Here is a 57,131-nt window from a genome sequence, read left to right as displayed (position 1 = left end):
GATCGCGCAAGGCTGCCACCCAGCCGCGGGTGCCGCCGCAGCCGCATTCCACCCATGCCCGCACGATGAAGGCTGAAACCACGTCGGCGAGCCGGGCAAGAATGCCCGCAAAGCCGGCGCGATCTTCATTCGCCTCGCGCTCCATGGCATCAAGGATTGGCAGGATTTCCGGGTAGCGCTCCAACAGGGTGTTGACCTGCATGACGTCTGGCATCAGGGCGACAAGCGGATGCATGCTTCCAAGGTCAAACTCCATACAGCCCGAGAAGATCAGGACATCGGGTGACTGGTCTCGCTCATTCGGGCGCGCCATGATCTCGCTGACGTCTCTGCACAGCGCTTTGGGCTGAAACTCTGTAATGCACTGACACTTCAGCTTCGGATCCGAGACAAGTGAATGCTCTCCACCGCGCGGAAGAAGGACGGCATCGCCTGTATCCAGTGCATGAAGCGCCTCGCCGGGACCGCGCAGATACACCGGCCCCCGGCCCACGAAATGAAATTGAGCGCGCCCCTCAATGGCGGGAAACCGGAGGCCAAAAGGGGGCGAGACCTGGGTGCGATTGTACTCGAGCCCATAAAGGCGCATCCCCATCAACAGGTCGCTGACCAGATCGGGATTGGCGTGCGTCGATGAATTTTCGGCGTTTCGATCAATCATTTCGGATTTTCTGACATGGTACGTCCGAAAAGTCCAGTCTATCTCTTTTGCACTGCACAACAGATTGCATTTTGAAAGGACAGACAGATGGACGAAGTCCCGCAGAGGACCACTGCCCAGGCCAGCCGGACGCCAGCCTGGGGAGCGGTGATTTCCATGGCGCTTGGCGTGTTTGGACTGGTGACGGCGGAGTTTCTGCCCGCAAGCCTTTTGACGCCCATGGCGCAGGAACTGGAAGTGTCGGAAGGGATGGCCGGCCAGGCGGTGACGGCCACGGCCGTGGTGGCACTGATAACGAGCCTGCTGGTTTCGGCTGCAACGCGCAACATCGACAGGCGGCACGTTCTGCTCGGCTTCACCGTGATGCTGATGGCCTCGAACCTCATGGTGGCTTTCGCGCCAGACATCATGGTGTTGCTTGTCGGGCGGGTTCTCCTCGGTATCGGCCTGGGTGGCTTCTGGACCATGTCGACGGCGGTCGCCATGCGGCTTGTGCCGGATGCTCTGGTGCCGAGGGCGCTGTCGATGATCGTCAGCGGCGTGGCCGCCGCCACCATCATTGCCGCGCCCGTCGGCAGCTATGTGGGCGACATGTTCGGTTGGCGCAGTGTCTTTCTGCTGGGAACCGGGCTGGGCGCCATCACCTTTGTGGTCCAGTTTGCCACGCTGCCGAGCATGGCTCCAAATCCGGCAACCCGGCTGCGCACGCTGCTTGATGTTCTGGTGCGTCCGGGCGTTGGGTTGGGCCTCTTGTCGGCGATGCTGGTTTTTGCCGGCCACTTCGCGTTCTTCACCTACATCAGGCCGCATCTGGAAAACATCACGGATGCAAGCATTACGGCGGTCTCGGGAATGTTGCTGGGGTTCGGTCTTGCCAATTTCCTGGGCTCGTTGTTCGGCGGCTTTCTGGTCGAGCGGAGTTTGCGCCGTACGCTGATGACCGTTCCGCTGGTGTTGAGCATTCTCGGCTTCGGGCTGATCTCGGTCGGCTCCACGCCCGCGGCCAGTGCTGTGATGATCGCCCTCTGGGGGCTTGCGTTCGGAGCTGTTCCGGTTGGCTGGTCCACCTGGTTGGCACGCACCGTACCCGATCAGGCCGAAAGTGCCGGCGGTCTGCTGGTGGCTGCCATCCAGCTTGCGATCGCCCTCGGAGCAGCCGGCGGCGGGCTGATCTTCGACACGAGCGGCGCACAGGGCGTGTTCAGTGCGGCAAGCATTGTGCTGGTGCTGGCGGCGGCGATGATCTTTGTGGGGGTTCGCCCACGAGCTGTTATTGCCACGGCGTGATCTTGTTGTAGCGCGGCGGCCCGGACGAGGCGGTGGCCATTCGCCGCCTCGCACCGTCTGAACGGCCCTGCCGCTCCACCTTGATATGGCCAGCCGAGAAAAAAATATTCTCTTCAATCGATAAAGCGGCGGATGGCGCGGAAGCTGGCCTTGCCTTGGCGCGCGCTGCCGCTTAACGCTGCGTCCCGAGGCCGGTGCATCATGGTTCCAGCGCCGGCAAATCGACCGGAAGGGGAATGCAGCATGACCAAGTGGGTCTATGTGTTTGGCGATGGGCGTGCCGAAGGCAGCGCGGGCGACAAAAATCTGCTCGGCGGCAAGGGCGCAAACCTGGCGGAGATGTGCAGCCTGGGGCTGCCGGTACCGCCCGGCTTTACGATCACCACCGAACTCTGCTCCCACTATTATGCCAATGGCCGTACCTATCCGGACGAACTGAAAACACAGGTTGAGGCGGCTCTTCAAGAGGTGGGGCGGGTTGCCGGCCGCCGTTTCGGCGATCCGCGCCAACCGCTTCTGGTTTCCGTTCGCTCAGGCGCGCGTGCTTCGATGCCCGGAATGATGGACACGGTGCTCAACCTCGGCCTGAACGATGCGACAGTTGAAGCAATTGCCGCGGAGGCGGGAGATGCGCGCTTCGCCTATGACAGCTACCGCCGGTTTATTCAGATGTACTGCAACGTGGTGCTCGGGCTCGACCATGATGTCTTCGAGGAAATTCTCGAAGAAGAAAAAGCGCGGCTCGGCTATGAGGTCGACACCGAATTTTCCGCCGGGGACTGGCAGAATGTGATCGTGCTCTACAAGGGGCGGATCGAGACCGAACTGGGGGCACCGTTTCCGCAGGATCCGCATGAGCAGCTCTGGGGCGCGGTCGGCGCAGTTTTTTCATCATGGATGAACCCGCGCGCGGTGACGTATCGCCGGCTGCACGACATTCCAGAGAGCTGGGGCACGGCGGTTAACGTGCAGGCCATGGTGTTTGGCAACCGGGGTGAGGATTCGGCGACGGGTGTGGCGTTCACGCGTGATCCCTCCACCGGCGAAAAAGCGCTCTATGGAGAGTTTCTCGTCAATGCGCAGGGCGAGGACGTTGTGGCCGGCATCCGCACGCCGCAAAACATCACCGAGGCGGCACGGCTCGCCGCCGGCTCCGACAAGCCTTCGCTGGAAAAGCTGATGCCAGAGGCGTTCGCGGCCTTCATCCAGATCGCCGACACGCTCGAGCGGCATTACCGCGACATGCAGGATCTGGAATTCACCATCGAGCGTGGCAAATTATGGATGTTGCAGACCCGCTCGGGAAAGCGCACGGCCAGCGCCGCTCTCAAGGTTGCGGTCGACATGGCCAATGAGGGGCTCATAACGAAAGAAGAGGCGGTGGCGCGCATCGATGCCGCATCGCTCGACCAGCTTCTGCATCCCACCATCGACCCCTCCGCCCCGCGCGACATCATCGGCATGGGCCTGCCGGCGTCCCCGGGGGCTGCAACAGGCGAAATCGTGTTTTCCTCGGAAGCTGCCGAAGAAGCCAAGGCCGAAGGCCGCAGGGTGATCCTGGTGCGGGTGGAAACGAGCCCGGAAGACATTCACGGCATGCATGCCGCAGAAGGCATTCTAACCACGCGTGGCGGCATGACGAGCCACGCGGCGGTGGTCGCGCGCGGTATGGGAAAGCCCTGTGTCTCGGGCGCCGGCTCCCTTCGCGTGGACCACAAGAAGGGTGTCCTCCTGGCCATGGGGCAAACGTTCAAGGCCGGCGATGTCATCACCATTGACGGCGCGACGGGACAGGTTCTGAAAGGCTCCGTACCCATGCTGCAGCCGGAGCTTTCTGGTGATTTCTCCACCATCATGGGCTGGGCGGACGAGGTGCGGCGCATGCGGGTGCGTGCCAATGCCGAAACGCCGGCCGATGCCCGTACCGCAAGGTCCTTTGGGGCGGAAGGCATCGGTCTTTGCCGCACCGAACACATGTTCTTTGACGATGGCCGCATCCTTGCGATGCGCGAGATGATTCTGGCCGACACCGAGACCGATCGCCGGGCGGCACTCGCCAAGCTGCTGCCCATGCAGCGGTCGGACTTTATTGAACTCTTCGAGGTGATGGCGGGGCTTCCCGTTACCATCCGTCTGCTCGACCCGCCACTGCACGAGTTCCTGCCCAAAACCGAGGAAGAAATCGCCGAGGTGGCAGAGGCAATGGGTGTTTCGGCAGACAGGCTGCGCCAGCGGACCGAAGCGCTGCACGAATTCAACCCGATGCTCGGCCATCGAGGCTGCCGGCTTGCGATTTCCTACCCGGAAATAGCAGAGATGCAGGCACGCGCGATCTTCGAGGCGGCTGCAGATGCGGCCGAAAAGGCGGGTAAGCCTGTGGTGCCCGAGATCATGGTGCCTCTTGTGGGCATCTCCGCCGAGTTGACCTTTGTGAAGGATCGTATCGATGCGGTGGCGAAGACGGTCATGGGAGAGCGGGGCGTAACGTTCGATTATCTCGTGGGGACGATGATCGAATTGCCGCGTGCCGCTCTCAGAGCGGGCGAAATTGCCGCCAGCGCAGAGTTCTTTTCCTTCGGGACCAACGATCTCACCCAAACCACGTTCGGCATCTCCCGGGACGACGCTGCCTCATTCCTGGAGACCTACCGTACGCGCGGCATCATCGAGCAGGATCCGTTCGTTTCTCTGGACGTCGACGGTGTTGGCGAGCTGGTGCGGATTGCCTCCGCCAAGGGGCGGGAGGCCCGCTCTGAAATCAAGCTTGGCATCTGTGGGGAACACGGGGGCGATCCCGCTTCGATCCGCTTTTGCGAGAGCGTAGGGCTCGATTACGTATCGTGCTCGCCCTTCCGCGTTCCAATTGCCAGACTGGCCGCAGCTCAGGCTGCGATCAGTGAAACCAGGGCGAGTGCCTAGCGTTCTTCAATATCAACGAGCTCGGCGTAAAACGCGCCGTGCTCCTTGATTTCCAGAGCTTCGTCATAGGGGTCTGGATAAGCCCACATGATGTCTCCGCCCGGTCTTCCAGCACCGATCAGCCGCCAATAGGTGGCGTCGCCCTTGTAGGGGGAGTGGGCTCTGGTCCGGGTTTGTTCGAGGCACGCAAAATTGATGTCTGCGAACGGAATGTAGAGCACGTCCCGGCACCCGGTCTCGCGCAGGATCTTCGCGGCTTCCGTCACTGCTATTTCAAGCTCATCCGCTTTCACGCAGACCGTCTTGTCATGCGGGGCGATGGTCATGCGCTTGTTGGGATTGCGCCGGAAACCGGGGGCTGGATTTTTGTTTTCCGTCATGGCGTACACTCCGTTGCAGAGGCAACGCGACGGTATCCCGCCGGTTCCTCGCCAAGGAGTAACGCCTTGTTACGTGATGTGCTGCATCACTGCACGCCATCCAGCGTTGTCATCAAGCCAGCATAGGCAGTGACGATCCGAGCCACCGGCAACTCACTTGTCTCAATGTCTTCGATTTCGAGCGAACCGCTACCTGTCCGTTGCACCACAAGAGCATAGGCAGCATCTCCATGCTCCTCCAGAACGACAGCGGCTACCCAGTCGCAATCATTCATTCCGTCTAGCCGCATGTGGAAAAGCAAACGCCCGTTTGTCTGATCCAGTGCCTGTTGGACGGCACCTTCGAAGCCGAGTTCGACAAAATCCTGATGCTTGAGAGCAAGCTCCAGCTCGACCAGCTCCAACGAGTTCGAGGCGGCTTCATCGTGTTCTGGAAGCAATGTCTGCATGGCTGAACCTCACAACTTTCTTCCACGCACTCCCTCCGCCATTGTCATTCTGCTGGTCAGCATGGCCGGAATGTGGCGTGTTATCTCCACCAAAGGAAACGCTTTGGGGAGCAGAACGTTGCATGGGCCGATGCTTTTCAGGGAAGCTGAATCAGTTTCGCAGCCAAATTGCGCAAGAGTCTGAAACCCCAAGGAATATACGCGAACCACATTTCGCGCGAGCCAGCATTGAGTTAAGAGGACCTATCGTCAGCCGCAAGACATGCGTGGTCCGTCACATGAACGCAATTCTGCTACCGCAACGAGCACCAGCGGCTCCATGGAGCCTCAGGTTTGCAATATTCGCCGCGGTGCTTCTTGTCGTATCGGGAACCGGACACAGGTTTGGGCTGGTGGAGACGGTTCCGTTTTTCTGGCTGCTCGGACTTTGCGGTGTGCTCGCCTTCGCCGGTTTGGCGCTCGGTGCGATCGCGCTGGTCCAGATATGGGAGCACGGTTCGTCGGGTGCGTCGATTGCGAGCGCTGGCATACTGGTCGCCGCCATTGCACTGATCCCTTACGGGGTGTCGGGGCTTCGTCTTGTGGGCCATCCGAGGCTGGTCGACATCTCCACCGACCTCGAAAACCCTCCAGAAATGCCGTTGGCAGCGGCTGCGCGCAGCGGGCTTATGAACCCGGTTGCAAATATCTCTCAGGAGGACCGTGCGCTGCAGGAAGAAGGCTATCCTGAAGTCGCCGGACGCCGTTATGAGCACACGGCTGACAAGGTTGTCGAGGTGGTGCGTTCCATGATGCAGGACAGGGGGTGGCAGCCCCGTGGGGCGGAAGGCCAGCAGCTCGCCGGTGGCAGTGTCACACTGGAGGGGGTGGCTCACTCCTTCATTATGGGATTCCCGGCAGACGTCGCGATCCGGATAGAAGATGATCAGACGGCTACTTTTGTCGATATGCGCTCCGCATCGCGCTACGCACGTCACGATCTGGGGGACAATGCTGCTCGCATTCAGCGGTTTCTCAAAGAGCTCGATGACAGAATGACATTGCTGGCGGCGATTTAGCCAGAGACAGAATCAGCCAGGCAGATAGACCGCATCGATGGAGGGTTCTGTTGCGGTTGTGACAGCCCCGCGCGCAACAAGGTCTTCCAGATGGGCGAGGACCGAAAGGGCTGCTGCCCCATGCAACCTGGGATCCGTGTCCCGGTATATGGAGCTGACCATCTCGGGGATTGTCCGGTCTCCGCGCGTAACGCGATCCAGAATTGCACGCTCACGCATTTTGCGGTGGGCCTTCAATCCACGCATGAAGCGCTGCGGGTTTTTGACCCTGCCACCATGACCGGGAAAAAACACCGTGTCGTCACGCGCCAGCAGGCGATCGAGCGAGGCCATGTAGTCCGACATGGCTCCATCTGGCGGTGCGACGATGGAAGTCGCCCACGCCATGACGTGATCCGCGGAAAAGAGTATGCCAGTGTTTTCAAGCGCAAACGCGGCATGGTTGGCGGCATGGCCGGGTGTATGAATGGCACGAATGGCCCAGCCGTCGCCCTCGACAAGTTCATCGTCGGCGAGCGCGTGGTCCGGTGCAAAGTCCGTATCCGCACTTGCATCAAGGGGATTGGTCTCACCGATTCTCAATGGCCTGGCAGCGCGGTGAGGGCCTTCCGCACAGACAAGCGCCCCCGTTTCGCTCGCCAGCCTGGCGGCGAGCGGAGAGTGGTCCCGGTGTGTATGGCTAACGAAGATGTGGCTGACCGGCCTTCCGTCAATGGCCCTGAGAAGTGCCTGCAGATGGCCTTCGTCTTCCGGGCCGGGATCGATGACGGCGAGGGTGGATCTGCCAACGATGTAGCTGTTTGTGCCGTGGAATGTGAAGGCGCTGGGGTTGTTGACTGTGACGCGCAGAACATCCGGTGCCACCTGGACCGCTTCGCCATAGGCGGGGTCGAAACGTGTTTCAAATTCGAGAGCCATTGGCAGTTTGTCCGGAAACGGTGAGGACTGCACGGTACGAAGCCGCATTCAGGTTGCCGCATATCATGGAAGCTTCTATAGGAGAAGGAACGTGCAATATTTCGTAAAGAGCCTGAACGGAGGAGCTATGTCGCTCGCTATCGCCTCAAAATCGCTCGTTTCGCGGACGCTTCCGCACAACGCAACGCAGCGTTTGATTACGCAGCTTTTCCTTGCCATTGGCGCAACGGTGGTTCTCGCCCTATCGGCGAAGACCCGAGTGGTGCTTGGGCCAGTCGATCTTTCTCTTCAGACATTGGCTGTTCTCGTCATCGGCGCGACGTTCGGCATGCGCCTCGGTGTCGCGACGCTTCTCCTTTACATGGCTGAGGGCGCCATGGGCCTCCCGGTGTTCCAGGGGACGCCCGAGAAGGGAATTGGCTTCGCTTACATGATGGGGCCGACGGGCGGATACCTGCTCGGGTTCGTGGCTATGGCGGCAATTGCCGGCTGGGCCGCCGACCGCGGATGGGACCGCAACCCGCTGAAACTTGGCGGTGCGATGCTGGTGGCAGAAGTCGCTATGATGACCCTTGGATTTGTCTGGCTTGCCGGCTTGATCGGTGCGGACAAGGCCTGGCAGTTCGGTGTCGCTCCGTTCATCCTTCCCGACTTGATCAAAGTTGCCCTGGCCGCCTGCTTCATGCCGGCAGCGTGGGCCTTGCTGCGGGGTCTGGGAGGCTCAGGGCGTTAAGCCTTCGGGACCTTTTGAGCCAATAAACCTGTTTGTGTCGGGCCGGATGGTGATGTCTGGCCCGATTTCTTGAGGGGATGGGAATGAGTGTTTTGGTCACCGGTGGTGCCGGTTACATTGGCAGTCACATGGTCTGGGAACTGCTGGATCACGGTGAAGAGGTTGTGGTTCTTGATCGTCTCAGCACCGGCTTCGATTGGGCTGTGGCGGGGGCTGCAACGCTGATTGTCGGAGACATTGCCGACCAGGAGCTGGTCGAGAATGTCATCCGCGAGCACGATGTCGATTCGATTATTCATTTTGCCGGATCCATCATCGTTCCCGAATCGGTATCGGATCCTCTGGGCTACTACCTCAACAATACGGTCAAATCCCGCAGCCTGATCGAGAGTGCTGTGCGTTGTGGCGTGCGGCACTTCATTTTTTCTTCGACGGCAGCCGTCTATGGAAGCCCGAAACATTTTCCCGTGGGCGAGGACACGGAACTGCGGCCGGAATCACCCTACGGCACATCGAAAATGATGACCGAACTGATGTTGCGCGATTGTGCGGCTGCCTACGAATTCGATTACACGGTGCTGCGTTATTTCAACGTGTCGGGGGCGGATCCGGACCAGCGGACCGGCCAGTCCACCAAAGGTGCGACACATCTGATCAAGGTCGCGTGCGAGACGGCCACGGGCAAGCGCGACCATATGGAAGTATTCGGCACGGACTATGATACGCCGGATGGGACCTGCGTACGCGATTACATTCATGTTTCTGATCTCGTCAATGCGCACTATCTTGCGCTTAAGCGCATGCGTGACGGAAAAGGCAGCCTCGTTGCCAATTGCGGTTACGGAAACGGTTATTCGGTGCTTGAGGTCATCAATGCGGTGAAAGATGTGGCCCAGAAGGATTTCGAGGTGCGTGTTTCAGGGCGCCGTCCCGGCGACGCGGTGGCGATCGTTGCCGAAGCCGAGCGATGCCGACGGGAACTGGAGTGGAAGCCACGCTTCGATGATCTGAATACGATTGTGGAGCATGCTCTCAACTGGGAAGCCAAACTCGCCAAACGGAACCGGGAATGACGTATCGCGGGGTCAACCGACTCTTCACCCTGGCCGTGTTTGCCATGCCGCCGGTCGCCGGCTCGGTTTCCAGCGTGGTATGGCATGGCGGGGCGCTCTGGTGTGTCTTTGAAGTCCTTACCGGCCGGCGCCGTCTGAGTCCCGACATAGCGATGCGGTGGATCGCGCTGTTGATGCTGGTTTATGTCGCAGCCAACCTCGTTGCGTTCCTTGCCAATGAGCCGTCCCTGGGCATGGCGTACAAACTTTTGCCGCTCGCCACATTTCTTCTGTTTCCCTTCTCCTACTCGGTCTGGACCATATCGGACAGGGAAGAGGTTGCTCATGCGCTTCTTGCCGGCTGTGCGCTGGCGAGCTTCGGCGCGCTTGTGCTGGCGGTTGTCCAGTACTTCTTTCTGGACATGCGGGCCGAAGGCGGTGCCGGCAATGCATTGGTATTTGCAGATGTGGCCTGCATGGCAGGGCTTTCCTGCCTGGCGGGCGCACTCGCCTTCGAGAATCGCCGCCCCCTCTTGCTGAGCGTTGCTTTCGTAGCTGCTTTCGCTGCCGTGACCCTGTCCGGCTCCCGCTCGGTGTGGGTGTTGATGATCGTCCTCACATTGGTTCAGCTGTTCATTTTCCGAAGATTTGTGGCGACCCTGCTGAAGGGGCGGATGCTCGCACTTGCAGGCCTCGTTATTGTTATAACTGTACTGGCTTCCGGCCTTATCGTGGATCGGTTCGAAACGCTCTGGCACAATGTGGAGAGGCTGACAGAGGGGGGATACTACAATACGTCTGTTGGTCTGCGTGTTGCTCTTTGGAAAACGGGCGCGCAGCTCTTCGCCGAAAATCCTCTCATTGGCCACGGAATGCAGAATGTGACGGCGCTGATCCATCAACGTCTGCTGGATGACTTTGGTCTGAAAGTGGGCTTCACCCACTTTCACAACGGATTTCTCACCATCTTTGTCGAGTCGGGCATTGTGGCCGGCTGCGCGATCATCGCCATGTTCGCCCTGATCGCCTTTTTGGCGGTACGCAGCCTGAACCACGGGCGGGACCGAATGGCGCGCCTGGGCGGAACTCTGCTGTTGATGCTTGTTGTGGTCTATGCTGGCGGGGGAAGCGTGAACCTCGTTTTCGGACACGACATCCTCGACACCGTCTTCATGATGTTCGTGATAATCGGACTCTTTCTTGCGCAGGGTACCTCGCGGCTGCCCGACAGGCAGCAGGAGCGGGAGAGCGTGGCGTTTTCCGGACCCGAGAGCCGCCTCTGAACAGAGGCGGGCAGGGCTTTCCTTGCAGATCTTTGGACAGCGCCGCTCCTTCAGATGCGGCCGTAGCGATCTTCAAGGCGGATGATGTCATCTTCACCGAGATAGGAACCGGACTGCACCTCGATCAGTTCCAGCGGGATCTTGCCCGGGTTTTCCAGCGCGTGGATCTCGCCCAGTGGAATGTAGGTCGACTGGTTCTCGGTCAGCATGATTGTCTCTTCGCCCTTCAGGACCCTTGCCGTTCCCCGTACCACGACCCAGTGTTCGGCCCGATGATGGTGCTTTTGGACCGAGAGCTTCGCACCTGGCTTCACGGTGATCCGCTTGACCTGGTAACGATTGCCGATATCGATGGAATCATAGTCGCCCCAGGGCCGGTAGACCCGTCGATGATCCACGTGCTCGGTGCGGTCTGCCGCCTTGAGCTGGCCGACGACCTCCTTGACGTTTTGCACCGCATCGCGCCTGGCCACCAGAACGGCGTCCGCCGTCTCGACCACAACCAGATCTTCCACGCCGACAATTGCGACGAGGCGTTTCTGGGCAGAGACGATCGAGTTCCTGGAAGCAACCTGCAACACGTCGCCGGTCAAAGCGTTTCCGTTGGCGTCTTTGGTCTGTGCCTCCCATATGGCGGACCACGAGCCGATGTCGTTCCAGCCGGCATCGAGCGGGACGACAGCCGCCCTGTCGGTCTTTTCCATCACCGCATAGTCGATGGAATCGGCCGGGCAGGCCTCGAAAGCCTCCCGTTCCGGCCGGAGGAAATAGTCGTCGCTTTCCACGCCCGCCATGGCTGCCTTGCAGGCATCGAGTATCGCCGGAGCATGGGTGTGTATCGCTTCCAGATACGTGCTGGTCCGGAACATGAACATGCCGCTGTTCCAGTCATATCCGCCATCTTCCAGATAGGCCTGTGCGGTGGCCAGGTCGGGCTTTTCCTCGAAACCTGAAACGGCAAACCCGGTCTCGCCGATCCTTTCACCGCGACGGATATAGCCAAATCCGGTCTCGGGACTGGTCGGCACGATGCCGAATGTCACCAGCCGGCCTTCCCGGGCCAGAATTTCGGCCTTGGCAACCCCTTCATGGAATGCAGGCAGGTTCTGAATGAGATGATCGGCGGGCATGACCAGAAGCAGCGGGTCTTCCCCGTTGGCCGCGGCCTGCAGCGCGGCAAGTGTGATGGCCGGCGCGGTGTTGCGGCCCACCGGCTCAAGCACGATGGGAGCCTTTTCGATGCCGGCCTGCCGAAGCTGTTCGGCGGCGAGAAAGCGATGCTCTTCATTGCAGACTGTAAGCGGAGCCGCACAATCGAGGCCAACAAGCCGCGCCATGGTCTGTTGCAACATGGTCGTATCGCCGACCAGCGTGCAAAACTGCTTGGGATAGTGTTCGCGCGAAACCGGCCATAGCCGCGTTCCCATTCCGCCTGCCATGATCACCGGTACAAACATCAATCGACCCCACCATCATCGTCTAGATTACGTTTCCCTGACCGTGAATGCGCTGAAGCGCTTTTCGACATTTCAAAATGCATACACGTAGATCGCTCCGATATTAGATTGGAAACGTTGACGCCGGGTGTAGGCAATAGGCCATCAGTGGATTTACGGCATCCATGGGGAGAGGGCGCTACCCCGACGAGCTTTTTTACCCCACGGCAAGCCGTGAAAGCAGCCAAAAGTGAATGTGTTTTGCCTCCTTTGCCGGGGAAAGCGGTAACGCTCTGCGGCAAGTTTATCCCCGCGCGCCCGGGCGCCTCTAGACTCGTGCTCTCACAAGGAACGGGCCGCCATGGAACAGACTGCAAATCTCAACCTCCCTTACATCATGCCCTCTCAGGCGCAGAAGCATGTGACACACAACGAAGCCATTCGTCTGCTCGATGGGTTGGTGCATCTCGCCGTGCGCGACCGCGATCTCTCGACGCCGCCTTCCAGCCCGGATGATGGCGCGTGCTACATCGTCAGTACCGCCGCCTCGGGAGCCTGGAGCGGATGGGAAGACCAGATTGCCTATTTCGTGGACGGGGCCTGGGAAAGGCTTGCGCCTGTGACCGGCTGGCGCGCATGGGTCATCGATGAATCGCGGCTTGTGGTTTTCGACGGAACGGCTTGGCAGCCGATCGACGGTGTGCCCGAAAGCGGGGCCGAGATCCAGAATGCAGCCCTGTTCGGGCTTGGCACGAGTGCCGATGCCGCAAACCCTTTTTCCGCAAAGCTCGACAAGGCGCTCTGGACAGCCCGTTATGCTGCCGAAGGGGGCACGGGCAGCCTGCTCTATACGATGAACAAGGAATTGCCTGCCGGCGATGTCGGTTTGCTGCTGCAAAGCGGCTTTCTCACTCGTGCGATGATGGGGCTTTTCGGCTCGGACGGCTGGCGGCTTGCCGTTTCGGCAGACGGTTCCACTTTCAACGACGCGATTTTGACCGACGAGAACTCCGGTCGTGTCGCGCTGCCATCGAACCCGAAATTTCTTGGCTTCATCAACTACGACCAGTACATCGCCGCCGACACCTGGCAGACCGTGGCGATCAACAACACGGTGGCGAACGGCCAGGCTGCCTTCGACACGGGGACGAACCGTTTTACCGCGCCGACCGACGGGCTTTATCGTTTTGGAGCGATGATTGGCTGGAAACAGAACGGCACCAATGTTCCCTCCGCACTCAAGGCGAAACTGGTGCTGAATGGATCGGGCGACCTTTGCGCGCCTTTGGTGTCGGCCGGTGTGGCCAGTCTCGCGGTCGATGGTTCGGAGGCCGCGTTGCACCTTCACGTGATGGCGGGGCTGACGGCGGGCGACACGGTTGAGCTGGCACAGTTCTTCGGCGGGTTCGACGGCTATGTGCCGGCGTCGATCACCCGGTTCTGGGGTGAGTGGGTGGCCTGACCAGTCAGGAAAGGGAAAGCACGCGCTCCACAGAAAGGCTGAAGACGACTGCTTGTCGTGGGGCCGTGCTTCTGCTATCCACCGCTTCGCTCGGTCTTGGGGCGTCGCCAAGTGGTAAGGCAACGGTTTTTGGTACCGTCATTCGCAGGTTCGAATCCTGCCGCCCCAGCCAGCCTTCGCTAAAGCTACGGCTGGGCAAGCCACCGGGTATCATAAAGTTGAAAAGCCCGCTGCAGTGAGCAACGGGCTTCAGAAACTTTGATCGGCGTAGCGCGTGCTAACCAGCCTGCTCGATCATCCCCCGCAACTCGTCCACCTTGGCCTTCAACAGCGCCTTGTCAGCGCGGGTTTCCACGTTGAGGCGCAGCAGGGGTTCGGTGTTGGAGGCGCGCAGGTTGAAGCGCCAGTCATCGAACACCATGCCGAGGCCGTCCTGGTTTTCGATTTCCGGGTTCTGCGGCAGATAGTGGTCGGAAATGCGCTTCTGGACCTCGGCTGCATCCGAAACGGTGAAGTTGATCTCGCCGGAGCACGGATAGGCCGCGATGCGCTCTTCGAGGCGCTCGGCGAGCGTGGTGCCGCTGGCCGAAAGGTCCGCCACCACATCGAGCCACGCAAGCATGCCCGAATCGCAATAGGCGAAATCGCGGAAATAATGGTGCGCGCTCATCTCGCCGCCATAGATGGCATTTTCCTCACGCATCATCTGTTTGAAATAGGCGTGCCCCGTGCGGCAGGGTTTTGCCACGCCGCCGGCGCTCTCCACCATGTCGATCGTGTTCCAGGTCAGGCGCGGGTCGTAGAGGACGGTGCTGCCGGGATGTTTGCCAAGCAGGGTCTGGGCGATCATGCCAACCAGGTAGTAGCCTTCGACGAACCGGCCCTTGTGATCGTACAGGAAGCAGCGGTCGAAATCGCCGTCCCAGGCGATCGCCAGATCGGCACCGTGTTCGATGACCGCCTTGCTGGCCTTTTCGCGTTTTTCCGGCAACAGCGGATTGGGCACGCCATTGGGCAGGCGCGGGTCGGGCTCATGGTCGATCTTGATGAAGGTGAAGGGCAGGTGCTCTTCCAGAAGATCGATGATCGGCCCGGCACAGCCATTGCCCGCGTGGCAGACGATCTTCATCGGTTTCAGGTCCTGACCGGCCACCTCGTTGAGAAGGCGCTCGATATAGGCATCGCGGTCGCAAACATCGTGCAGGGTGCCGCGTGCGGCATAATCGGCGACCGGATGAAGCATCGCGTCGGAGCGCATGATTGCCTCGATCGCGTTGAAGGCATTGTCCGGCGTCGCGGCTGATGCGCCCTTCAGCACCATCTTGATGCCGTTGTAGTCTGGCGGGTTATGGCTGGCGGTGACCATGAGGCCGGCATCCGCGCCGCTGGCAGCGGTATGGAAATAAACCTCTTCCGTGCCGCAACGGCCAACCGGCCTCACGCTTACGCCGCTATCAAGGAGGCCCTGGGTCAGCGCTTCGGCGAGAGCCGGGCTGTCCATGCGCATGTCATGACCGACAACGACCGTGCCGGGGTTGAGGCTCTGCTTGAGCGCCTGTGAAAAGCGATAGGCGAAGGGGATATTGATTTCCTCGGGGATTCGACCACGAACGTCGTACGCTTTGAAAGGGGCGCCCATACTTTCCTTCCTGGATGTTACTTGAAGACGAACAATGCGCTGTTGCCGTGGAGCATTGCAATGATTGATTGAAGTTTTGTTAGGTTTGCGAGAAAGAGCACATCACCGGATTCGCGGCGGCAAATGCGCACGCCCTTCAAATACACAAGGGGCTGAAACGGTTGCAGACTGCCTTGTTCACCTCTTGTAACAGCTGAGGTGTCAGTTTGAAGGGCACCCTTGGTTGCGCTACGCCTGCTGCATCCCTATTCAACGAGCGGGGCTGATGCGGAATCATCCCGCAACTGATTGGGCAACAAATGCAATTTATCGATCTCGGCGCTCAGCGTGAGCGCATCAAGGACAGGCTCGCAGCTGCAATCGACACGGTCGTGGCAGAAGGACGCTATATTTTAGGACCGCAGGTTGCCGCTTTCGAGGAGCAGCTTGCAGCCTATGTCGGAACGAAGCACGCAATCGCGTGCGCCAACGGCACGGATGCGCTGTTGATGCCTTTGATGGCCTACGGCATCGGACCAGGCGACGCCGTTTTCTGCCCAAGCTTCACCTTTGCCGCAACGGCGGAAGTGGTGGCGCTGGCCGGTGCCGAGCCGGTGTTCGTGGAGATCGACGCCGATACCTACAATATGGATCCTGGTAGCCTCACGGCAGCCATCGAATACATCAAGTCGGAAGGCCGGTTGACCCCGAAGGCGGTGATCCCGGTCGATCTTTTCGGTCTGGCCGCCGATTATGGCGCGATCGAAGGCATCGCCGCGCGCGAGGGCTTGCGTATCATCGAGGACGCTGCGCAATCCATCGGTGGCACACTCAACAACAAGCGCTGCGGCGCGTTCGGCCACGTGGCGTCCACCAGCTTCTACCCGGCCAAGCCGCTCGGCTGCTATGGTGATGGTGGCGCGATGTTCACCGACGATGATGAGCTTGCCGGCGTGCTGCGCTCAATAGCCTTTCACGGCAAGGGCGAGAGCCAGTACGATAACGTGCGCGTGGGCCTGAATTCGCGCCTCGACACGATCCAGGCCGCGATCCTGATCGAGAAGCTGACGATCCTCGAAGACGAGATGGAAGCGCGCCAGAAGGTTGCCGCACGCTATGCTGAAGGTCTTGGCGATGTGGTGAAGGTTGCGGTAACGCCGAAAGGGCATCGCTCGGCCTGGGCGCAGTATGCCATAGAGACCGAGAAGCGCGATCTCGTGCGCAGGCGCCTCAGCGAAGCGGGTATACCCTCTGTCGTCTATTACGAGAAGCCGCTTCATCTGCAGAAAGCCTATGACATGTATGCGAAGGCGCCGGGCGGGCTTGCCATCTCGGAGAGCCTGCCGCACCGCATCCTGTGCCTGCCGATGCACCCGTACCTGGCCGAGAGCGATCAGGACCGTGTGATCGAGACCATTCGCAAGGCTGTCGCGGAGTAGACGGAAAACGGTTTTCAGGGCTTTGGCTGCGCTCTGGCGGCGGGCCTACACCAATCCTGAAATGTCTTTTCCCTTGCATTGGGAACAACGCAAAATGCGCCTCGCAAACCGGGGGTCGGTGGGAGAGTGCGCTCCTTGATAGGCCAAATACCGCGTGATACCTAAAGGCACAATCCAGACGCAGCCAAGGACCCGGCCGCATCGACACAGACAAGAAGGCGAGAAAATGCCGGCAGCCCTCACTCATCTCGGCAGGCTGGAAGCCGAGGCGATCCACATTTTCCGCGAAGTGGCGGCGACGTTTTCCAAACCCGTGATGCTCTATTCCGTCGGCAAGGATTCCTCGGTGCTGATGCATCTGGCGATGAAGGCGTTCTATCCCGCCAAGCCGCCATTTCCTTTCCTGCATGTGGACACCACCTGGAAATTCCGCGAAATGATCGCATTCCGGGATCGGATGGCCAAGGAAAAGGGCTTCGACCTCCTCGTCCATATCAATGAGGAAGGCGTGCGCGACGGCATCAACCCGTTCGATCACGGTTCCAACACCCACACCCATGTGATGAAGACGGTGGCACTGCGCCAGGCGCTCGACAAATATGGCTTTGACGCGGCCTTTGGCGGCGCGCGGCGCGACGAGGAAAAGAGCCGCGCCAAGGAACGCATTTTCTCATTTCGCTCCGCAGGACATGCCTGGGACCCCAAAAACCAGCGGCCGGAGATGTGGAAGATCTACAACACCCGCGTTGCGACGGGTGAATCGATCCGCGTTTTCCCGTTGTCCAACTGGACCGAACAGGACATCTGGCAATACATCCTCCAGGAGAACATTCCCATCGTTCCGCTATATTTCGCTGCCAGGCGGCCTGTGGTGGACCGGGACGGCATGACGATCATGGTCGATGACGACCGGATGCGCCTTCTGCCGGGCGAAAAGGTGGAAGAGCGCATGGTCCGTTTCCGCACACTTGGCTGCTACCCGTTGACGGGTGCTATTCCTTCGAATGCGACCACCCTTGAAGAGATTGTCGGCGAGATGCTGACGGCCCGTACGTCTGAACGGCAGGGACGTCTGATCGACCGCGATGAGGCGGGCTCGATGGAAAAGAAGAAGCGTGAAGGGTATTTCTGATCATGTTGACCGGCAACAAAGCGCCCGTGGGTGAAGAAGACACGGCTCCGGTCGATATTCGCGACTACGTGGCAGGGCAGGAGAACAAGGGGCTCTTGCGCTTTTTGACCTGTGGATCGGTGGACGATGGCAAGTCGACGCTGATCGGACGCCTCCTGTTCGACACCAAGCTGATCTTCGAAGACCAGCTGGCAGCTCTTGAAAACGATTCCCGCAAGCATGGCACGGCTGGCGACGAGATCGATTTCGCGCTTCTCGTAGACGGGCTGGAGGCGGAACGCGAGCAGGGCATCACCATCGATGTGGCCTATCGCTTTTTCTCCACGCCGCGGCGCAAATTCATCGTGGCCGATACGCCGGGCCACGAGCAATATACCCGCAACATGGCGACGGGTGCCTCCACAGCCGATCTCGCCATCGTTCTGGTGGACGCGCGGCAGGGCATCCTGCCTCAGACACGGCGGCATTCGATCATAGCCTCGCTTCTGGGTATCCGCCATATCGTGGTGGCGGTGAACAAGATCGACCTCGTTGGTTTTGACGAGGCCGTGTTCGAGCGGATTGCAGCCGAGTATCGCGCCTTTGCCGAGGAGCTCGGTTTCAACTCGATCCAGCCTATCCCCATGTCCGCACGTTATGGGGACAACGTTACCCGTTCTTCGGACCAGACACCCTGGTATGACGGACCGTCGCTGCTCGAGCATCTGGAAACAGTCGATATCGAGGTCGAAGCAGAAGGCCGTCCGTTCCGCTTTCCCGTGCAGTATGTCTCCCGGCCCAATCTGGATTTCCGCGGTTTCGCAGGCACTGTTGCCTCCGGCCATATCGGTGTCGGCGATCCGGTAACCGTTGCCAAGTCGGGGAAACAGACACGCATTCGCCGCATTGTCACCCAGGACGGCGATCTGGACGTTGCGTCCGAGGGACAGGCCGTGACGCTTGTGCTTGAGGATGAGGTAGAGCTGTCTCGCGGCAATATGCTGGTGACGCCGGAAGCGCGTCCTCATGTGGCCGATCAGTTCGCTGCAACGCTGGTATGGTTCGATGAAAACCCGCTTCTTCCGGGGCGATCCTACATCCTGCGCACCGAGACGGATGAAGTTTCGGCCACGGTGAGCCACCTCAAGCATCGCCGCAACATCAACAATTTTGCCGAAGAAGCGGCCACATGCCTCAACCTGAATGAGGTCGGGCTATGCAATTTCTCGACACAGGCGCCCATAGCCTTCGATGCCTTCCGCGACAATCGCGTTACGGGTGCATTCATCCTGATCGACCGGCTGACCAACGCGACGGTCGGCGCGGGAATGATCGAGTGGCCGCTGCGCCGCGCCGCCAACATTCACTGGCAGGCGCTCGATGTCACACGTCAGTCCCGCGCGGCGCTAAAGCATCAGAAACCGGCCGTGCTCTGGTTCACCGGGCTATCCGGTTCGGGCAAGTCGACCATCGCCAGCCTGCTTGAAAAGAAGCTGCACGCATCCGGCCGACACACCTATGTGCTGGACGGCGACAATGTCCGCCACGGATTGAACCGCGACCTTGGCTTCACGGATGCCGACCGGGTGGAGAATATCCGCCGTGTGGCCGAAACCGCGAAACTGATGGCGGATGCCGGACTGATCGTGCTTGTCTCGTTCATCTCGCCTTTCAGGGCGGAACGGCGCATGGCGCGTGAGCTGATGAACGAGGGCGAGTTCGTGGAAGTCTTCGTGGACACGCCGTTCGAGGAATGCGCCCGACGCGACCCGAAAGGTCTTTATGCCAAGGCGCTCAAGGGTGAAATCAAGAATTTCACCGGTGTCGACTCCCCCTATGAGACACCGGAAAAGGCTGATATCCACGTCAAGACGGTGGCCCGCGCGCCGGAAGATCTGGTCGATGAAATTGAAGCCTGGCTCCGGGACCGCGGCTACTGCTGATCTCTTGAACGCGAAAGACAGACTGTTTCATGGGTATGTTGAAGGATGATGCGGCGCTCCTGGCGCTGTTCGAGCAATTGGCGCTCGCCGCAGGAGCCGCGATCATGCAGCATTATGATGCCGGCTGCGAAGTCCATCAGAAAGCCGATGATACTCCTGTAACGGCGGCCGACCGCGCGGCTGAAAAAGTGATCCTCGACGGGTTCAGGAGTGCCGGGCTTGGAACTCCCTGTGTCTCGGAAGAAGCGGCGTCGGGAGGCGTTATCCCGGCGTGCGGAGATGGCGACTTCATCCTGGTGGACCCGCTGGATGGCACGCGGGAGTTCATCGCACAGCGCCCGGACTTCACGGTCAATATCGGTTTGATCCGTGATGGAGAGCCGGTCGCAGGGGTAATCTTCGCGCCAGCGCGTGATCTCCTTTATTCCGCACGCCCAGGCGCTGCATTTGAAGTCCCGGTGGTCGATGGGCGACCGGCGGAACGCCACACGATCAGGACTCGTCCGCGACAGGACCCGCCTGTTATCGTCGCCAGCCGGTCGCACTGCACTGATGAAACCCGAGCCTTCATCGACCGCCATCCCGGCGCCGAAACGACCTCGATCGGCTCGTCGCTGAAATTCTGCATGCTCGCCCGGGGCGATGCGGATCTCTATCCGCGCTTCGGTCGCACGATGCAGTGGGACACAGCGGCGGGTGATGCGATTTTGCGGGCGGCTGGTGGCATCGCCCGTACGCTGGACGGCGCCCCGCTTACTTATGGCCCAAAGGGCGGAGAGGGGCTGGACGCTTTCGCGAGCCCCTTCTTTATTGCCGAGGGTGCGCCGGCCTGATCAGGTCGGCGGAAGCTCGTTTCTCCATGGCGGATTGGCCCCGGCGCGCGAGACGGTGACGGCGGCGGCGCGCGATGCAAAGGCAATTGCTTTTGCAATCTGCGGGTCATCAAGCGCGGCGATTTTCTCCTTTGTCAGAAGACCTTGCAACTCGAGGGCAGCCAGGAGCGCGCCGTTGAAAGTGTCGCCGGCGCCGACCGTATCGACCACCTCGACGGGCGTTGCCGGTACGAACTGCTTTTGCGATTTGGTGTAGGCGGTTGCGCCCTTGCCGCCATCGGTCAGGATGATCAGGCTCGGGCCTCGTTCGAGCCATCGCGCGATGATCTCGTCTGTGCTGCCGGTTTCTGCAAACCATTCGAGGTCGTCCGCCGAGATCTTGATGATATCGGCCTTTTCGACCATGCGGGCGATGCGCGCGCGGTGGCTGTTCGCATCGGCGATGAATGCGGGGCGAATATTGGGATCGAGCATGACAACACGGCTTTCGGCTTCGCGCGCCATGAGCGTCTCATAGGCCGAACCGCAGGGTTCTGAAACCAAGCTGATGCCGCCGAAGAGCATCGCCGAGACGTCGTTTGCGATATTGGGCAGATCTGATGGCTCGATCATGCGACCGGCAGTGCCTTCGTCATAGAAATTATACTCGGCTTGCCCGTCCGCGAGGGTGACGAAGGCGAGCGTGGTGGGGCGGCTTGATATCTGCGCGAGGGAAAGATCCACATGGCTTTCCGCGAGCTTCTCCTTCAGCATCCGCCCAAAAAGGTCGTCTGAAAGCCCGGTGAAAAATCCGCACGCCACGCCAAGGCGCGCAATGGCAATGGCGCTGTTGAAAACCGCGCCTCCCGTATAGGGCGCGAAAGCTGCCTCGCCCTGGCCTGTCTGGCGCGGCAACATGTCGATCAGCGCCTCGCCGCAGCAAAGGATCATGAAAGCCTCCCGTGTGTTTCCTTTTCAGGGGGCTCCCCCTGACAACAAGGAGCCGTCTGGTTACGCGGAAAGGCCTCTCCTTTCAATGGAAATTCCGGCCCTTGGGCAGCACGCGCACATCACGCGGATGCCGCCAGAGGTTCTGCGTGGTGCCAGGCTTTTCCTCCTGTGTCTTAACGCCCTGATCGGACATTGCGGCCATCAGGTCCGGCGTCGTGTCGATGAGACGCCGCGCGACCACGTGGATGACATTGCTTTCCTTCTGCAGAATGCCCTCTACCGTCACCATGCGTGCACCGAAGACGATACGACGAAAACGCTGGAAGACACGCGGCCAGACGATGATGTTGGCGATGCCGGTTTCGTCCTCCAGCGTCATGAAGATCACGCCGCCGGCGGTACCGGGACGCTGGCGTACCAGAACAAGGCCCGACACGCGCACAAAGCGGCCGGCCGGGGTTTCGGCAAGGGCGCAGGTTCTCAGGACGCGGCGTTTTTCGAGCTTTCGACGCAGGAAGGAGACGGGATGCGCCTTGAGCGAAAGACCGAGCGTGCCGTAATCCTCCACCACCTGCTCGCCGGGAAGAAGGTCCGGCAGCGCGACGCTTTCCTCTTCCTGAAGGGGCGTTGCGGCTGCGTTTTTGGCGCTGGAAAAGAGTGGCAGTTCCTCCGCTGCCGCGCGCACGCCCTGATGGCCGCTCAGACCACGCACTTCCCAAAGGGCGGCGCGCCGGTCAAGGCCCAGCGAGCGGAAGGCATCGGCCTCGGCCAGCCGGCGCAGCGAAAACATATCGATGTCGGACCGGAAATAAAGATCGCGCACATTGGCGAAAGGGCCTGCTTCACGAGCGGCCATGATCTTCAGGCCTACTGCCTCGCGCATGCCATCCACCTGGCGCAAGCCGAGCCGCAATGCATGGCTGATCGCACCGGGCTTTGCTGCCGGCTCCAGCGAGTGGTCCCAGTCGCTGTGGTTGATATCGACAGGTCGCGTCTCGCCGCCATGATCGCGAAAATCACGCACGATGGAGGAGGCAGAATAGAAACCCATGGGCTGTGAATTCAAAAGCGCACACGCAAAAACGTCCGGGTAATGGCATTTTAGCCAGGAGGAGGCGTAGGCGAGCAGCGCGAAACTGGCCGAGTGGCTTTCGGGAAAGCCGTAATCGCTAAAACCTTTCATCTGGTTGAAACAGCGCTCGGCGAAATCGGGCGTGTAATTGTTGGCCAACATGCCTTTGATGAAATCCTCACGGAACTGGTCGATCGTGCCTGTACGGCGGAAGCTTGCCATGGCCCGGCGCAGCCGGTCGGCCCTTTCCGGCGAGAAACCGGCGGCCACGATGGCGATCTTCATTGCCTGTTCCTGAAAGAGCGGGACGCCGAGTGTCTTCTGGAGCACGGCACGCAATTCTTCGGAAGGGTAGTCTACATCTTCCTCGCCATTGCGCCGACGCAGATAGGGATGGACCATATCTCCCTGGATGGGGCCGGGGCGGACAATGGCGATTTCGATCACGAGATCGTAGAAGTTTTTCGGTTTCAGACGCGGCAGCATCGACATCTGGGCCCGGCTTTCGATCTGGAAGACGCCGACCGTGTCGGCCCGCTGGATCATGGCGTAGGTGGGACCATCGTTGCGGGGCACGGTGGCAAGCGTGTGGGTTATTCCGTAGTGCTCGTGCAAAAGGTCGAAACTCTTGCGCAGGCAGGTCAGCATGCCAAGTGACAATACATCCACCTTGAGCATGTTGAGCGCATCCAGATCGTCCTTGTCCCATTCCACCACGGTACGGTTTTTCATGGCGGCATTGGCAACGGGCACGATCTCGCTCAAGGGCGAGTGTGTGAGCACAAAGCCGCCCACATGCTGGGAGAGATGGCGGGGAAAGCCGATCAATTGCCTGACAAGCAGCAAAGTCTGGCGCAGCCGCGGGTCGGTGGGATCGAGGCCGGCTTCGCGCACTTGATCGGCGGCGGGCGTTTTTTCCGAATGGCCCCAGACAAGCCCGGTCATGGCGGCCACCACATCGGGCGAAAGCCCCATGGCCTTGCCCGCCTCGCGCACGGCGCTGCGCGTGCGGTAGGAGATGACGGTGGCGGCAAGCCCGGCCCGGTGGCGACCGTATTTGTCGTAGATATACTGCATCACCTCTTCACGCCGCTCATGCTCGAAATCGACGTCTATGTCCGGCGGCTCGCCGCGCTCGGCGGAAATGAAGCGCTCGAACAGAAGATCGATCTCGGTCGGGTTGACCGAAGTGACGTCAAGGCAATAGCAGACAACCGAATTGGCCGCCGAACCGCGTCCCTGGCACAGGATGGGCGGGTTTTGCGAGCGGGCGAAGCGCACGATATCGTGCACGGTAAGAAAGTAGGCGGCATATTCAAGCTGGCCGATCAGCTTCAACTCATGATCGATAAGAGCCCGAACCTTTGAGGGGATACCTTCCGGGAAACGTTCTTTTGCACCGAGCCAGGTCAGACGTTGCAGCTCTTCCTGTGGGGTGGCGCTTTCACCGTTCGATTCCTTCGGGTAGTCGAAGGACAACGCGTCGAGCGAAAAACGGCAATCATCCATGAGCGTCACGGAGCGGGCAATGGCCTCCTCATGGCCGCGCAGGAGGCGCGCCATCTCTTCCGTAGGCTTGAGATGCCGCTCGGCATTGCGCTCAAGGCGAAAACCCGCATCGTCGATGGTGCAATGGCTGCGAATGCAGGTGAGAAGATCCTGCAAGGGACGGCGCGCCGGCGTGTGATAAAGCACGTCATTGGTGGCGACGAGCGGCGTGCCGCACGCACCTGAGAGTGTGGCAAGACGTTGCTGGCGGGCGCCGTCATTGGCCCGCCGACAGGGCGTGAGCGCCAGAAAGACATCGCCGGGAAAGAGGGTGGCAAGGCGGTGCAAATTTTCCTCGAAATCGGAGCCGAAGTCATAGGGCGGCATGGCAATGAGGCGCTGGCCATGGTCAAGCGCTGCAAGATCGTCCATATGCAGGTGACACTCGCCCTTCGGCGCGCGGCGGTTGCCATCGGTCAAGAGCCGGGTGAGGCGGCCATAGGCCTTCCTGTCAGTTGGGAAACACAATGTTTCAAAACCATCCATAAGCACCAGACGCACACCGACCACGAGGCGGATATTCTGGGCTTTTGCCTCGACATGGGCGCGCACGGCGCCGGCCAGCGTGTTGCGGTCGGCGATACCGACGGCGGCATGGCCAAGCCGGGCGGCCTCGGCCACCAGTTCCCGCGGATGGGAGGCGCCGTGTAGAAAACTGTAATTGCTGGTGACGCCAAGTTCGGCGAAGGCAGGGGGAGGCGGAGCAGAGCGCGATTGGGGTATGGATGCGGTGGCAGAGATGTCGCTATCTGCCCCCCTGGGCTCTTCAAAGGTGATGACCGGCTCGGTGGTTTTCCCGTTCATGCGAAGACCCCGTGAAGGAACCAGCGGGGGGCTTCCTCATCGCGCTCGTAGAGCCCGTCGCGGAAAAGCCAGAAGCGCCGGCCTGCATCATCCTCGATACGAAAATAGTCGCGTGTCTTGCGGCTGGCACCGAATGGCGCGCGCCACCATTCGGGTGCGATGCGCTCCGGTCCCTCGGCGCGGATGACGCGATGCATCACACGTCGCCACTCAAACCGGGTGGGCGGCCCGTCGGGCACTCCGGCAAGCGTGGTGACGAGCTCGGGTACAGAAAAGAGAAAGAGTGGCCGGGCAAAAGAGGCCCCATCCTGAATATGCTGAAGGTGAGCCTGCCAGTCATGCTCCCCGGCTCCATTGAGAACCGGGATGGAATGGCTCGCGCGTTCAGGCAAAAAGCTTTCATGGGGTGCAGCCCGGGTGACATTCTGCGCGCCGAAACGGTTGACGAGCCGGTCCAGAAGGGGAGCAAGGTCGCCAACGCGGATGGCGCGCAGATCCTCGCCCAGATCCTCCTGTCGCATGGTGAGGGTTTCAACGGTCAGGGCAGTGAGGCTCGCTGCCTCGAAGCCGAAACCAGCGCGATCGGTGATGCGCTCGAGACGCTCGCCAAGCAGTTGGGCGAGGTGTCCGGCATCGCGCGTGGCTGTGCTGGTGGCAAGCGGCAGGGCCTCGAACCAGCCATCGACACGAAACAGGCGCAGCTCCACCCGACGTGCGCCTTTTCCAGCCTTTTCCAGCTTCACACACAGGTCGCATGCAAGGCGCTGAATGGCGATTTCGATTGCCTCCTGCGTGACAATGGGCTCGGCAAAACGGCAGTGCGCGGCATGAAGAAGGGGCGGATTGAGCGGGCGAAAGCTTTCTTCCTCATGACCAAGCGCTTCGTCCAGCCGACGCAGGGCAAATGGCCCAAAGCGGGCGGCGAGCGGCGCCCGCGGCCTGCCGATCAGGTCTCCCACATGTTTGAGACCCAGCTTCTCCATGGCCTCGACAGTGTTCTGTTCCAGCCGCAGGGCACACACGGGCAGGGGCATCATATGCTTGTGGAGCGTGTCGCGCGATACGATGAGTTTTTCGACCGGCGCGTGGCGGGCCAGCGCCCATGCGCCGCCAATGGTGGGCGCCAGAGCTAGCCGTGCGGTGAGGCCGAAGCCGTCGAGTTTTTTTGCCAGCGTGTCCACCAATGCGGCCTCACCGCCGAAGAGATGGGCGCAGCCGGTGATGTCGAGGCTTACCCCGTCGGGGAAATCAGGCCGCGTGAAGGGTGAAAAACACTGGCACCAGAGCGCCAGGCGGATGAGCGCGCGCTCGTCACCCTGAAGATCGGCATGAGCGACCCTGAGGGCAGGGTGAATGGCGCGCGCATCCGCCAGCGCCATCCCCGGCGAAAAGCCGAGCGCTCCGGCTGCCCGGTTGAGAGCGGTGATACGTTGTCCGCTGTCCGTGGTGGTGACGAGGACCAGCGGCTCATCGTCACGAGGCTGCCGCCCAGGTCCGGGAGGTGTCGCGCTGCCAGAACGCATGGTCCGGCGCTGGATCGGCCAGCGGGGCAGGAAGACGGAAAGAAAGCGTTTCATGATCCCACTCCACATCCCAGTGTTGCGATAAACGGCGGGAGAGGCCTTGCCTGCATTTGAGAAGCTGAAGCCGCCAGTGCGGCGCTCCAGGCCCTGCCTGACCGGGGTAGAACTTATGGCTGGGCAGAGTGCTGACAGACCAGCGGGTTTCAGCGGCCGTGTTTTCGGCGCAGGTCTGGCGACCGCGCATGAGGAGGGCCGTGACGCCATGACGTGCCGCTCGCAGGCCAAGACGGCGGCTGGCGGCAAAGTCATAGGCGCGGGCCTGGTCCGGCAAGAGGCCGGCGACGGCGGCAAGAGGGGCATGGGAAAGCCCTTCCTCAAGCGCCCAAAGCACATCGATCGGCTTGCGTGCCTCCACCTGGATCAGCCGGTTCGGGTCAAACCCGAGGGCTGCAAGCCCGGGTGGATAAAGCGCGCCGGCGTTGCTGGAAAGATGCGCAGGAACCACCAATAAGACGGGTCCCGGCCGCTGACGGAGAAGGCGTGCCAGAAGACAGACGCCGAAGCCGATTCCGGCAGTGAAATCGCCATGGCCGGCCGGCAGGACCTCGTGCAGCGCGCCGGTCTTGAGACCGTGACCGGGCAGGGCGCCATCAAGCGCTTCCGGTCCGAGCGAAAGAGAGGGACGGGGCGCTGAAGCAAACCTTTCCTGAGGGGCAATGCGGCTGCGCAGGGCCTCAAGAACGCTGCCCATTTTTTCGGGTGGTGTCGTGGCTGCTCTTTCTCCGCTGGTATGCTGAACCGGGCCAGCGCCAGGGGGAAAAGTTTCCTGAACCGGCTTCACTTCAACGGCCTGTTTCATGGCGCAGCCTCCTGGCGTAGCCCGAAAGGCGTGGCAGGCCCCACGGAGTTCTGCGCCATTGGCCGCATCGTCGATTTTTCCGGATTCAAGTTTTCAGCACCCGCCTCCAGCAGATTGATTGGATTCACCTTTTCTCTCTTGTCAGGGAGGGGTGGCGGTATGTGAAGAAAATCTTCCAGCAGACGCTCAGGCTGGTGCGCCGGGTTGCGGACGCCATGAGCGCAAAGCCTGGCGAAGGGGCAGGCTGTCCTGTTTTTTCTGGCGCAAAAGTTTCGTCCGAGCTCCTGCATCAGAATGTGGTGCTGTTCGGTCTCTCCCGCTCCCCACCGGTCAGGAACCTGTCGGTTGAGAAGACGAATCGACCGTTCCGGCGACGCCTGTTCGGGGATAAGTCCAAGACAGCTGGCGGCGCGCCAGTGGGCCGTGTCGACGACAAGGACGCGCTTTCGCAATGTGCTCATATTGAGGGTGGCCGTGCTGGTTTTGGGACCGACACCATAAATACGCTCCAGCCAGGACAAGGCATCATCGACCGGCCAGCCATGCAGGAAATCGAGACTGAGACCCCCGCTCAGGCTGGCGATCTCCTGCAGGGCACGGGGCAGGGCAACGGCTTTGCGATCCGCATGGGTAATGCCTTCGAGCAGGGGATCCAGTTCGTGAAAAGAAGCTTCGGCCAACCGGGCCCAGGAGCCTTTGAACCTTGCCACTTCGAAATGTTCGACAAGCCTGACAAACACCGCCAATGCTGCCTCATTGCGTGTTCTGGCGCTAAGCATCGCCAGAAGCATTTGACTGACCGGATCGAGACGCACGAAAGCGGCGGGCGGTCCGAAGACAGCCAGCAAGCGCTGATGGAGGCTTTCGAGCCGATCGAAAGGCACAAGAGGCAGAGTGTATTGCATCCCCACACAATAAGAACAAAAAGAGAACAAATCAATCGTTCTATGTCCCCGGAATGGGGCTGTGTGGAGAAATAAAAAGCCGCCAGACGCTCGGCCCCACGGCAGGCACGATCTGTCTGACGGCTTACTCCAGCGCTCTTATGGCGTTTTCCTGGAGAGTCCCCTCCGGACTCACAGGAAGAGAAGCATCAAGCGTGCCAAACTCGCTTCGCTCCGTTTTTGGACGGATTTTCATAGGGTTGGCCGAGCTGTGTCTGGCTGTGTGCAAAGTGTTTTGAGGATATGATGGCGCGCAGGCAGGCACTCTGCCCAGATTAGAGGCAGAAGGCATCTCCCGTGCGCGGAAAGATCTTCAGTTTCAGACGGCCACTTCCAGCCGGTTACGTCCGGTGGATTTGGCACGGTTGAGCGCCGTGTCGGCCTGCCCCAGTGCAATCCAGAAACTTTCCTTGCGAGGAAGTGGCGTGTGCAGCCCCACACTGACGGTCAGCTCAATCTCGATGCCGTCCAGATGAAATGGCGTCTCGGCAACCGCTTTCTGGATGCGCTCAGCGAGCCCGAGGGCGCGTTCAGCATCGTAGGCCGGCAGAACAAGCGCAATGGCCTGGCCGCCGAAGCTCGCCACCATGTCAGTCTGCCGAACGGCGGACTGAACGACTGAGGCCACATGGCGCAATGTCTGCTCGCCGGCCGCATGACCATGGGCTTCGACCACCTGGTCAAACGCGTCGATATCGATCAGGGCCATGGAGTAGGGCTGACCCGCCCAGTTCATGGCGGCTGCAAGTTCCGGCCCCAGCTTGTCGAAAACCCGTCTGTTCAATAGTCCGGTCGTGGTATCCGTGGTTCCCAATGGTGCCTCCTTCAAGCGCTGCGGGCCGACATGCGAGCGCTGCAATTCGAGAATGCGGCCAATGACCACCGCGGCGATTACATTGGCGACAATAGCAACAGGCGCGACTTCTCCCAAGGCCTTCATGGCGATTTCCCTGGGCAAGAGGAAAACCGGGATCAATGTGACCGATGTAAGAAGCCCGACGCCGACCAGCGCCGGCATCGATACACGGCGTCCCTTCACCATCTGGGCAAAGGCGACACTGATAACGCTGCAGATCAACACCGCCAGCACACCGCTTGCCACCGCGGTTCCGCCAAGCCACAGACGACCGAGGATCGCCACCAGAGCGGTGGCGGTTAACGTGATCCAGCCACCATAGGTCATTGCAAGAACGACAAAGACATTGCCAATGTCAAAGGAGAGGCCGGACGAGGACGCGGCGGAGAAGAAGACAGGGCCTGTTGCGCCCAACGAAAACAAAACAGATACAAGAAGATGGCGCTGCAATGATGTCAGGGGTAGCCGGGCGGCGCGTTCATAAAGAAGCGCTGCGATAACAGCAACACCCAGGCCTTGCAGGAATTCGGACGCCAGAGAAAGCATATCCATAAGGTCAATCTCCGCAGATGCCTTATCATTGCTGGGACGCGACAAGCCAGTCCAGGGCCTTGAAAACAATTATTTCCAGGCGGAGGGTCAAAGGCGGATTCTTCTCGAATTCCGACAGAAACCCCATGCTTCTTCAGGAAGCATAACCCCTGTTACTTCATCTGCTTCGCAGTATGACTGATAAGGTGGAGAAATTACAATAAAATCCCGGCATTCTGTTCCGTTTTCAGAAGAATGCATCGCCGGTAGATGGCACCTTCCGTAAGGTAACATCATCTTTACGAGATCGAGCTAATCCTATGCGGCAAATGGGACGGTGGGATGAGCTGGTTTCAGTCGGCGTTTGACAGATTTTACAAACTGCGGATCTGGCAGCAGGCCTGCTTTGTCACGCTCTTTTCCGTTGTGGCTGCCGAAGCGCTTACCTTCGTCTTCTACTCCATCTTCTTTTCAGACCGCCTTTTGCTTGATCTGATGCTGACCGCGTTCATCACGATCGTGATCGCCTATCCCATCTCCTACATCTTTCTGCGCAAGACGGCGATGGTTGCCAAACTGGCTGCGGAGCTGGACATGGCAGCTACCACGGATTTTCTGACAGGTTTGCGCAACCGGCGGGATTTCATGCGGATTGCCGGTGAAACGATCAGCTCGACAGCCTCATCGGCGGGCGCCGTCCTGATTATCGATGTGGATCATTTCAAGCGCATCAACGACCGTTTCGGCCACGCAGAGGGCGACCGCGTTCTTGTCCTGATTGCCGAAGCCATCCGGCAGAGCGTCCGCGCAAACGATGTCTGCGCCCGCATTGGCGGGGAGGAGTTCGCGGTTTTCATGCCGGGCGCCGATCTGCCGCTTGCTCGCGCGATTTGCGAGCGCATTGCGATTACCTGCCGCCTTGTCGGTTGCGGCACCAGCGTCGAGGGAATCTCCACGACCGTCAGCATCGGTATTGCAGTTCATGGCCCCTTGCAGTCTCTGGACGAGGTTATCAAGGAGGCCGATGCGATGCTCTACAAGGCGAAACAGAATGGCCGTGACCGTGTCATGCATCATGCACCGCACGAGATCGTCGCGTAGCCTGCTCCCGATCCGTACTGAAGGATCTACTCTATCTCGATGTGAAAGACCGACCAGACCCAGCTGCGCTCTTCCTCTTCGGGTGCCTTTCGGCCGCTCGTGTCATAAACAAGCCAAAGGGGCCCGAGCCCGCCGATCCCGAGCGGCTCTCCCCCGACCTTCATGGCAAGAACCCATTCACGCGACGCCATTTTTTCCGCGCTCATCTCCAGACCGAAGCCATCAAGTGCATAGAGCGTGGCCGTATCACCAGCCGCACCGGCTGTGGTGAGTACATCCTTCAAAAGCGGGCCTTCCATCGTCAGTGGGCGTGGCCAGTCTTCGGTATCTGCATTCACCGTGACGGATTTTTGCGGAAGAGCTGCAAGGGCCTCCCAGTCGAATGAGTAGGCCTTTTCGAAGGTCTTGTCGTGAAACTTGAGAAAGCCATCGAAAAAAGGATCGAACGCTTCCCGGTTGGTTTTGCCGATGGCACCGCTGACAGTAAGAAGTGTGCCCTCGGCAAGCGCAGTAGGCACAGCTGAGCAGAGCAGCGGGACGACGACGGACATTGAAGTCAGAAGAGTGCGCATGATCCCCTCGGATAATGTCGTGTCAGGTTGAATGGCGAGCCTAAACGCACGCTCTTAACGTCGTGTTAAGAAATGGAACGGGCTGATAAGGCGCACCGCATCTACCAGCCTGGCGTTACCGGCCACTGCCGTCTCGCGAAGGCCAGTTGCCAGCTTCGACACTGGCAAGCAGCGCACGCGCCTTGGCCAGCCATTCCGCTCGTACAGACGGAGGTTGCGCCTTCCAGTTTCCGCGTTCCAATGCTGCAAACATAGTCCGCGCGGTGATCTCATATCTATCCATAGCGGAAGAACTAGCGCTGCACGGCCTGACGACAATGGCGCAAACGAGGAATGCTGACATGTACCTTCAGCATCCCATGAGGGCAGCGCAACGAAATTTCGCTTTTGCGGGAAAACTGGTCGGAGTGGCAGGATTTGAACCTGCGACCCCCTCGTCCCGAACGAGGTGCGCTACCAGGCTGCGCTACACTCCGTGACCAGACGGCGGGCTTATAGCCGCCGTCTCTCGACTGCGCAAGATCAAACCGTCATCAATATGGGCTTTCAACGTTTCCCATTTCCACATAGACGGATTTGACCTGTGAATAATGGGTGAGTGCCGCCATGGCATTCTCGCGCCCGAAGCCGGACTGCTTCACGCCGCCGAAGGGAAGTTCGACTGGTGTCAGATTGTAGGTGTTGATCCAGCAGGTTCCAGCCTTGAGCGCCCCGATCACACGGTGGGCGCGGGCGAGATCCTTTGTGAAGACGCCGGCTGCCAGTCCGAAAGGTGTGTCATTGGCGCGCTCGACCACCTCATCCTCGTCGTCGAAGGTCAAAACGCTCATGACCGGACCGAAAATCTCCTCACGGGCAATGCGCATCCGATCGGTGACGTTCGTGAAGATGGTCGGCTCGACATAAAAACCGTCTTCGAGGCCCTGAAGCCGTGGCGTGCCGCCGCCGTGATGCAGGGTCGCGCCGTCCTCGCGGCCGATCTCGATATAGCGCCGTACCTTGTCATACTGCGCCTTGCTGACGAGCGGACCAAGATGGGTTTCGGGATCGAGTGGATCGCCCAGACGAATGGCGCTGGTACGCTCGGTGAGGCGTGACAGGAAGCGTTCATGGATGTCTTTCTGGACGAAGACGCGGGTTCCGTTGGAGCAGATCTGGCCCGTCGAATAGAAATTGCCGAGCATGGCGCCGCCAATGGCGTTTTCCAGATCGGCATCATCGAATACGATCAGCGGCGACTTGCCGCCGAGCTCCATCGTCGCCGGTTTCATCTCGCCGCCGGCAAGCGCCTGAACCTTTTTGCCGGTCTCGACGGAACCAGTGAGCGAGACCTTGGCGACTTCTGGATGGGAAACAAGCGCGGCGCCGACATCGCCCAGCCCCTGAACCACATTGAAGAGGCCGTCGGGCAGGCCGGCCTCGGTGAAGATTTCTGCCAGTCTTAGGGCTGAAAGCGGGGTCACCTCGGAGGGCTTGAACACCACCGCATTGCCCATGGCCAGCGCAGGACCGGATTTCCAGCCGGCGATCTGGATCGGATAATTCCAAGCGCCGATACCGATACAGACCCCGAGCGGCTCGCGGCGCGTATAACCGAAAGACCCGCCAAGCTCGACCTGCTCGCCATTGAAGGTGGCGACCGCCCCGCCGAAGAATTCGAGCGCCTCGGCAGCGGAGGGCGCGTCGGCGACAAGCGTTTCCTGCAATGCCTTACCAGTGTTCAGCGTTTCGAGCCTGGCAAGCTCCTCATTGTGCTCAAGCAGAAGATCTGCCGCCCGGCGCAGGATGCGGCCGCGCTCGACCGGCTTCAGCTTCGCCCATGCGGGCTGGGCAGCGCGCGCCGCCTCGATGGCGAGCTCGACAATGTTAGGCGTAGCCGAATGGACGCGGGCGATGATCTCGCCGGTGGCGGGATAGACGACCTCTATCACCTCGCCCTGTTCGTCCTCGACATGTCGGCCATTGATGTAGTGCGATGCTTTGGGCTGCGCGCGCATGAATTCTCCAGCTTCCGGAACGGGGCATCGTTTCATGAAAACGCGGTCCCGATCCATTCAATTTTCCGCGTGGGTTTTCTATCGGTCCGCCTCCCGCCAGCGCGGGTTGATCCAGGGCTCCTGATTGGACGGGCTGAGTGGGGTGAGACCAAGGATATGGTCGGCAGCCTTTTCGCCGACCATGATCGACGGGCCGTTCAGATTGCCATTGGTGATACGAGGGAAAATCGACGAATCTGCGACCCGTAGACCTTCGACCCCGATTACCCGGCATTCGGCATCCACCACGCTCATGGCGTCGTTTGCCGCTCCCATGCGGCAGGTGCCGCAGGGGTGATAGGCGCTTTCGGCGTGTTCGCGGATAAAGGCGTCAAGGTCGTCATCGTTCTGAACAGCCTCGCCCGGCGCGATCTCGCGGCCGCGATAGGGGGTGAAGGCGTTCTGCGAGAAGATCTCGCGGGTGATGCGAATGCAGTGACGGAAATCGCGCCAATCGTCCGGATGGGACATGTAATTGAACCGGATTTCCGGTTTCTCCCACGCATCGCCCGATCTAAGGCGGACCGTGCCGCGCGACTTCGACCGCATCGGCCCGACATGGGCCTGGAAACCATGACACTTCGCTGCTGCCTTGCCGTCATAGCGGATGGCGACGGGCAGGAAGTGGAACTGGATGTCGGGATAGTCGACCCCGGCAGCAGAGCGCACGAAGGCACCGGCTTCGAACTGGTTTGAGGTGCCAAGCCCCGATTTCAGGAACAGCCATTGCGCGCCTATCAACGCTTTGGAAAGGAGATTGAGCTTTGAGTAGAGCGTAATCGGCTGAAGTGATTCCTGCTGGATATAGAGTTCCAGATGGTCCTGCAGATTGGAACCGACACCGGGGCGATCCGCCACCACATCGATCCCATTGTCTCGCAGATGCTCTGCCGGGCCGATGCCCGACAGCATCAGGAGTTTTGGCGAATTGATCGAGGAAGCTGCGACGATGACCTCACGTCGTGCTTTAACGACATGAATCTTTTTATGAACTTCGATCTCGACCCCGACGGCACGTTGATTCTCCATGACAATGCGCCGGGCGAAGCCATTGACGAGACTCACATTCTTTCGTTTGAGCGCTGGCTTCAGATAGGCATTGGCGGTGGACCAGCGCCGGCCCTTGTGAATGGTCTGCTGAAGCGCGCCAAAACCTTCCTGTTTTGATCCGTTGTAATCTTTCGTGGTCTCGAAGCCCGCCTGGCGGCCGGCTTCGATGAAGGCTGAAAAGAGCGGGTTGTCGCGTGGTCCCTTGCGGACATGGAGCGGGCCTTCCGTGCCGCGCCAGCCGGGTTCGCCATCGGCCATCGTCTCCATGCGCATGAAATAGGGAAGGACGTCCGCATAGGCCCAGCCGGTCGCACCCTCATTGGCCCAGTGGTCGAAGTCGCGCGCATGGCCGCGCACATAGACCATGCCGTTGATGGAGGAGGAACCGCCGACCACCTTGCCGCGCGGCGTGGCGAGCACGCGTCCGCCCAGGTGCGGTTCGGGCTCGCTCTCAAAGCCCCAGTCATAGCGCGACATGTTCATGGGGAAGGAGAGGGCGGCGGGCATCTGGATGAAGGGGCCGAAATCGCTGCCACCATATTCGATTACGATAACGGAGTTTTTCCCGTCTTCGGAAAGGCGGTAGGCGAGCGCGGCACCGGCGGATCCGGACCCGATGATGACGAAATCGGCCTCATGCATGGGGCAGGCTCCCATGGAACGGATGCGAGGCAAGCGCCATGTCGAGATAGTCTTCGACAAGGACGATGGCAGTGGCCGAATCCTCGACGCCCTCGCCAAGCGCGCGGCGCAGATAAAGACCGTCGATGAGGGCGGCGATGCCGTGCGCGATTCGGATGGCGCTTGCGCGGGGAAGATGAGAAAGCCCGCTCATCAGGTCGCTGTGCAGGCGGCGCACATAGATGCGGAAGAGGCGGCCGAGTGCGGCATCGCGCCGGGCCTCCACATAGAAGGCGAGCCATGCGGCGATGATCTCGGGCCGGAACTGTTCGGGCGACAGGTTCACCGCGATGATCGTGCGGACCCGCTCTGGACCGGAAAGGGGCGCGATGGCAGGGCGGACTTCCTCGCCAAGCTGCGCCAGGATGTGGCGCATCGTGGCGAACAGAAGATCATCCTTGCCGCCGAAATAATGATGGGCAAGGGCGGTCGAGACGCCGGCGCGGCCGGCAATGTCTGACATGGTGACGTTGAGCGCACCGCGCTCACCAATGGCGCTGATGGCCGCATCGATGAGGGCGCGGCGGCGTATGGGTTCCATTCCGATCTTGGGCATGGGTATCATTTATTATTGATTGACTAGTCAATCAAGAAAATTTCTCAATTTATCGGTGGTGTTTTGGGTTGAAACTCAGGAATTGTAGACTTCGTTGAACCGGCTACATGCCGATACCCAGGCATGAGTGTCGAGACACATCCATTCAATCGCCTCTAGCGCCTCCGCGTGCATTTGTAGGGCGCTCCCAAAAATTGGTTCATGGTGGGCAACTCGGTTGCGGAACCGGCGAAGCGCATTCATACGACCGTGGACATCCTTTCGCTTCTTACCCGTCTTGGCCTTAAAGCCCTTGTGCAGGGCATTTCGCCAAAGACTGGCATCGTAGCGTTGGGCAAGTAAGCCAACCCAGAACGAAAACTTCAGTTCGGCAACAATGTCACCCTGCTTGGGGTTACCCAATTTTGCAATTGCATCCTGAATCGCCATGTGGGCATCTTGCTGGAGTGGAGGCTTTCCATTTGTGAGCCAATCGCAACCGTAAACAGCAGACATTTCATAGTCGATCGAATTGCGAAGGCATATTTCGAGCCCCTGCAATGTGGTGTAAAGTGCTTCTGAAAGACGCGTGTTTCGTTCGTAAAGGCCGATAGCGGCGTCGAGATTTTCATCAGTCGCAACAAGATATTTGCCTAGACGCGCGCGGGAAATGGTGCGTTGAAGAGATTGATTTATTGCCGCCGTTCTCAAGTCGTTCACTTGCCCTTCATAAAAAACGTGCTATATCCACTAGCGTATACCCCGGGTCGGCCTCTGCTGAAAAGCATGCTCCCGGGGTCAGTCATTTTTGGGCTCAGCTTTTTGCAGCTGCTACTCGGGTTCAGCTTAGGCACCTGAGAATTTAACAATTCCAACGCCCAGTCAAAGTCTTCCACTGTATCCACAAGCTCTGCTTCAATGGCGGGAGTAACACGCTGCAACCTATGGATTTTGCAGAAGATGTAAAACTCAGTGCATAGAGCAGCCAAGCGCATGTGGTTGTCGAACGCCTTTGAACAATTCGATGGTCAGTCGGGTGAAGGGACGCAAACGCATCATGTTCGTGAAGTTCTGGTACTCTGAAATAGAACTCAGATGCCCCGGCAAATGCAGGGTCTGCCTTGTATACGCGGTTTCTTGGCGCTGGTGCATTGCCGTAGAGCTTCGCCAACTGAGCATGGTTAACGTCACAACCCAGATTTCAGACTGGGAGACGATCCCGCAATCGCTCGAGTAAGGAACATCAGTCAGCGAACAGGGGCTTTGCGGAAAATAGTTCATGCTTGAACAAAGTCGTCGGCGGATTTATGGTGCCGCTCACATGTTTGCTCTAATCTGCGGCATAAAATGCCGCCCTCCGGGAGAGACGAGATGACCGCATGCATTGTGGGCTGGGCCCATTCGAAGTTCGGCAAGCTGACGGATGACACGCTTGAAGGGCTGATCGTTCAGGTGGCGCGCGAGGCGCTGGACCATGCCGGCATTGGGCCCGAGGATGTGGACGAGATCGTGCTCGGCCACTTCAACGCCGGTTTCTCACCGCAGGATTTTACCGCCAGCCTCGTGCTGCAGGCCGATGACCGGCTGCGTTTCAAACCGGCCACGCGGGTGGAAAACGCCTGCGCGACCGGCTCTGCCGCTGTGCGGCAGGGCGCTCGCTCCATCGCTGCGCGCGACGCCCGCATCGTGCTCGTGGTGGGCGCGGAGCAGATGACAAAAACACCCGGTCCGCAAATTGCAGAAAACCTGCTGAAAGCGTCCTATTTACCGGAAGATGGCGAGATTCCGGGCGGTTTCGCAGGCGTTTTCGGAAAAATCGCCGATGCCTATTTCCAGAAATATGGCGACCAGTCGGATGCGCTGGCGACGCTTGCGGCCAAGAACCACAAAAACGGTGTCGAGAACCCGTTTGCGCAGATGCGCAAGGATCTGGGTTTCGACTTCTGCCGGCAGGAGAGCGAGCGCAATCCCTATGTGGCCGGTCCGCTGAAACGCACCGACTGTTCGCTCGTTTCGGATGGAGCGGCTGCGATCGTGTTGACGGATACGCAGACCGCACTTTCGATGCGCCGCGCGGTTGCGCTCAGGGCAAACGAACATGTGCAGGACTTTCTGCCCATGTCCAAGCGCGACATCCTCAAATTCGAGGGGTGTGAGGAAGCCTGGAAGCGCGCGTTGAAAAGCGCGGGCGTGACGCTGGACGATCTCTCTTTCGTGGAGACCCATGACTGTTTCACCATTGCCGAACTGATCGAATATGAGGCGATGGGGCTGGCAAAGCCGGGCGAGGGCGGCAAGATCGCGCTCGAAGGTCAGACCGAGAAGAACGGGCGGCTGCCGGTGAACCCCTCAGGCGGGCTGAAGGCCAAGGGGCATCCGATCGGTGCGACCGGCGTTTCCATGCATGCGCTGACGGCGATGCAGCTCACCGGCGAGGCCGGCGGCATCCAGATCCCCGACGCGAAGCTGGGCGGCATCTTCAACATGGGAGGCGCCGCGGTCGCCAACTACGTGTCGATCCTTGAACGGATCAAGTAGCGGGCGAAGGCTTTTCGCTCGCCGTTGCGGACGGCCATAGATCGACGCGGCCAAAGCCCGGCACCTTTAGCGCCGGGCGGCGCAGATCGAGGCCTGCGACCAGCCCGAGAAAATGCAGCTCGACACCGGAGCGCAGGCCGGCGGCAAGGCCGGCCAGCCCGCCGAGCGAAACATGGATGTCGCTCCAGTCGGGCGTGTGATCGAACGCCAGCAGGCCCGGACGATAATCGCGCCCGACAGCGGTTGGTGGCAGGGCGATGTCGAGATCAGGCACGTTGCGCAACACATGCGCGGTGAAGGAATTTGAATTCGGTCCGGGCCAAATCCCGTAGTCACCGCGCTGCGAGAAGGGATAGCTGGCGATGGCTGCTTCCACCTGCGGCATGAGCCGCTCGGCTTCTTCTCCCTTGATGGCAGCCACGACATAAGGTGTGTTGGAATACCAGCGCCCGTCTGCCGGGTAGGCGTTGCGGCGCACGGGGCTGCCCCAGCCGACCTTGTCATAGCGATCATAGGATGATGCGTCAGCGCGTTTGAGCACGAGCCAGCTATGGACGGACAGGGCGCCCTTCATGCCGCCGGTGCGCGCGGCCATGACATAGATTGCAGCTCGTGGATCGTCGGTTGCTTGTGGGAGAACGCCGCTTGCGGACCAATCTGCGCTGCGCCACGAGACCGGCCGCTCCTGCACCGCCCACCAGGCTAGCGACGCGGTGGCAGGCAGAATGAAGACAAGAGTGATAAACAGCAAAGTCCGCTTGAAAAAACGCATGAGGGCCAGTCTATTGCGGTTGGCTTGATTTGAAAGTGAATCCCGCAAATTACGGTGAAAACATGGGCAACCCGGTTCTGGTCGAAGTGCTGCGCGGTAACCTTGTCGAGAGCGGGCATCGGGGCGCGATCGCCGTGTTCGATGCGGATGGCGGAAAATTGATGAGCCTTGGCGACATTGACCGACCCGTCTTCCCGCGTTCTGCCGTGAAAGCCATTCAGGCGCTGCCATTTGTGGAAAGTGGGGCGGCGGATGCGTTCGGCTTCGGCAATCGAGAGATCGCGCTTGCCTGTTCGTCGCATTCGGGCGAGCCCGAACACGCGGCGCTGGCGGTTGCCATGCTTGAGCGAGCAGGGCTTGGAAGCGATGCCTTCGAATGCGGGGCACATTGGTCATCAGAGCAAAATGTGCTGATCGAGCAGGCGCGCGATCTCGCGGAGCCGACGGCGGCGCATAACAATTGTTCGGGAAAACACGCGGGTTTTCTGTGTACCTGTGCGCATCTCGGCCATGACCCGCGTGGTTACGTGGCGTTTGGGCACCCGGCACAGGAAGCCGTGAAGGCGGCCATGGAGGAGGTGACGGGCGCGGCGCATGAGAGCGATCAGTGCGGCACGGATGGCTGTTCCATACCCACTTATGCGGTGCCGTTGAAGGCGCTTGCACAGGGGTTTGCGCGGATGGCGACGGGGACCGGGTTCGCGCCGGACCGGGCGAAAGCCGCAAAGCGCATTTTCGCAGCCTGTATGGCGGAGCCATTTTATGTGGCAGGCAGCGGGCGGGCCGATACGCGCATGATGGAAGCAGGCAAGGGACGCATCTTCACCAAGACGGGGGCCGAAGGCGTGTTTTGCGCAGCTGTTCCCGAGAAGGGGCTCGGCATCGCGCTCAAATGCGATGACGGCACGACACGGGCCGCAGAAGTGATGGTCGCCGAAGTGTTGGCTCAGCTTCTGGATGGTGATGCATTGGCCGAGACGCTGCGTGAGATGGCCCGACCAGTTCTCACCAATCGGCGCGGGTTCGAGGTGGGGTCTCTGCGGCCCTCGGAAGCGCTGGTCGTGCGCGCGGATTAACTTGAGCGGTTGCCCGCAAGCGTCAGATGCGAAATGGTCTCGCTGCCGGACTTCAGAAGATCGCCGGTGGCGGGCTCTGCCCAGCGATGGCCGACCACTGCGCCATTGGGGGTTTCCTCGAAGACATTGCCGGAAATGACGGCTGCGCCTGAACCTTCGACCACGGAAACGATGATGCCGGTTTTCGCCTTGCGGATGACGTTGCCCGAAGCCGTGACATTGCGCAGGAAGGGGCCCCAGCCCATGCGGATGCCGGCAAGCGGTGCGTTTTCGATGATGTTGCCGGTGACCGTGCTGTCGGCCTCGACATTGATGCCGATGCCGAAACCGGCCATGGGTGAGGGATAGGGGCCATTTTCTGACAAGTTGCGGATGATGTTGCCGGTGCAGGCGCAGAGCCGTCCACCCTTGTCGAAATTGGCCATGGAGATGCCGTGGGCGGCACCATCCACCAGATTGCCGCTGAGAACGGCACCCTGAAAGGCGAATTCCGCGTAAAGCGCGGTTTCGCCCGAGCGCAGGCAGGTGTTGCCGGATATCTGGAGATTGCCGGCGCTGTTGCCGCGTATGGCGGAAAAGGCGCAGTCGGCAATTTCATTGTCCGACACACGGAGATTGTCAGCGCGGTAGGCGTTGATGCCATTGCCGTACTGGCCGGTGCCGCCCCTGTCGGCGCGGATGCGGCTGATGCGGTTTCCAGAAACACGGCTGCCATCCGCGCCTGGGGCGCTGCGGTGGATCAGAATGCCGCCATTGCCGCAATCGGTGACGGTGTTTTCAATGACATCAAGGCCACCCGAATCCAGTGCGTAGAGCGCGTAGTCGGTTACGCCGGTGATGGCGCAATCGCGGACGCTGCCCTGTGTGCGGCGGAGCGAGAGGCCATTGCCGCCGCTGTTGGCGAAGACACAGTCCTCGATGGCAATGTGGCGGGTATCTTCAATGTCGAGCAGGCCGCCGCCTGAACCGGAAGGCGGCATGAGCCTGCCATCGAATGCGAGACCGGAAAGCGCGAGATGGTGACTGTCTCGCGCAGTGAACATCGATCCAAGGTTATCCTGCTCCAGATGCGTGGCTCCCGGAACGCCGAAAAGACGGGTTTGCCGGGGAAGCGCGAGGTCGGAGAGACGGTAGCGGCCCGGTGGCAGGAATATGGGAATGGAGTCCGCGCTTGCCCGTTCAAGCAGGTCCTGGAGGGCTGCAGTCTGGTTCTGGGCTGCGTTGGGTGTGAGGCCGAATTCGGCTGCGTTTGCGGCACCCGTTGCAGCGCGTCGCAGTGCGGCTTCAGCAAAGGCTGTGCGCGGCATCGCAAGACCGAGAACGGCAAATCCTGCAGTGGCTTTCAACAGGCGGCGGCGGTTCATATTGGTACAACTCCGACTTTGCCCGCTGTAGAATGCAGGTTTTGTGCCGCAGGATCAGGCTTCGAGCGGGACGGTATGGTCGCGGAAAAAACGGGCGGCGCCTTCTTCGTCGATCTCGCCGGCGGCGAGGTCCATCACGAAAGTGTATAGCAATCCGTCATTGGCAGTCATGCGGTAGCCGTGAAGCAGGAGAAACGTACCCGCTGCAACGATTGCCGTGCGCTTGTTGCCATCCACAAAGGCGTGGTTTCGTGCAAGACCGAATGCGTAGGCGGCGGCGAGCGCGTCCGGCGTTTCATACAGGGCCTTGTTCTCTGCTCTTGCGAGAGCGGATTCAAGGGCATTTTCATCGCGGACGCCGCGCGCGCCGCCGTGCCTGCGCAATTGCTCTTCATGCATCGCTTCCACGGCAAGCCGGGAGAGGAATGTCCAACTCATTCGGCTAGCTTTTGCAACGCGACCTTGTATCGTTCCATGAACTGCCGCGCCGCTTCCATCTGACGTTCGAACTGATCGTCGGCTGCGGCGAGAGACACGCCATTGTCGGTCTCCGTGAGCACCAGTTGGTCTCCCGATTTCAAGCCTTTCCGCTCAAGCACCTCCTTCGGCAGGATGACACCTTCCGAATTGCCGATCTTGCGAATGGTCACGTTCATGGCTTTGGCTCCGTGTGTTATAACTTAAGGTATAACATGGCGCCGTCCATTTCAAGATCAGTGCGTCAGCCTGCTTTCAGCAGTCGGTCGAGCAGTTTTTCGGCGGCTTCGGGAATGACCGTTCCGGGCGGGAAGATTTCGGCTGCACCCGCCTCGCGCACCGCTTCGAAATCGTCGGGTGGAATGACGCCGCCGGCGACGAGAAGAATGTCGCCATGGCCGCGCTTTTCAAGCGCCTGCCTCAGCTCGGGAATGAGGGTCAGGTGACCGGCTGCAAGCGACGAGGCGCCGACGATCTGGACGTCGTTGGCGATGGCAAGCTCGGCCACTTCCTCAGGTGTCTGGAACATCGCGCCGACCGTGACGTCGAACCCGAGATCGCCAAAGGCGGTGGCAATGACCTTCTGGCCGCGATCATGCCCGTCCTGACCGATCTTGGCGATCAGGATGCGGGGAGCGGCTCCGGACTTCTTGCGGAACTTTTCCACTTTCTGCTGTGCGCGCTCGAACGAGGACAGGTCGCCTACCTCCTTGCGGTAGACACCGGAAATCGTTCGGATCTCGGCGACATGACGGCCAAAGGCCTTTTCAAGAGCAGAGGAGATCTCGCCTACTGTCGCGTTGGCCCGGGCGGCGCGCACGGCGAATTCGAGCAGGTTTCCGTCTTCTGCGGCTGCGCGCGTGAGGGCTTCAAGCGCGCTTTCTGTCTCGGCCACGTCGCGGGTGCCCTTGAGCTGCTGCAGTTTCGCGAGCTGGCGGGCGCGGACCTCGGCATTGTCGACCTTTAAAACGTCGACCTCGGTGTCGCGCTCGGGCTGGAAGCGGTTGACGCCGACCACTGTCTGTTCGCCTGAATCGATGCGCGCCTGGGTGCGGGCTGCAGCTTCCTCTATGCGCATTTTCGGCACGCCCTTTTCGATGGCCGCAGCCATGCCGCCGAGGCTTTCCACCTCTTCGATGTGTTTGAGCGCACGATGGGCGAGGTCGTGGGTGAGGCGTTCGACGAAATGGGAGCCGCCCCATGGGTCGATCATGCGGGTGGTGCCGGATTCAAGCTGCAGGACAAGCTGCGTGTTGCGGGCAATGCGCGCGGAATGGTCGGTCGGCAGCGCCAGCGCCTCATCGAAGGCATTGGTGTGCAGCGACTGGGTGTGACCCTGGGTGGCGGCCATGGCCTCGACCATGGTGCGCACGATGTTGTTATAGGGATCCTGCGCCGTCAGTGACCAGCCGGAGGTCTGGCAATGGGTGCGCAGGGAGAGTGAACGCTCGTTCTTCGGCGCAAAGTTCTTCTGGAGAAGCGTCGCCCACAAAAGTCGTGCGGCGCGCATCTTGGCCACTTCCATGAAGAAATTCATGCCGATGGCCCAGAAGAAGGAGAGGCGCGGCGCGAAACGGTCGATGTCGAGGCCGGCGGCGATGCCGGCACGCGCATATTCGATGCCGTCGGCGATCGTGTAGGCAAGCTCCAGATCCGCCGTCGCGCCGGCTTCCTGCATGTGGTAGCCGGAAATCGAGATCGAGTTGAACTTGGGCATTTTCTCCGCCGTATAGGAGAAAATGTCCGAAATGATCCGCATCGATGGTTTGGGCGGGTAGATATAGGTGTTGCGGACCATGAACTCCTTCAGAATGTCGTTCTGAATGGTGCCCGAGAGATTTTTCTGCGCTACACCCTGTTCTTCTGCCGCGACGATATAAAGCGCCATGATGGGCAGGACCGCGCCATTCATGGTCATCGATACGCTCATTTTATCGAGCGGGATGCCGTCGAAAAGCTGGCGCATGTCGAGAATGGAATCGATGGCGACGCCTGCCATGCCCACATCGCCGGCAACCCGCGGGTGGTCGCTGTCATAGCCGCGATGGGTGGCGAGGTCGAAGGCGACGGAAAGGCCTTTTTGCCCGGCGGCAAGGTTGCGCCGGTAGAAGGCGTTGGATTCTTCCGCCGTGGAAAAACCTGCATATTGGCGGATCGTCCAGGGCCGGCGCGCATACATGGTGGGGTAGGGGCCGCGAATGAAGGGTGCGGCGCCCGGATAGGTATCCAGAAAGCGCAGTCCCCTCACATCATCTTCAGAATAGAAGGACTTGATCTCGATGCCCTCGGGCGTTGCCGCGGGCGGTGCCTCAGAGGGAAGAGGCGAGGTTTCCGGATCCGACCAGTCGATGCTGGCGAAATCCGGGATCATGCGATGCCTCCTCCGGTCTCATCGAGACGCTGGGCGAGAAGCGGCTGACAACGCACCGCAGCTGTTTCTCCCGAGAAGTCGGGCGACTGAGCCTTCAGCGTCTTCACCGGGCGCTCTTCGGCTGCCGGGTAGATCGTGGTGCCGACAATGGGTTTCTTGCCGTCGTTGATGCGTTGCTCACGGCGCTCACGCATTTCCAAAACACGTTCCTGAATATGGCCGTTCATCAGGCTGCGCAGCACGCCGCCTTCACTCTCGATACGGCGGAATTCGTCCCACGCCTTTTCGCACAGGGCGGCAGTGAGCGTTTCCATGCCGCCGGCACCGGCGGCCGGATCGATTATGAGGTCGAGATGGCTTTCGCCGGACAGAATGAGCTGCGTGTTGCGGGCAAGCCGCCTTGCATCTTCGTCCGGCAGACCGTGAACGATGGTGTGCGGCAGGACCGACAGCGAATCGGCACCGCCGACAGCCGCCGCAAACGCAGCGATGGTGGTGCGCAGCGTGTTGGTTTCCGGATCCTTCGCCGTCATCATCCGGTAGGAGGTTTCGGCGTGGATCGTGGCGAGCGAGGGTTCGATGGAGCAGGTCTCCTGGACCCGCGCCCAAAGGCGGCGCAGCGCCCTTATCTTGGCGATCGACAGGAACTGATCCTGATCGACACAGAGAGAAAACCCGATATGCGGTGCGGCATAGACGAGCGGCTGGCGCGCCTGCTCGAACATGCGCAGATGCGAGACGGCGGAGGCCAGCATGATGCCGAGCTCCTGAGCCTCGGAGGCGCCCGCATTGTGGAACACGCGGCCATCGCCCTCAAGCAGGATGCCGGGCAGGTCCATGGCGAAGAAGCCCGCAAAGGACTGCGGCATGGATGCTTCAAGCGCCTCGATCGACATGCGCAGTTTGCCGGTGCCGGCAAAGGTGGCCGCAGGTGAAATGCCGAAGGAAAGCGTCATGGCGGCCGGGTTGATGCGGCGCTCGGTGAAGATCTGGGTCAGCCAGTCGACGATGGCGCGGCTGCTGGGATTGGCGTCCATGCGCAGGTAGAGCCCCTGAAGGTCTATGCCTTCGAGCGCTTTGGCAACCGCTTCGGGCGTGGCTGGAAGACCGTAGCCGAATGCGTTGGGCGCGCCTTCAAAGACGAGGGCGAGGCCTGTCGCGCCCTGGGCGATGTCTTCCTTTGCCTGGCGGTTCGCGCGAACCGGATCGGGGTCGTCCATGCGCTGGACTGCTGCCCAGCCGGACTTGTCGCGTCCACGGGCGAGCGGCTTCGCGTCCTGCATGCGCTCATAGAGCGCGCGCATGGAAATATTGTCATCCGTTTGCCACGAAAGTGCCTCGGGACCGGCTTCGCCTTCCAGGGATTCGATCACGAGATCGCGCCAGCGCTCCTGGTCGATCTGAGGAAATTTCACTTTTTTCAGGATCGCGCGATCCATCATGCCTCCCGATTCGCCGTTGGCCCGGAACTCTGCCCGCTCGAATGGGCATCAGACCTCAAGGGCAACCAACCTGTCATTGCAAGGCAAGTTTAGGACGCCATAGGAGACGCCGCAATGCACAATAGGCCGAATAGCCGGCTAGCGTTGCAGGAAAGCCGCGCTTTACTTCACGCACAACGACATTGAGACTTTCCGCGAGGCTGACTATACCGGGGAACCACAGAATTCAGCGGGACCGGCAAGCGAGGCGGAGTGCAAATGGCGGAAGACAGCATCTTTCTGGGGGCCAGCCGGCATCCCGACGACAGCTACCAGCAGGCCGAACGCCTACTGCTCAGATATGCCAACCGGCATGGCCTCGTCACCGGCGCGACCGGCACCGGCAAGACGGTCACCCTTCAGATCTTGACGGAAGGGTTCTCAAACGCCGGCGTTCCGGTCTTCTGCGCCGATGTGAAGGGAGACCTTTCCGGCATCGCCATGATGGGTGAGGAAAAGGATTTCCTGACCAAGCGTGCCGAAACAATCAAACTCGACCCATATGAGTTTCAGGAGTTTCCCGTAATTTTCTGGGACCTTTTCGGGGAGAAGGGACACCCGATCCGCACGACGATTTCGGAGATGGGGCCTCTGCTTCTGTCACGGTTGATGAATTTGACCGATGCGCAGGAAGGCGTCTTGAACATCGCTTTCCGGATCGCAGACGAGGAAGGTCTTCTGCTTCTGGACATGAAGGATCTGCAGGCGCTTCTCGTTCACGTGGCAGACCGCGCCGACGAAATCGGCGCGCGTTACGGCAATGTGTCGAAACAGTCGGTGGGGGCAATCCAGCGGACATTGCTGGTGCTGGAACAGCAGGGCGCGAACTTCTTCTTCGGCGAGCCGGCATTGAAGATCAGCGACATCATGCGCACCACGCCGGATGGTCGCGGCGCCATCAACGTGCTGGCCGCCGACAAGCTGATGATGAACCCGCGCCTTTATGCCACCTTCCTGCTATGGCTGTTGTCAGAGCTGTTTGAGGAATTGCCGGAAGTCGGCGATCCGGACCGGCCGCGGCTCGTCTTTTTCTTCGATGAGGCGCATCTGCTTTTCGATGAAGCGCCGAAGATCCTGGTCGACCGCGTGGAGCAGGTCGTGCGGCTCATTCGATCCAAGGGGGTTGGCGTTTATTTCGTGACGCAGAACCCTCTGGACGTGCCCGAAACCGTGCTGAGCCAGCTTGGCAACCGCATTCAGCATGCATTGCGCGCCTATACGCCGCGCGAGCAGAAGGCGGTGAAGACGGCAGCCGACACATTCAGGCCAAACCCGGAATTTGACTGTTTCGAGGCTATCACCAAGCTCGGTGTGGGCGAGGCGCTGGTGTCCACGCTGGAAGCAAAAGGCGTTCCGGCGATGGTGCAGCGGACGCTCATTCGCCCACCGGCGTCCAGACTGGGACCAATCACAGACGTGGAACGCGACAGGCTGCTGAAGGCAAGTCCAGTGTTCGGTCAGTATGACGAGAGCATCGACCGCGAATCAGCATTCGAGATTCTGCAGAAGAAGGCGGAGGACAAGGCCAAGGCCGAAGCCGAGGCGCAAAAGGCAGAAGAGGCAGGCGCGGCGGAAGAGCGCTCTCGCTGGTCGCTTCCCGATTTCGGCGGCAGTGGCACCACAACCACCACAAAACGCAAGACCACCACAAGGCGGCGCACATCCAACCGTCAGTCGGTCAGTGAGGCTGCGCTCAAATCCGTGGTGCGTTCGGTGGGGACGTCGCTCGGCCGGGCATTGGTGCGCGGCATTCTGGGGAGTTTGAAAAAGGGGCGCTGATGGCGCCCCTTTGAATTTCTGATCCTGACAGAAACGCAGGTCTAGACGCTGCGAAGGCCGGAGGTGACGAGGATCGGCGAACCGTCCGGGACGCGGTTGTAGAGATCAATCACATCCTGGTTGATCATTCGCACGCAACCTGAGGAGACCGATTTGCCGATGGTCCACCATTCCGGAGAACCGTGAACGCGGTAGAGCGTATCCTTGCCGTTCTCAAAGATATAAAGCGCGCGGGCTCCGAGCGGATTGGCAACGCCCGGCTGCATGCCGCCGACCCATTTATCGTTGGCCTTGTCATATTCCGCGCGGTATTTTTCCAGCTCGGGACGACGGTCGATCATTTCTGCCGGCGGGAACCAGCGCGGCCACTGCTGTTTGTACTTGATCTCCGCGCGGCCTGCCCACTCGAACCCGGCGCGGCCAAGGCCGACGCCGTAGCGCATGGCACGACCACGCTCGCGAACGAGATAGAGAAAATGATTGGCCGTATCGACCACAATGGTGCCGGGACGCTCACCCGTCGGGTCAGCGACTTCCTGGCGATAATAGCGCGGATTGATCTTGTCGATCGGAACTGCGGGAATGTCGTATCCGGCATCCGTAACCGCTCCATACATGGAGCTGTACTGCGTCGGCCCTGGCTCGGGTTCGCGCCGCGGCGCCACGCTGGGCGTATCGCCAGAGGTGCTGACACATGCGGAAAGGCCAAGTGACGCGGCGCCAGCGGCGCTTATGGACAAAAAGCGGCGCCGGTTGAGAGATCGTGCGGCAATGGGGGAATTGGACATGGTTTCTTCGTATACTCGCGTTTCGTCAGGACCGGTGAGTGCGACAACCCTTTCGGATGCATCGCCTCCCTTTTGGGGATAACCCCAAGCTTCCCTCCCTAGGTTCCGAAAACATATCGGAGTGTGCTTGATAGACCGAGTAAACTTGACTTGAAGGTGAAAAATGCCGCACCCACACGAGTTATCGGGCAAGTGTGTTATAGATGCATCATAATCAAGAGGTCTCGGGCGCGGCACACTCGCTAAGCAACAAGCCCCTCCAGTGAAGGAAGGATGAGATCGGGCGGGAAGTCTTCATATTCGTCGGGCTGGTCGGTTCGGTTGAGCCAAACGGTGCGAAACCCGAATTGCCGCGCTCCGGCGATATCCCAACGGTTGGAGGATTGAAAAGATACGGTTTCCGGGTAAAGCCGCCAGGCGTTGGTCACCATCTCGTAAACGCTTTGGTCGGTCTTGAAGCGGCGAACGGACTCCACCGAGAAGACTTCATCCAGAACGGAATCGAGGGCTGACGAACGGATGGCCGATTCGAGCATGGCAGGGGACCCGTTTGACAGAATGGCGAGCCGTGCCCCACCTGCCTTGAGCGCCTTAAGCACCGCCGGCACTTCCTCGTAGCAATCCAGTTGCCAGTAGGCGTCGAGCAGGTCCTGCCGCAGTCGCCGATCGATCGAGGGAATCTTTGCAAACGCATAATCGAGCGCCCGCTCTGTCATGGTCCAGAAATCCTGATACTGGCCCATGAGTGTGAATACCCAGGAATATTCAAGCTGCTTTGCCCGCCATAATTCCGAAAAACGCTGTCCTTCGGGCCCGATCTCGCCGGCATGACGGCGCACAGCCGCATGCACATCGAACAGCGTACCATATGCATCGAAGACGAAAGCTGCGTGCCGCATGAAAACTCCCTGTTTGTGTCGTCCACTTGACCGCACCTGCAAACGGCGGTCAAGAAACGCCCTCTGGCCTCATCGATAGCGATGCCGAGACGATTGACGAAATCCGATAAAGCCATTTCGATGCATGGCACAAGGAACTGAAGAATTTGCATCTCTGCCGGGATACGCAAAGAAGCACAGGAAGGGAAACACAGCATGACCGTGGTGAGCGAAGTCCAATCGACGACCTGGACCTATGTTGACGGCGATTGGCATGAGGGAAACGTACCGCTCATCGGCCCGCGCAGTCATGCCATGTGGCTGGGCTCGACCGTGTTCGATGGCGCCCGCTGGTTTGAGAATGTCGCCCCCGATCTTGATCTCCACGCCAAACGCGTCAACGCGTCGGCTGCCAATCTTGGCCTCACACCCAAGGTTTCGGCCGATGAGATCATCGGACTGGCCAAGGATGGTCTGAAGAAGTTCGACGGCAAAACGGCCGTTTATATCCGGCCCATGTACTGGGGCGAACATGGTGGCTATATGGGTGTTCCCGCCGACCCGGATTCAAGCCGCTTCTGCCTTTGTCTTTATGAAGCACCAATGCTGGAACCGACGGGATTTTCGGTGACCGTCTCCCCGTTCCGCCGGCCGACCTTCGAAACGGCGCCGACCAATGCAAAGGCCGGGTGCCTTTATCCCAACAATGGTCGGGCAATCATGGAAGCGCGCAGCCGCGGCTATGACAACGCACTGGTACTGGACATGCTTGGCAACGTGGCCGAAACTGGCAGCTCCAATATTTTCATGGTGAAAGACGGTGTGGTCTTCACACCAGCGCCGAATGGTACTTTCCTTTCAGGTATTACCCGTAGCCGCGTGATCATGCTTCTGCGGGACGCGGGCGTCGAGGTGGTCGAGAAGACACTTTCGGTGAAGGATTTCCTCGACGCGGACGAAGTATTTTCTTCGGGAAATCATTCAAAGATCGTCCCCGTCAGCAAGGTCGAAGACCAGAATTATCAGGCTGGACCTGTGGCCAAAAAGGCGCGTGAGCTCTATTGGGAGTGGGCCCATTCCGGGTCGCCCGTCTGATACACCGGGAACAATCGGGAGCGATGGGTATTGTCTCACCAGAGGCGCAACCCCATCTGCGTCCTGCAGAATTCAACCACCTGTACGAGGGAGTTTACCACCATGGCTTTTGAACTGCCGGATCTGCCTTATGATTACGAGGCGCTGCAGCCCTTCATGTCGAAGGAGACGCTGGAATACCACCACGACAAGCACCACAAGGCCTATGTCGACAATGGTAACAAGCTTGCGGCAGAAGCAGGCATGGACGGCCTTTCCCTCGAAGAGGTCGTCAAGCAGTCCCATGGCAAGAATGCCGGGCTCTTCAATAACGCTGCCCAGCACTACAACCATGTCCATTTCTGGAAATGGATGAAAAAGGGCGGCGGCGGCACAAGTCTTCCGGGTGCCATTGCCAAAGCGATCGACAGCGATCTCGGCGGCTATGACAAGTTCCGCGCCGACTTCATCAACGCCGGCACCACGCAGTTCGGTTCAGGCTGGGCATGGCTCGCCGTCAAGAACGGCAAGCTTGAGATCATGAAGACCCCGAATGGTGAGAATCCGCTCATTCATGACGCCAAGCCGATTCTGGGTGTCGATGTGTGGGAGCACTCCTATTACATCGATTATCGCAATGCCCGTCCTAAATATCTCGAGGCGTTCGTCGACAGCCTGATCAACTGGGATTACGTACTGGAGCTTTACGAACAGGCGTCGTAACAGCGTTTTGCGATTTCACAATCAATACAGTTTCGGACTGTACGAAAGGCCCGGTCGATGCCGGGCCTTTTTTTGATTCGGAAAGGCCTTCACGAAACCGTGAGCGCGCGTTCTGGAATAAATGCGGGTCACAGGCGTTGATCGGGGTATTGTTCGAACAAATCATCGGAGGGTTCTCATGAAGAAAATTGCGCTTGCCGTTTCAGCTCTTTGTTTATCGATCTCGGGCGTCGCCGCTGCTGATGATCCCATTGCCGTTCGCAAGACGATCATGCAGGCGAACGCTGCCTCCGCGGGCCTGGCGGGCGCGATGCTAAAAGGGGAGCTGGAGTACAATCCCGCGATTGCCAAGGCCGCTATCCTTACCTTGAGCGCGAGCGCGAAATCATTCGGTGAGTTCTTCCCCGAAGGTTCGGGTGATGGCGACACGACGGCAGCCCCCGCTATATGGGATGATCCCGAGGCCTTTCAGGCCGCACTCGACAAATACATGACTGACACGGCGGCTGCTGCTGAAGCGTCCGGCAAAGACGGACCCGCTGATCTAGCGACGTTTCAGGCCGCGATCGGACCGGTTTTCGGAAACTGCAAGAGCTGCCACGAAAAATTCCGCGTGCAGAACAACTGATCCGGGGTCTTCGGGATTGTCATGAAAAAGACGTTGCTTGCTTCGGCCTTCGTGATCATCGTGGGCGGTGGAGCGGCGTTCTGGATACTGAGTGCTCCGACCCCGCTTGAGGCCGGGGCACTTGGTGCTCTGGAAGTGCCAAGTGCAGAACGCGGCGAACAGGTGTTTTGGGCTGGGGGGTGTGCTTCCTGCCACGCGCGCCCCGGGGCTGACGGCGATGCGCGGCTGGAGCTTGCAGGAGGCGTTGAGCTGAAATCCGATTTCGGCACCTTCGTTGCGCCCAACATCTCAACACATTCAGAGGACGGTATCGGCAACTGGAGCGAGATGGATTTCGCCAATGCGATGCTGCGCGGCATTTCCCCTGATGGTGAGCACTATTATCCCGCATTTCCTTATCCGTCCTACGCAAGGATGACGGCACAGGATGTGAGCGATCTTTTCGCCTTCCTGAAAACGCTGCCGGAAGTGGAAGGGCAAGCCGGAGAACACCAGCTTTCCTTCCCGTTCACAATGCGCCGTGGTGTCGGCCTCTGGAAACTCGCCTTCATGCATGACGAGCCGGTCGTCCCGCTGACGACGGACGCGTCCGAGGCGGAAAAGCGCGGGCGGTATCTCGTTGAAGGCCCTGGGCATTGCGGCGAATGCCACACGCCGCGGAATTTCGCCGGAGGGCAACTCTACGATCAGTGGCTTGCAGGAGCCGTGTCAGCCGAAGGCGAGGGGATCGTACCCAACATCACCTCCGGGGAAGGCGGCATCGATTCCTGGTCGACGGGCGATATCGCCTACTATCTGGAGAGCGGGTTCACGCCGGAGTTCGATTCCGTTGGCGGGGCCATGGTCTCCGTTCAGAAGAACATGGCCCACCTTGCCAAGGAAGATCGCGAAGCGATTGCCGCCTATCTCAAATCGGTGCCGGCCAGAGCTAACGGCTATCCATCTTCCCGGTGACCTTCAAAACGAAGGCATAGGTAAGCGCCTTTTCCTCGAGCCGTGAAAAACGGCCCGAGGCTCCGGCGTGACCGGCATCGAGATTGGTTTTCAGGAGGACCGGATTGTCGCCCTTTTTCCGATCGCGCAGCCGGGCCACCCATTTCGCGGGTTCCCAGTAGGTAACGCGCGGATCTGTGAGGCCGGCAAGGGCCAGGATGGGTGGGTACTCTTTCGCGCTTACATTGTCGTAGGGAGAATAGGCGGCAATGGTGTCGTAATCCTCACGCGAGACGATGGGATTGCCCCATTCCGGCCATTCGGGCGGGGTGAGGGGCAATGTGTCGTCGAGCATTGTGTTGAGCACATCGACGAAAGGCACGGCGGCGACAATGCCCCCAAAGGCTTCCGGCGCCATGTTTGCAACCGCGCCCATCAACATTCCGCCGGCCGACCCGCCCTCCGCAACGATGCGGTCGTGGCTGGTGTATCCCTCGGCCACGAGATGACGGGCGGCGGCGATAAAATCGGTGAACGTGTTGACCTTTTTTTCGCGTTTTCCGTCCTCGTACCAGGCGTAACCCTTTTCCTTGCCTCCGCGGATATGCGCGATGGCGTAGACGAAACCACGGTCGACCAGAGACAGGCAGTTCGTATTGAAAGAGGCGGGCATCGCCATGCCATATGCTCCATAACCGTAGAGCAGGCAGGGGGCTGAACCGTCGAGCGCTATACCCTTGCGATAGACCAGAGACACCGGCACCAGTTCGCCATCGGGCGCAGGCGCCATCAGACGACGCGTCACATAGTCGTCCGCATTGTGCCCGGACGGCACTTCCTGCGTTTTCAGGAGCGTGCGGGTGCGAGTGCGCATGTCGTAGTCAAACACCTGCTCCGGCGTGGTCATTGATGAATAGGAGAAACGCAGCGTATCGGTCGCGTATTCGTAGGATCCCTGAAGCCCAAGCGAATAGGCCTCTTCGTCGAAGGCGATGGTATGCTCGGAACCATTGTGGCGATCGCGAATAACGATGCGCGGCAGTCCATCTTTGCGTTCGAGGCGGACGAGATAATCGGCGAAGGCCATGATCGCAAGGATCAGGCGGCCGGGCTCGTGAGGCACGAGATCCTGCCAGTTTTCGCGCGCAGGGTTGCTGGCCGGTGCGGTGACAATCTTGAAATCCTTGGCGCCATCCGCATTGGTCAGGATGAAGAAGATATCGCCGCCTTCCTCGAGATCGTATTGAAGGCCGGTTTCGCGTGGCGCGACCAGGCGTGGCACGGCATCCGGATCGTTGGCCGGCAGGATGTGGCACTCCGACGTTTCGTGATCGTGGGCGGAAATATAGATCCACTCCTGCGTGCGGCTGCCGGAAACGCCGACGAAGAAGCCCGCATCGGCCTCTTCATAGACGAGGCGGTCGGAGGCAGGCTCCGCGCCAACGCGGTGGAAAAACACTTTCGAAGGACGATGGTTCTCATCGAGACGCGTGTAGAAAAAACCATCGCTCGCCGCATCCCACACACCACCGCCGCCTGTCTCTGCAACGATGTCGGGCAGGTCTTCGCCGGTGGCGAGGTCGCGCACGCTGATCGTGTAGAGTTCAGAACCCTTGTCGTCATGGCCCCACAGAAGACGTTCGTGATCGGGCGAATGATCGACCCCGCCGACGCGGAAATAGCTCTTGCCCTCGGCTTCTCGGTCACCGTCCAGCAGCGTCTCCTCCGCGCCGCCGCCGCTGGGCAGGCGGAAGAAGCGCGGATACTCGCCTCCGGTCCGGAACCCGGCGGCATAGGCATAGGGGCCATCTCTGGAAGGCACGGACGTCTCATCTTCCTTGATGCGGCCGCGCATCTCGGCGACGAGAGTCTTCTGCAACTCTTCCGTATCGGCCATGAGCGCTCCCTGATAGGCATTCTCGGCTTCGAGATGGGTACGGATGTCGTCGGCAAGGAGGCTCGGGTCGCGCAGGACCTCCTGCCAGTTTTCAGCACGCATCCAGGCATATTCATCCGTGCGCTCGATGCCGTGGCGCGTGTCCTTCACGGGATGAGCACGCGGCGAGGGGGCTTTTGCGTCCATGGCGAACGGTTTGGAAGTCATGAGGCTACCTTGTGAATATCTGCGAGAAGCGAGTGCGGCGCGCCGCAGGGAATGCCTCCTTCATGTCCCGAGCGAATAGGGCATGGCAATGGCTTATTGTGTTTTTCCCGGCGCTTCCCTGCCCCAGGTCCGGCCCGATGAGCGGATTTTGCATCTGGCCTGTCCCGTGGTTTAAGCTGTGTAATCTTCTGTGAATGGCGGCGTTTCATCGCGCTTTGCAGGTCGGTTTACGCCTTGTGGTGCCTGAGGCGAGTGTTTATGTCACCGTAAGATTTAAAAATGTGGCCTGAAACACGATTTCAAGTGGGGAGAGTTCATGACGGCAGACGGCCAGTGGCTGACATTTCTTGCTCTGTTGCTGCCGTTTGCAGCCGCCGCCATCGCACCAGTGCTGACAAAAGCGCTGAAACACAATGCGGCGTGGATCCTGGCCCTGGCTCCTGCTCTGATCTTTCTTCATTTTAGCGGATTCGTTGGAAACATCTCCGAAGGAGAAACGCTTTCGGCCGGATATGTCTGGATTCCGAGTCTTTCGGTAGACTTCTCCTGGTTTCTTGACGGCCTGTCCGTCACCTTCGCGCTTCTGATTACCGGCATAGGTACGCTGATCGTGCTCTATGCGGGCGGGTATCTGAAGGGACATGAGCATCAGGGGCGCTTTTTCTCCTTCATACTGATGTTCATGGGGTCCATGCTGGGATTGGTAGTGGCCGATTCCTTCCTGACCCTGTTTGTTTTCTGGGAGCTGACCTCGATCACCTCGTTCCTGCTGATCGGTTTCGATCATTCACGCGAAGCCTCGCGCCGTGCGGCGCTGCAGGCGCTGGTCGTGACCGGGCTTGGCGGGCTTTCACTTCTGGCGGGGCTTCTGGTAATCTGGGGAGCCACAGGTGTCACTTCCCTGTCTGCTCTGCTTGCAAGCGAAAGCGCGCTGCGCGATGCGCCGCTTTATATGGCTGCACTGCTTTTGATCCTCGGCGGTGCATTCACGAAATCGGCGCAGTTTCCCTTCCATTTCTGGCTGCCGAACGCGATGGAAGCACCCACTCCGGTTTCGGCCTATCTGCACTCTGCAACAATGGTGAAAGCGGGCGTCTATCTTCTGATGAGGCTTAACCCCGTGCTGGGTGATACGGTCGCATGGGAAACGATCCTGCCTGTTTTTGGCGGTGCCACGCTGCTCGTCGGTACACTCCTGGCTATGCGCCAGACAGATCTGAAGCTGATGCTCGCTTATACGACGGTAGCCTCGCTCGGGCTGCTCGTCATGCTGACGGGTGTGGGCTCGGAGAAGGCTGTTGAAGCGGCAGTGCTCTATCTGGTGGCACACTCCATGTTCAAGGGCGCGCTCTTCATGGTTGCGGGATTGGTGGATCACGAGGCCGGCACACGCGATGTCACCAGACTGGGCGGCCTGCGAAAGGCGATGCCCATCACCTTCACGGCGGCGGTTCTGGCTGCCGCGTCGATGGGCGGTGTCCCGCTGTTCTTCGGCTTTCTTGCGAAAGAAGAGATCTATGCCGGCCTGGGTTTCACCGATGGCTGGACCTCGTTGCTGACGCTGGTCGCGCTCACTGGCAACGGGCTGATGTTCGCGATCGGCTTTGCCGTGGCCCTGAAGCCATTTCTTGGAAACAAGGTAGAGACCCCCAAACACGCCCACGAAGGGCCGGTCCTGCTTTGGCTCGGGCCGCTCGTTCTCGGCGGCCTCGGGCTTGTGTCTGCTCTGGTATCAGGTCTCAGCCACGAGCTGGTCAGCAGCCCGATGTCGAGTGCAGTGATAGGCGAGCCTGTAACGGTGACGATTTCGACCGTGCCGCATATCGGCATGCCGCTCGTCCTCTCGGTGGTGACGGTCGCGTTGGGTGCTTTGGTATTCGTCATGCTGGAGCGCGGGCGTGCTGCCATGGCCGGCATTCTGACCGCCATCGGCTGGGGACCGGACCGGGGCTTCGACCAGGTGATGCGCGGTCTGACCCGGCTTTCGTTCCGTGTGACCAATATCATTCAGAATGGTCGCCTCGATTACTACATGACGGCAACCTTCGTTGCGGTCGCTGCCGCAGTGTTGATTCCGATGGGGCTTTATGACGAATGGCCGACACCCCCCCAGCTTCCCCGGATGCCCTTCTATGAGTGGACCGTCCTGCTGATCGCCCTGATCGGTCTTGGTGCGGTGATCTATGCGCGTGACCGGCTGACTGCGATCGTCTCACTTGGTATTCAAGGGTTTGCCGTGGCTCTTATATTCATGCTGCTTGGTGCTCCGGATCTCTCTTTCACCCAGTTCATGGTCGAGACGCTGTCCGTGGTGATCCTGGCCCTTGTCATGACGCGGCTGCGGCTCTCGCCGACGGATCACCGCCCGACACGCGAAAAGGTGCTTGACGTTGCCGTGGCCGGAACCTGCGGTGCCGCGCTGGGCCTGATGCTTTTGCGCGTGACCCAGGTGCCGTTCAACACCGAGCTCAGTGATTTCTTCTCGCAGTATTCCCGCGTGATCGCTCATGGCCGGAACATC

General features: G+C 60.1%; 47 protein-coding genes and 2 tRNA genes (2 of these 49 running past the window's edge). 22 read left to right on the top strand and 27 right to left on the bottom strand.

The genetic code is table 11. The features are described 5' to 3' along the window. A protein-coding gene (locus P2W41_RS13460; RefSeq protein WP_292899866.1) for an AraC family transcriptional regulator crosses the window boundary here: on the bottom strand, nt 1–661 show its 5' portion. It extends 371 nt beyond the left edge of the window; the window shows 661 of its 1,032 coding nt (coding positions 1–661); the start codon lies at nt 659–661; its stop codon lies beyond the left edge, outside the window. An 87-nt stretch (nt 662–748) separates the two neighbouring features. On the opposite strand from P2W41_RS13460, the gene P2W41_RS13455 reads away from it, so the two are divergent. Then, entirely contained in the window at nt 749–1,948 is a 1,200-nt protein-coding gene (locus tag P2W41_RS13455) for an MFS transporter (RefSeq protein ID WP_404933404.1), read from the top strand. A gap of 243 nt (nt 1,949–2,191) precedes the next feature. After that, complete coding sequence (ppdK, locus tag P2W41_RS13450) at nt 2,192–4,867, top strand: pyruvate, phosphate dikinase (protein WP_404933403.1); 2,676 nt, start codon at nt 2,192–2,194, stop codon at nt 4,865–4,867. Here ppdK and P2W41_RS13445 read toward each other — a convergent pair. Further along, nucleotides 4,864–5,247, bottom strand: a complete 384-nt coding sequence (locus P2W41_RS13445; protein WP_404933402.1) for a DUF427 domain-containing protein — start codon at nt 5,245–5,247, stop codon at nt 4,864–4,866. The two genes, ppdK and P2W41_RS13445, sit on opposite strands and share 4 nt — an antisense overlap. Nucleotides 5,248–5,333: 86 nt before the next feature. Further along, entirely contained in the window at nt 5,334–5,696 is a 363-nt protein-coding gene (locus P2W41_RS13440) for a hypothetical protein (RefSeq protein WP_292899874.1), read from the bottom strand. A gap of 278 nt (nt 5,697–5,974) precedes the next feature. On the opposite strand from P2W41_RS13440, the gene P2W41_RS13435 reads away from it, so the two are divergent. Next, nucleotides 5,975–6,754 (top strand): DUF1499 domain-containing protein, encoded by a 780-nt coding sequence (locus P2W41_RS13435; RefSeq protein ID WP_404933401.1) that lies wholly within the window; start codon nt 5,975–5,977, stop codon nt 6,752–6,754. Between the two features lie 12 nt (nt 6,755–6,766). On the opposite strand, the gene P2W41_RS13430 is transcribed toward P2W41_RS13435, so the two are convergent. Beyond that, nucleotides 6,767–7,672 (bottom strand): MBL fold metallo-hydrolase, encoded by a 906-nt coding sequence (locus P2W41_RS13430; RefSeq protein ID WP_404933400.1) that lies wholly within the window; start codon nt 7,670–7,672, stop codon nt 6,767–6,769. 127 nt (nt 7,673–7,799) lie between these two features. Here P2W41_RS13430 and P2W41_RS13425 point away from each other — a divergent pair, with 127 nt between their 5' ends. The 3 genes from P2W41_RS13425 to P2W41_RS13415 all read left to right on the top strand — a co-directional run bounded on the left by P2W41_RS13425 (nt 7,800) and on the right by P2W41_RS13415 (nt 10,740). Continuing rightward, complete coding sequence (locus P2W41_RS13425; RefSeq protein WP_292900083.1) at nt 7,800–8,405, top strand: biotin transporter BioY; 606 nt, start codon at nt 7,800–7,802, stop codon at nt 8,403–8,405. Nucleotides 8,406–8,488: 83 nt separating this feature from the next. After that, a complete protein-coding gene (galE, locus tag P2W41_RS13420) occupies nt 8,489–9,478 on the top strand; it encodes a UDP-glucose 4-epimerase GalE (RefSeq protein WP_292899880.1) in 990 nt (329 codons plus the stop codon). Beyond that, the gene (locus tag P2W41_RS13415; RefSeq protein WP_404933399.1) at nt 9,475–10,740 is read left to right on the top strand and encodes an O-antigen ligase family protein; all 1,266 of its coding nucleotides are present in this window, start codon (nt 9,475–9,477) and stop codon (nt 10,738–10,740) included. Before galE ends, P2W41_RS13415 begins: the two co-directional genes overlap by 4 nt. A 50-nt stretch (nt 10,741–10,790) precedes the next feature. Here the strand turns inward: P2W41_RS13415 and P2W41_RS13410 are convergent, their stop codons facing one another. Further along, nucleotides 10,791–12,197 (bottom strand): mannose-1-phosphate guanylyltransferase/mannose-6-phosphate isomerase, encoded by a 1,407-nt coding sequence (locus tag P2W41_RS13410; protein ID WP_404933398.1) that lies wholly within the window; start codon nt 12,195–12,197, stop codon nt 10,791–10,793. 340 nt (nt 12,198–12,537) lie between these two features. Between P2W41_RS13410 and P2W41_RS13405 the strand changes: the two genes are divergently transcribed. Together P2W41_RS13405 and P2W41_RS13400 are read left to right on the top strand one after the other, a co-directional pair. Next, nucleotides 12,538–13,638, top strand: coding sequence for a DUF2793 domain-containing protein (locus P2W41_RS13405; RefSeq protein ID WP_404933397.1), 1,101 nt, complete (start codon nt 12,538–12,540; stop codon nt 13,636–13,638). Between the two features lie 97 nt (nt 13,639–13,735). Then, nucleotides 13,736–13,810: transfer RNA gene (locus P2W41_RS13400), tRNA-Gln, on the top strand. Between the two features lie 105 nt (nt 13,811–13,915). On the opposite strand, the gene P2W41_RS13395 is transcribed toward P2W41_RS13400, so the two are convergent. Next, nucleotides 13,916–15,277, bottom strand: coding sequence for a phosphomannomutase (locus P2W41_RS13395; protein ID WP_404933396.1), 1,362 nt, complete (start codon nt 15,275–15,277; stop codon nt 13,916–13,918). Nucleotides 15,278–15,576: 299 nt separating this feature from the next. Here P2W41_RS13395 and P2W41_RS13390 point away from each other — a divergent pair, with 299 nt between their 5' ends. The 4 genes from P2W41_RS13390 (at nt 15,577) to cysQ (ending at nt 20,582) form a co-directional block, all read left to right on the top strand. Beyond that, nucleotides 15,577–16,695: a DegT/DnrJ/EryC1/StrS family aminotransferase gene (locus P2W41_RS13390; RefSeq protein ID WP_404933395.1), complete on the top strand. Its 1,119-nt coding sequence runs from the start codon at nt 15,577–15,579 to the stop codon at nt 16,693–16,695. Between the two features lie 226 nt (nt 16,696–16,921). Continuing rightward, complete coding sequence (cysD, locus tag P2W41_RS13385) at nt 16,922–17,827, top strand: sulfate adenylyltransferase subunit CysD (RefSeq protein ID WP_292899894.1); 906 nt, start codon at nt 16,922–16,924, stop codon at nt 17,825–17,827. A 2-nt stretch (nt 17,828–17,829) separates the two neighbouring features. Further along, nucleotides 17,830–19,749 carry a sulfate adenylyltransferase subunit CysN gene (gene cysN / locus P2W41_RS13380; RefSeq protein ID WP_404933394.1) on the top strand — a complete coding sequence of 640 codons (1,920 nt, stop codon included), beginning with the start codon at nt 17,830–17,832 and terminating at the stop codon, nt 19,747–19,749. A gap of 29 nt (nt 19,750–19,778) precedes the next feature. Then, nucleotides 19,779–20,582, top strand: coding sequence for a 3'(2'),5'-bisphosphate nucleotidase CysQ (cysQ, locus tag P2W41_RS13375; RefSeq protein WP_292899898.1), 804 nt, complete (start codon nt 19,779–19,781; stop codon nt 20,580–20,582). Here the strand turns inward: cysQ and P2W41_RS13370 are convergent, their stop codons facing one another. From P2W41_RS13370 to P2W41_RS13355, 4 genes are all read right to left on the bottom strand, one after another. Then, complete coding sequence (locus P2W41_RS13370; RefSeq protein ID WP_292899900.1) at nt 20,583–21,512, bottom strand: carbohydrate kinase; 930 nt, start codon at nt 21,510–21,512, stop codon at nt 20,583–20,585. An 82-nt stretch (nt 21,513–21,594) separates the two neighbouring features. Next, entirely contained in the window at nt 21,595–24,936 is a 3,342-nt protein-coding gene (locus P2W41_RS13365) for an error-prone DNA polymerase (protein ID WP_404933393.1), read from the bottom strand. Continuing rightward, nucleotides 24,933–26,513, bottom strand: a complete 1,581-nt coding sequence (locus P2W41_RS13360) for a Y-family DNA polymerase (RefSeq protein ID WP_404933392.1) — start codon at nt 26,511–26,513, stop codon at nt 24,933–24,935. The genes P2W41_RS13365 and P2W41_RS13360 overlap by 4 nt, the downstream gene beginning before the upstream one ends. Further along, a complete protein-coding gene (locus P2W41_RS13355; protein WP_292899906.1) occupies nt 26,410–27,318 on the bottom strand; it encodes an ImuA family protein in 909 nt (302 codons plus the stop codon). Before P2W41_RS13355 ends, P2W41_RS13360 begins: the two co-directional genes overlap by 104 nt. 161 nt (nt 27,319–27,479) lie before the next feature. On the opposite strand from P2W41_RS13355, the gene P2W41_RS13350 reads away from it, so the two are divergent. Beyond that, nucleotides 27,480–28,298: a hypothetical protein gene (locus tag P2W41_RS13350; RefSeq protein WP_404933391.1), complete on the top strand. Its 819-nt coding sequence runs from the start codon at nt 27,480–27,482 to the stop codon at nt 28,296–28,298. A gap of 283 nt (nt 28,299–28,581) precedes the next feature. On the opposite strand, the gene P2W41_RS13345 is transcribed toward P2W41_RS13350, so the two are convergent. After that, the gene (locus P2W41_RS13345; protein WP_404933390.1) at nt 28,582–29,670 is read right to left on the bottom strand and encodes a diguanylate cyclase; all 1,089 of its coding nucleotides are present in this window, start codon (nt 29,668–29,670) and stop codon (nt 28,582–28,584) included. Nucleotides 29,671–29,991: 321 nt separating this feature from the next. Between P2W41_RS13345 and P2W41_RS13340 the strand changes: the two genes are divergently transcribed. Then, complete coding sequence (locus P2W41_RS13340; protein ID WP_292899911.1) at nt 29,992–30,750, top strand: GGDEF domain-containing protein; 759 nt, start codon at nt 29,992–29,994, stop codon at nt 30,748–30,750. Nucleotides 30,751–30,776: 26 nt separating this feature from the next. On the opposite strand, the gene P2W41_RS13335 is transcribed toward P2W41_RS13340, so the two are convergent. The 7 genes from P2W41_RS13335 to P2W41_RS13305 all read right to left on the bottom strand — a co-directional run bounded on the left by P2W41_RS13335 (nt 30,777) and on the right by P2W41_RS13305 (nt 36,905). Beyond that, nucleotides 30,777–31,301, bottom strand: coding sequence for a hypothetical protein (locus P2W41_RS13335; RefSeq protein ID WP_404933389.1), 525 nt, complete (start codon nt 31,299–31,301; stop codon nt 30,777–30,779). Nucleotides 31,302–31,721: 420 nt separating this feature from the next. Continuing rightward, nucleotides 31,722–31,798 (bottom strand) — tRNA-Pro (locus P2W41_RS13330). Between the two features lie 57 nt (nt 31,799–31,855). Further along, complete coding sequence (gene betB, locus P2W41_RS13325) at nt 31,856–33,319, bottom strand: betaine-aldehyde dehydrogenase (RefSeq protein ID WP_404933388.1); 1,464 nt, start codon at nt 33,317–33,319, stop codon at nt 31,856–31,858. Between the two features lie 78 nt (nt 33,320–33,397). Beyond that, nucleotides 33,398–35,050 (bottom strand): choline dehydrogenase, encoded by a 1,653-nt coding sequence (gene betA / locus P2W41_RS13320; protein WP_404933387.1) that lies wholly within the window; start codon nt 35,048–35,050, stop codon nt 33,398–33,400. After that, complete coding sequence (betI, locus tag P2W41_RS13315; protein WP_292899919.1) at nt 35,043–35,645, bottom strand: transcriptional regulator BetI; 603 nt, start codon at nt 35,643–35,645, stop codon at nt 35,043–35,045. Before betI ends, betA begins: the two co-directional genes overlap by 8 nt. Nucleotides 35,646–35,720: 75 nt before the next feature. Continuing rightward, nucleotides 35,721–36,344 (bottom strand): hypothetical protein, encoded by a 624-nt coding sequence (locus P2W41_RS13310; RefSeq protein WP_292899920.1) that lies wholly within the window; start codon nt 36,342–36,344, stop codon nt 35,721–35,723. 249 nt (nt 36,345–36,593) lie between these two features. Beyond that, on the bottom strand, nt 36,594–36,905 hold the full coding sequence (locus P2W41_RS13305) for a hypothetical protein (RefSeq protein ID WP_404933386.1): 312 nt from the start codon (nt 36,903–36,905) through the stop codon (nt 36,594–36,596). A 90-nt stretch (nt 36,906–36,995) separates the two neighbouring features. Here P2W41_RS13305 and P2W41_RS13300 point away from each other — a divergent pair, with 90 nt between their 5' ends. After that, entirely contained in the window at nt 36,996–38,162 is a 1,167-nt protein-coding gene (locus tag P2W41_RS13300; RefSeq protein WP_404933385.1) for an acetyl-CoA acetyltransferase, read from the top strand. Here the strand turns inward: P2W41_RS13300 and P2W41_RS13295 are convergent. After that, nucleotides 38,155–38,934 (bottom strand): DUF3750 domain-containing protein, encoded by a 780-nt coding sequence (locus tag P2W41_RS13295; protein ID WP_404933384.1) that lies wholly within the window; start codon nt 38,932–38,934, stop codon nt 38,155–38,157. The genes P2W41_RS13300 and P2W41_RS13295 overlap by 8 nt on opposite strands. A 62-nt stretch (nt 38,935–38,996) precedes the next feature. On the opposite strand from P2W41_RS13295, the gene P2W41_RS13290 reads away from it, so the two are divergent. Beyond that, the gene (locus tag P2W41_RS13290) at nt 38,997–40,010 is read left to right on the top strand and encodes an asparaginase (protein ID WP_404933383.1); all 1,014 of its coding nucleotides are present in this window, start codon (nt 38,997–38,999) and stop codon (nt 40,008–40,010) included. Here the strand turns inward: P2W41_RS13290 and P2W41_RS13285 are convergent. From P2W41_RS13285 to P2W41_RS13265, 5 genes are all read right to left on the bottom strand, one after another. Beyond that, the gene (locus P2W41_RS13285; protein ID WP_404933382.1) at nt 40,007–41,374 is read right to left on the bottom strand and encodes a TIGR03808 family TAT-translocated repetitive protein; all 1,368 of its coding nucleotides are present in this window, start codon (nt 41,372–41,374) and stop codon (nt 40,007–40,009) included. The genes P2W41_RS13290 and P2W41_RS13285 overlap by 4 nt on opposite strands. Before the next feature lie 54 nt (nt 41,375–41,428). Further along, the gene (locus tag P2W41_RS13280) at nt 41,429–41,812 is read right to left on the bottom strand and encodes a type II toxin-antitoxin system death-on-curing family toxin (protein WP_404933381.1); all 384 of its coding nucleotides are present in this window, start codon (nt 41,810–41,812) and stop codon (nt 41,429–41,431) included. Next, nucleotides 41,809–42,030, bottom strand: a complete 222-nt coding sequence (locus P2W41_RS13275; protein ID WP_404933380.1) for an AbrB/MazE/SpoVT family DNA-binding domain-containing protein — start codon at nt 42,028–42,030, stop codon at nt 41,809–41,811. Before P2W41_RS13275 ends, P2W41_RS13280 begins: the two co-directional genes overlap by 4 nt. Before the next feature lie 65 nt (nt 42,031–42,095). Then, nucleotides 42,096–44,222, bottom strand: coding sequence for a methylmalonyl-CoA mutase (gene scpA / locus P2W41_RS13270; RefSeq protein WP_404933379.1), 2,127 nt, complete (start codon nt 44,220–44,222; stop codon nt 42,096–42,098). Beyond that, nucleotides 44,219–45,664 carry a methylmalonyl-CoA mutase family protein gene (locus P2W41_RS13265; protein ID WP_292900087.1) on the bottom strand — a complete coding sequence of 482 codons (1,446 nt, stop codon included), beginning with the start codon at nt 45,662–45,664 and terminating at the stop codon, nt 44,219–44,221. Before P2W41_RS13265 ends, scpA begins: the two co-directional genes overlap by 4 nt. Nucleotides 45,665–45,922: 258 nt before the next feature. On the opposite strand from P2W41_RS13265, the gene P2W41_RS13260 reads away from it, so the two are divergent. Beyond that, nucleotides 45,923–47,482 carry a helicase HerA-like C-terminal domain-containing protein gene (locus P2W41_RS13260; protein ID WP_404933378.1) on the top strand — a complete coding sequence of 520 codons (1,560 nt, stop codon included), beginning with the start codon at nt 45,923–45,925 and terminating at the stop codon, nt 47,480–47,482. 41 nt (nt 47,483–47,523) lie between these two features. On the opposite strand, the gene P2W41_RS13255 is transcribed toward P2W41_RS13260, so the two are convergent. Together P2W41_RS13255 and P2W41_RS13250 are read right to left on the bottom strand one after the other, a co-directional pair. Then, the gene (locus P2W41_RS13255) at nt 47,524–48,270 is read right to left on the bottom strand and encodes a L,D-transpeptidase (protein WP_292899935.1); all 747 of its coding nucleotides are present in this window, start codon (nt 48,268–48,270) and stop codon (nt 47,524–47,526) included. A gap of 242 nt (nt 48,271–48,512) precedes the next feature. Beyond that, on the bottom strand, nt 48,513–49,169 hold the full coding sequence (locus P2W41_RS13250; RefSeq protein WP_292899937.1) for a haloacid dehalogenase type II: 657 nt from the start codon (nt 49,167–49,169) through the stop codon (nt 48,513–48,515). A 195-nt stretch (nt 49,170–49,364) separates the two neighbouring features. Here P2W41_RS13250 and P2W41_RS13245 point away from each other — a divergent pair, with 195 nt between their 5' ends. The 4 genes from P2W41_RS13245 to P2W41_RS13230 all read left to right on the top strand — a co-directional run bounded on the left by P2W41_RS13245 (nt 49,365) and on the right by P2W41_RS13230 (nt 52,527). Then, nucleotides 49,365–50,243, top strand: coding sequence for a branched-chain amino acid aminotransferase (locus P2W41_RS13245; RefSeq protein WP_404933377.1), 879 nt, complete (start codon nt 49,365–49,367; stop codon nt 50,241–50,243). A 102-nt stretch (nt 50,244–50,345) separates the two neighbouring features. Then, the gene (locus tag P2W41_RS13240) at nt 50,346–50,945 is read left to right on the top strand and encodes a superoxide dismutase (protein ID WP_404933376.1); all 600 of its coding nucleotides are present in this window, start codon (nt 50,346–50,348) and stop codon (nt 50,943–50,945) included. A gap of 178 nt (nt 50,946–51,123) precedes the next feature. After that, nucleotides 51,124–51,573: a c-type cytochrome gene (locus tag P2W41_RS13235; protein ID WP_404933375.1), complete on the top strand. Its 450-nt coding sequence runs from the start codon at nt 51,124–51,126 to the stop codon at nt 51,571–51,573. A 21-nt stretch (nt 51,574–51,594) separates the two neighbouring features. Then, nucleotides 51,595–52,527 carry a c-type cytochrome gene (locus P2W41_RS13230; protein ID WP_404933374.1) on the top strand — a complete coding sequence of 311 codons (933 nt, stop codon included), beginning with the start codon at nt 51,595–51,597 and terminating at the stop codon, nt 52,525–52,527. Here P2W41_RS13230 and P2W41_RS13225 read toward each other — a convergent pair. Further along, on the bottom strand, nt 52,502–54,610 hold the full coding sequence (locus P2W41_RS13225; protein WP_404933373.1) for a S9 family peptidase: 2,109 nt from the start codon (nt 54,608–54,610) through the stop codon (nt 52,502–52,504). The genes P2W41_RS13230 and P2W41_RS13225 overlap by 26 nt on opposite strands. A gap of 316 nt (nt 54,611–54,926) precedes the next feature. Between P2W41_RS13225 and P2W41_RS13220 the strand changes: the two genes are divergently transcribed. Further along, on the top strand, nt 54,927–57,131 hold the 5' portion of the coding sequence (locus P2W41_RS13220) for a putative monovalent cation/H+ antiporter subunit A (RefSeq protein ID WP_404933372.1). Its footprint extends 141 nt past the window's final position; only the first 2,205 of its 2,346 coding nucleotides appear in the window; its start codon is at nt 54,927–54,929; its stop codon lies beyond the right edge, outside the window.

This window comes from Nitratireductor sp. L15S-10 (genome assembly GCF_045011005.1).
GTDB lineage: Bacteria > Pseudomonadota > Alphaproteobacteria > Rhizobiales > Rhizobiaceae > Nitratireductor.
This window is presented reverse-complemented; position numbering and strand designations above follow the sequence as displayed.

What these genes read in the sequence shown, in the direction of transcription:
- betB (WP_404933388.1), bottom strand. Translation starts at nt 33,319, where the DNA reads ATGCGCGCGCAGCCCAAAGCATCGCACTACATCAATGGCCGACATGTC.
- P2W41_RS13285 (WP_404933382.1), bottom strand. Translation starts at nt 41,374, where the DNA reads ATGAACCGCCGCCGCCTGTTGAAAGCCACTGCAGGATTTGCCGTTCTC.
- P2W41_RS13440 (WP_292899874.1), bottom strand. Translation starts at nt 5,696, where the DNA reads ATGCAGACATTGCTTCCAGAACACGATGAAGCCGCCTCGAACTCGTTG.
- P2W41_RS13295 (WP_404933384.1), bottom strand. Translation starts at nt 38,934, where the DNA reads ATGCGTTTTTTCAAGCGGACTTTGCTGTTTATCACTCTTGTCTTCATT.
- P2W41_RS13260 (WP_404933378.1), top strand. Translation starts at nt 45,923, where the DNA reads ATGGCGGAAGACAGCATCTTTCTGGGGGCCAGCCGGCATCCCGACGAC.
- P2W41_RS13305 (WP_404933386.1), bottom strand. Translation starts at nt 36,905, where the DNA reads ATGAACTATTTTCCGCAAAGCCCCTGTTCGCTGACTGATGTTCCTTAC.
- P2W41_RS13425 (WP_292900083.1), top strand. Translation starts at nt 7,800, where the DNA reads ATGTCGCTCGCTATCGCCTCAAAATCGCTCGTTTCGCGGACGCTTCCG.
- P2W41_RS13235 (WP_404933375.1), top strand. Translation starts at nt 51,124, where the DNA reads ATGAAGAAAATTGCGCTTGCCGTTTCAGCTCTTTGTTTATCGATCTCG.
- P2W41_RS13360 (WP_404933392.1), bottom strand. Translation starts at nt 26,513, where the DNA reads ATGAAACGCTTTCTTTCCGTCTTCCTGCCCCGCTGGCCGATCCAGCGC.
- P2W41_RS13225 (WP_404933373.1), bottom strand. Translation starts at nt 54,610, where the DNA reads ATGACTTCCAAACCGTTCGCCATGGACGCAAAAGCCCCCTCGCCGCGT.
- P2W41_RS13410 (WP_404933398.1), bottom strand. Translation starts at nt 12,197, where the DNA reads ATGTTTGTACCGGTGATCATGGCAGGCGGAATGGGAACGCGGCTATGG.
- P2W41_RS13430 (WP_404933400.1), bottom strand. Translation starts at nt 7,672, where the DNA reads ATGGCTCTCGAATTTGAAACACGTTTCGACCCCGCCTATGGCGAAGCG.
- P2W41_RS13415 (WP_404933399.1), top strand. Translation starts at nt 9,475, where the DNA reads ATGACGTATCGCGGGGTCAACCGACTCTTCACCCTGGCCGTGTTTGCC.
- galE (WP_292899880.1), top strand. Translation starts at nt 8,489, where the DNA reads ATGAGTGTTTTGGTCACCGGTGGTGCCGGTTACATTGGCAGTCACATG.
- P2W41_RS13290 (WP_404933383.1), top strand. Translation starts at nt 38,997, where the DNA reads ATGGGCAACCCGGTTCTGGTCGAAGTGCTGCGCGGTAACCTTGTCGAG.
- P2W41_RS13255 (WP_292899935.1), bottom strand. Translation starts at nt 48,270, where the DNA reads ATGTCCAATTCCCCCATTGCCGCACGATCTCTCAACCGGCGCCGCTTT.
- P2W41_RS13280 (WP_404933381.1), bottom strand. Translation starts at nt 41,812, where the DNA reads ATGAGTTGGACATTCCTCTCCCGGCTTGCCGTGGAAGCGATGCATGAA.
- P2W41_RS13390 (WP_404933395.1), top strand. Translation starts at nt 15,577, where the DNA reads ATGCAATTTATCGATCTCGGCGCTCAGCGTGAGCGCATCAAGGACAGG.
- cysQ (WP_292899898.1), top strand. Translation starts at nt 19,779, where the DNA reads ATGGGTATGTTGAAGGATGATGCGGCGCTCCTGGCGCTGTTCGAGCAA.
- betI (WP_292899919.1), bottom strand. Translation starts at nt 35,645, where the DNA reads ATGCCCAAGATCGGAATGGAACCCATACGCCGCCGCGCCCTCATCGAT.
- P2W41_RS13435 (WP_404933401.1), top strand. Translation starts at nt 5,975, where the DNA reads ATGAACGCAATTCTGCTACCGCAACGAGCACCAGCGGCTCCATGGAGC.
- P2W41_RS13250 (WP_292899937.1), bottom strand. Translation starts at nt 49,169, where the DNA reads ATGCGGCACGCAGCTTTCGTCTTCGATGCATATGGTACGCTGTTCGAT.
- P2W41_RS13265 (WP_292900087.1), bottom strand. Translation starts at nt 45,664, where the DNA reads ATGATGGATCGCGCGATCCTGAAAAAAGTGAAATTTCCTCAGATCGAC.
- ppdK (WP_404933403.1), top strand. Translation starts at nt 2,192, where the DNA reads ATGACCAAGTGGGTCTATGTGTTTGGCGATGGGCGTGCCGAAGGCAGC.
- cysN (WP_404933394.1), top strand. Translation starts at nt 17,830, where the DNA reads ATGTTGACCGGCAACAAAGCGCCCGTGGGTGAAGAAGACACGGCTCCG.
- P2W41_RS13275 (WP_404933380.1), bottom strand. Translation starts at nt 42,030, where the DNA reads ATGAACGTGACCATTCGCAAGATCGGCAATTCGGAAGGTGTCATCCTG.
- P2W41_RS13370 (WP_292899900.1), bottom strand. Translation starts at nt 21,512, where the DNA reads ATGATCCTTTGCTGCGGCGAGGCGCTGATCGACATGTTGCCGCGCCAG.
- P2W41_RS13405 (WP_404933397.1), top strand. Translation starts at nt 12,538, where the DNA reads ATGGAACAGACTGCAAATCTCAACCTCCCTTACATCATGCCCTCTCAG.
- P2W41_RS13395 (WP_404933396.1), bottom strand. Translation starts at nt 15,277, where the DNA reads ATGGGCGCCCCTTTCAAAGCGTACGACGTTCGTGGTCGAATCCCCGAG.
- P2W41_RS13355 (WP_292899906.1), bottom strand. Translation starts at nt 27,318, where the DNA reads ATGAAACAGGCCGTTGAAGTGAAGCCGGTTCAGGAAACTTTTCCCCCT.
- betA (WP_404933387.1), bottom strand. Translation starts at nt 35,050, where the DNA reads ATGCATGAGGCCGATTTCGTCATCATCGGGTCCGGATCCGCCGGTGCC.
- P2W41_RS13445 (WP_404933402.1), bottom strand. Translation starts at nt 5,247, where the DNA reads ATGACGGAAAACAAAAATCCAGCCCCCGGTTTCCGGCGCAATCCCAAC.
- P2W41_RS13455 (WP_404933404.1), top strand. Translation starts at nt 749, where the DNA reads ATGGACGAAGTCCCGCAGAGGACCACTGCCCAGGCCAGCCGGACGCCA.
- P2W41_RS13365 (WP_404933393.1), bottom strand. Translation starts at nt 24,936, where the DNA reads ATGAACGGGAAAACCACCGAGCCGGTCATCACCTTTGAAGAGCCCAGG.
- P2W41_RS13245 (WP_404933377.1), top strand. Translation starts at nt 49,365, where the DNA reads ATGACCGTGGTGAGCGAAGTCCAATCGACGACCTGGACCTATGTTGAC.
- cysD (WP_292899894.1), top strand. Translation starts at nt 16,922, where the DNA reads ATGCCGGCAGCCCTCACTCATCTCGGCAGGCTGGAAGCCGAGGCGATC.
- P2W41_RS13230 (WP_404933374.1), top strand. Translation starts at nt 51,595, where the DNA reads ATGAAAAAGACGTTGCTTGCTTCGGCCTTCGTGATCATCGTGGGCGGT.
- P2W41_RS13240 (WP_404933376.1), top strand. Translation starts at nt 50,346, where the DNA reads ATGGCTTTTGAACTGCCGGATCTGCCTTATGATTACGAGGCGCTGCAG.
- P2W41_RS13300 (WP_404933385.1), top strand. Translation starts at nt 36,996, where the DNA reads ATGACCGCATGCATTGTGGGCTGGGCCCATTCGAAGTTCGGCAAGCTG.
- P2W41_RS13335 (WP_404933389.1), bottom strand. Translation starts at nt 31,301, where the DNA reads ATGTCCGTCGTCGTCCCGCTGCTCTGCTCAGCTGTGCCTACTGCGCTT.
- P2W41_RS13345 (WP_404933390.1), bottom strand. Translation starts at nt 29,670, where the DNA reads ATGGATATGCTTTCTCTGGCGTCCGAATTCCTGCAAGGCCTGGGTGTT.
- P2W41_RS13340 (WP_292899911.1), top strand. Translation starts at nt 29,992, where the DNA reads ATGAGCTGGTTTCAGTCGGCGTTTGACAGATTTTACAAACTGCGGATC.
- scpA (WP_404933379.1), bottom strand. Translation starts at nt 44,222, where the DNA reads ATGATCCCGGATTTCGCCAGCATCGACTGGTCGGATCCGGAAACCTCG.